This is a genomic window from Pseudomonas sp. GV071 (genome assembly GCF_003050835.1).
In the GTDB taxonomy this organism is placed as follows: Bacteria; Pseudomonadota; Gammaproteobacteria; order Pseudomonadales; family Pseudomonadaceae; genus Aquipseudomonas.
The window spans coordinates 1-55,786 of sequence record NZ_QAOJ01000016.1; the positions used below are offsets into that span (position 1 = coordinate 1).

A 55,786-nucleotide genomic window follows, 5' to 3' on the forward strand; every position below is an offset into this window, starting at 1 on the left:
GCCTACGACTTCGCCAAGATCGGTGCTCCGGGCCTGAAAGCCACCATCACCTACCTGAAGGGCGACAACATCGACTCCGTCACCGGCGACCAGTCCGAGTGGGAGCGCGATTTCCGTCTGGATTACGCGATTCAGGAAGGCACCTTCAAAGGTGTGGGTTTCTCCTGGCGTAACGCCGCTCTGCGCAGCACCGTGGCCAACCAGAACGACCAGGACGAGAACCGCCTGATCGTCAGCTACACCCTGCCGCTGTTGTAAGGCGCGCTGGAACGAAAAAGCCGGGCAATTGCCCGGCTTTTTTGTGCCTGCCTGGAACGTCAAAAGCTCGCGGCTGAAGCCGCTCCTACGGACTGCACCTGAGAAGCGCGCTCAGCCGCAAACCCTTTCATTCCCCGCACGCGGGATTGCAGAATTTCGAACGGGCGAGATATCGCGTCCGGCGTGAGAGTCTGGGTCCCAGCCTGCGCTGGGACGACGGCGTTGGCCGTCATTCAGCGAATCACATACTCCCGTCATCCCAGCGCACGCTGGGATCCAGAATGGTCCGGTCAACGTCTGTTGGGCGGCAACAGGTGTCCGCCGTGATCCACGCCTTCACGAGGATGACGCTGCTGGCACCTCGATCTGGGCACATAAAAAGCCCGGCACTGGGCCGGGCTTCGGGTGAGCTGACGAGGCAGTTACTGCCCGTTGTACACCTGATCAAACACCCCGCCATCATTGAAGTGAGTCTTCTGAATCACTGGCCATTCGCCAAAGGTTTTCACCACCGGCAGGAAGTCCACTTTCGGGAAACGATCCGAGTATTCGGCCAGGATCTTGGCGTTGCGTGGGCGCAGGTAGTTGTTGGCGGCGATGCGTTGGGCATCGTCGGACCACAGGTATTTCAGGTACGCCTCGGCTTCTTTGCGGGTGCCTTTTTTGTCGACCACTTTGTCGACCACGGCCACCGGTGGTTCGGCTTCGGCGGAGACGCTCGGGTAGACCACTTCGAAGCTGCCACGGCCGAATTCACGGGCGATCATTTCCGCTTCGTTTTCGAAGGTCACCAGCACGTCGCCGATGTTGTTCTGCATGAAGGTGGTGGTGGCTGCACGGCCGCCGGTATCGAGTACCGGGGCTTGTTTGAACAGCTTGCCGACGAACTCGCGGGCGGCTTTTTCGTCGCCGCCCTGCTTGAGCACGTAGCCCCAGGCCGACAGGTAGGTGTAGCGACCGTTACCGGAGGTTTTCGGGTTGGGCACGACCACTTCGACGCCGCTTTTCAGCAGGTCTGGCCAGTCTTTCAGGCCTTTGGGGTTGCCTTTACGCACGATGAATACGGTGGCGGAGGTGAACGGGGCGCTGTTGTCTGGCAGGCGGGTGGCCCAGTTTTCCGGAATCAGGTTGCCGTTGTCGTGCAGGGCATTGATGTCGGTGGCCATGTTCATGGTGATCACGTCGGCCTGCAGGCCATCGATCACGGCGCGGGCTTGTTTGCTCGAGCCACCGTGGGACATCTGCAAGGTCAGCTCGGGGTTGCCCTCAGCCTGCCAGTGCTTCTGGAACGCGGCGTTGTAGTCCTTGTAGAAGTCGCGCATCACGTCGTAGGAGACGTTCAGCAGGGTGGCGGCCTGGGCGCTGGAGGCCAGGGCCAGGCCGGCGGCCAGCAGGGAGGTGGTGAGCAAACGCTTCATCGAAAAATTCCTTAGTCCAGGATTCATAGACAAAAAGCCCATGGGCAATGAGGGTAACCGGCGAATGATAAAAGCTTGGGTTTATTCTGATAAAGAATAATTGCTTCCTTGCTTATACCGGCAAGCGGCAGCACCGGTTTTCTCTTATATTCCATAAACATATAAATAAATTGTTATTTATTCTTTTTAATTTGAACGCAGCCTGAGCATAGTGAGCCCCACGCACCGACATGCACCAGGAGCTGCACCATGAGCCTCAGACTCGGCGACATCGCCCCCGACTTCGAACAAGACTCTAGCCAAGGCCGCATTCGTTTTCACGAATGGTTGGGCAATAGCTGGGGCGTGCTGTTTTCGCACCCGGCCGACTTTACCCCGGTGTGCACCACCGAGCTCGGTTTCACTGCCAAATTGAAAGACCAGTTCGCCGAGCGCGGCGTCAAGGTTATCGCCCTGTCGGTGGACCCGGTGGACTCGCACCTCAAGTGGATCGACGACATCAACGAAACCCAGAGCACCCTCGTGGGTTTCCCGATCATTGCCGACGCCGACCGTAAGGTATCGGGCCTGTACGACCTGATCCACCCCAACGCCAACGACACCCTGACCGTGCGCTCGTTGTTCGTCATCGACCCGAACAAGAAAGTGCGCCTGACCATTACCTACCCGGCCAGCACCGGGCGCAATTTCCACGAGATTCTGCGGGTGATCGACTCCTTGCAACTGACCGAGAACTACAAAGTCGCCACCCCGGCCAACTGGCAGGACGGTGACGAGGTGGTGATCGTGCCGTCGCTGCGTGACGAAGACGAGATCAAGCAACGTTTCCCCAAAGGCTACCGCGCGGTGAAACCGTACCTGCGCCTGACCTCACAACCCAATCGCTGATCGCCCGTCGTAAGCAGCACATACCTGAGCGCGCTTGAGCCTGGTTGCCACTGGTAGCCAGCAACAGGACGGCAAGGCAAGGAGTAGGCAATGTTAGTGGTTTCGTTGAGCGGCAGTCCGAGCCAGAGATCCCGCAGTGGAATCTTGCTGGAGCGCTCGCAGCGTTGGCTGCAACAGCATGGCGTGGAAGTGGTGAGTTATCGGATTCAGGACTTCAACGCCGAAGAACTGCTCCACGCCCGCTTCGACAGCCCGCAGATCCAAGCCCTGCAGGCTCACGTTGCGGCAGCGGATGGCTTGCTGATTGCCACCCCGGTGTACAAGGCCTCGTTCTCGGGGGCGTTGAAGGTGTTGCTGGATCTGCTGCCTGAGCGGGCCCTGGAGCACAAAGTGCTGTTGCCGTTTTCCACCGGAGGCAGCAGCGCACACATGCTGGCTGTGGATTACGCGCTGCGCCCGGTGCTTACCGCACTGAAAGCCCAGGAAGTGCAGCACGGTGTATTCGCCGATGACAGCCAGATCGCCTACGGCGAAAACGGTGCCGCCGCGCAATTGGCCGTGAGCCTGGAGCAGCGCCTGGAAGACGCGCTGGAGCAGTTCCACAGCGCCCTGGCCCGCCGGCCCAAACCCCTGGATCCGAATGTATTGAATCAGCGGTTGCTGGCGGCGAATTGGAGTATTTGAGGTGTAGCTCCCCTCGCCCGCTTGCGGGAGAGGGGCCGGGGGAGAGGGGCCGTTAAAAGCACCCTCTCCCCAACCCTCTCCCCAAGGGGAGAGGGGGACGATTAACCCGTCTGCTCTACAAAGAGTCGGCACAAAAAAACATCAGCCTTACTCACCCGCCAACGGGCAAGCAGGCGACATCACTTGAACAGCAAAGGAGAGCGCCATGCGCCCAGTAACTTTGCGTCGGAGTCTGGTCGCCCTGTTTGTCGCGGCCACCGCTTTCGGCGCCATCAGCCAAGCACAAGCCGAAACCCTGCGGATCGGTTATCAGAAGTACGGCACCCTGGTGCTGCTCAAAGCCAAAGGCTCGCTGGAAAAGCGCCTCGCCGAACAGGGCGTGGACGTTAAATGGACCGAGTTTCCCGGCGGCCCACAATTGCTGGAAGGCCTGAACGTAGGCTCCGTGGACTTCGGTGTCACCGGCGAAACCCCACCGGTATTTGCCCAGGCCGCTGGCGCCGATCTGCTCTATGTCGCCTATGAGCCGCCAGCACCCCACAGCGAAGCGATCCTGGTGCCGAAAGGTTCGCCGATCAAATCGGTGCAAGAACTCAAAGGCAAAAAAGTGGTGCTCAACAAGGGCTCCAATGTGCACTACCTGTTGGTGCGCGCCCTGGAAGACGCCGGCCTGAAATACAGCGACATCGACGTGGTGTACCTGGCTCCGGCCGATGCCCGTGCCGCGTTCGAACGTGGCAGCGTGGACGCTTGGGTTATCTGGGACCCCTTCCAGGCCGCCGCCGAAAACCAGCTGGGTGCCCACACCCTGCGTGACGGCCAAGGCCTGGTGGACAACCACCAGTTCTACCTCTCCACCAAGCCGTATGCCGAGAAAAACCCGAAAGTCATCGCCACCCTGATCGAAGAAGTTCGCTCAGTCGGCGAAGACTCCAAGGCCGACCCGCAAGCCGTGACCGAACAAGTCGCGCCGCTGCTGGGTCTGTCCAAAGAAATCACCCTGACCGCAGTGAAACGCCAAGGCTACGGCGCCCAGTTCATCACCCCGGCCGTGGTCACTGCGCAGCAGAAGATCGCTGACACCTTCTACCAACTCAAATTGATTCCCAAGCCCTTGAGCATCAAGGACGTGATCTGGACCCCGCCAGCCAAAGTCGCCAGCGCCCAGTAACTAACCAACAGGCAATACCGCCGCTGGCCCCGATGGGGCAGCGGCACTTAAAGGAGACAACTCCCATGAGCTTGAACATTTTCTGGTTTCTTCCCACCCACGGCGACGGTCATTACCTTGGCACCGCTGAGGGCGCTCGCGCGGTCGATCACGGCTACCTGCAACAGATTGCCCAGGCGGCTGACCGCCTCGGTTTTGGTGGCGTGCTGATCCCGACGGGGCGGTCCTGCGAAGATTCCTGGCTGGTGGCGGCATCGCTGATTCCGGTTACCACCCACCTCAAATTTCTCGTCGCGCTGCGCCCCGGCATCATTTCGCCGACCGTTGCTGCGCGTCAGGCGGCGACCCTGGACCGTCTGTCCAATGGCCGCGCGCTGTTCAACCTGGTCACCGGTGGCGACCCCGACGAGCTGGCCGGTGATGGCCTGTTTCTCAGCCACGAAGAGCGCTATGAAGCTTCGGTGGAGTTCACCCGCATCTGGCGCCGTGTGCTGGAAGGCGAAACCGTCGACTACGACGGCAAACATATCAGCGTGAAGGGCGCCAAGCTGCTCTATCCGCCGCTGCAACAACCACGTCCGCCGCTGTATTTCGGTGGTTCCTCAGGGGCTGCACAAGACCTCGCTGCCGAGCAGGTGGAAATGGTCCTGACCTGGGGCGAGCCGCCGGCCGCGGTGGCCGAAAAAATCGCCCAGGTGCGCGAGAAAGCCGCCCAACACGGCCGCACCGTGCGCTTCGGTATTCGCCTGCACGTGATCGTGCGCGAAACCAACGAAGAAGCCTGGGCGGCAGCTGATCGCCTGATCTCCCACGTCGACGACGAGACCATCAAAAAGGCCCAGGCTTCGCTGGCGCGTTTCGATTCGGTTGGCCAACAACGCATGGCCGCCCTGCACGGCGGCAGCAAAGACAATCTCGAAGTCAGCCCCAACCTGTGGGCCGGTGTTGGCCTGGTACGGGGTGGAGCCGGTACGGCGCTGGTCGGCGATGGCCCGACCGTGGCCGCGCGGGTCAAGGAATACGCCGACCTGGGCATCGACACCTTCATCTTCTCCGGCTACCCGCATCTGGAAGAGTCGTACCGTGTCGCGGAGTTGCTCTTCCCGCACCTGGATGTGGCCCGTCCACAACGTCCGGAAGGCGCCAGCTACGTCAGCCCGTTCGGCGAAATGATCGCCAACGACGTGCTGCCCAAAGCAGCGTCGGCGAGCTGATGGCCAGGGGCGAATGAGATGAGCAAACCTATCAACAACCTCGTCAGCCGTGTCGCACCCTTCGTGCTGCCGCTGGCCTTGCTGGCCATCTGGCAGCTGGCGGTGGTCGCCGGTTGGCTGTCGACGCGGATTCTGCCGGCGCCCAGCGCGGTGTTTGATGCTGCCGTGGCGCTGATCAGCAGTGGCGATATCTGGCACCACCTGGCCATCAGCGGCTGGCGCGCCGGCATCGGCTTCCTGATTGGCGGCAGCATCGGCCTGACCCTGGGCTTTATCACCGGCCTGTCGAAGTGGGGCGAGCGCTTCCTCGATAGCACCGTGCAGATGATCCGTAACGTGCCGCACCTGGCGCTGATTCCGCTGGTGATTCTGTGGTTCGGCATCGATGAGTCGGCGAAGATTTTTCTGGTCGCCCTCGGCACCGTGTTCCCGATCTACCTGAACACCTACCACGGCATCCGCAACGTCGACCCGGCGTTGGTGGAAATGGCGCGCAGTTATGGCCTGTCCGGCTTCAGCCTGTTCCGCCAGGTGATTCTGCCGGGCGCCTTGCCCTCGATTCTGGTGGGCGTGCGGTTTGCACTCGGCTTTATGTGGCTGACCCTGATTGTGGCCGAGACCATTTCGGCCAGCTCCGGCATCGGTTACCTGGCAATGAATGCCCGCGAGTTTCTGCAGACCGACGTGGTAGTGGTCGCGATTCTGCTTTACGCCCTGCTGGGCAAACTGGCCGACACCACGGCCCGTGGTCTGGAACGTGTGTGGTTGCGCTGGCACCCCGCCTATCAAGTTAAAAAAGGCGGTGCGGCATGAATGCATTCAATCCTAACGGCGTGGCGCCGCAGCACCTCAAGGGCGGTATACCGCTGGCGGTGCGTGGCCTGCACAAAGCCTTTGGCGAACGCGAGGTGTTGCACAACATCGAGCTGCTGATTCCAGCCGGGCAATTCGTTGCTGTGGTCGGTCGCAGCGGTTGTGGCAAAAGTACGTTGCTGCGTCTGCTCGCTGGCCTCGACACGCCCACCAGCGGCGCCTTACTGGCCGGCTCCGCGCCGCTCAGCGAAGCCCGTGAAGACACCCGCCTGATGTTCCAGGACTCGCGCCTGCTGCCGTGGAAACGGGTGATCGACAACGTCGGTCTGGGCCTTAGTGGCGACTGGCGTGGTCGTGCCCTGGATGCGTTGCAAGCGGTCGGCCTGGCCGAGCGTGCGCAGGAGTGGCCAGCGGCTTTGTCGGGCGGCCAGAAGCAACGTGTGGCACTGGCCCGGGCCCTGATTCACCAGCCGCGTCTGCTGCTGTTGGATGAGCCACTGGGTGCCCTCGATGCCCTGACCCGCATCGAGATGCAGCAACTGATCGAAGGCCTGTGGCAGCAGCATGGTTTCACTGTGCTGTTGGTCACCCATGACGTCAGCGAGGCGGTGGCGATTGCCGACCGCGTGATTCTGATTGAAGACGGCCATGTTGGCCTCGACCTGCCGGTAAACCTGGCCCGCCCACGGCAACGTGGCTCGGCGCGCCTGGCGGCATTGGAAGCGGAAGTACTCAACCGCGTGCTGGAGATTCCCGCCGGCCCGCCACCGCCTGAACCTGTTTCACCCTTGCCTACGCAACTGCGTTGGGCGCTGTAAACACACCTACTGAGCTACACCACTGAGCTACCCAGGAGAAACACCATGACCATTAAAGCGATCAACGTCCGTAACCAGTTCAAAGGCACCATCAAGGAAATCGTGTTGGGCGACGTGCTGTCGGAAATCGACGTGCAAACTGCCTCGGGCATCGTCACTTCGGTGATCACCACCCGTTCGGTGAAAGAACTGGAACTGGGCGTAGGCAGCGAAGTGATTGCCTTCGTTAAGTCCACCGAAGTGTCGATTGCCAAGCTCTAAGCCGTGGCATTGATGTTTGCAGGGAATGGCGGCTAAAGCCGCTCCTACGGATTGTGCGGTGTGTAGGAGCGGCTTTAGCCGCGATGCTTTAAGTTCTGGGCAATAGCTCAGCCGGCTGCGGTTTGCCATACAAATAACCCTGTCCCAACTCACACCCCAGGCCCTGCAGAAAGGCCGCTTGGCTGGCGTCTTCAATGCCTTCGGCTTGCACCTGCAACCCCAGGCTATGACCCAACGCGATCACCGCGCGAGTGAGGGCGGCATCGTTGTGGTCGGCGGGTAGACCGAAAACTCTGGTCCAGCTTCAGCTTGTGCACTGGCATGCGCTTGAGCCGCGCCAGCGACGAATAACCGGTACCAAAATCATCGATGGCCAGGCGTATGCCCAGGGCGCGTAAGCGCTGCATCAGCTGCAGGGCGGCGTCGGTGTCTTCCATCACCGCGCTTTCGGTGATCTCCAGCTCCAGCAGCCCGGCGTCCAGGCCTGTGGTGGCCAGCACCTCGGTGACCAGGCCGTCGAGTTTGCCGTGGCTGAAGATGCGGCTGGAGACGTTCACCGACAGGAACTCCATTACCAGCCCCTGAGCTTGCCAGGTGGTCGAGCTCTTGCTGCGAGGCCTTGAGCAGGCTGATATCAGAGAACACCGCGACGTAATGGCTGATTACGCCCTGTTCATCGTGGATGGCGCGAATGCATTGCCACTGCGGGTAGATTTCACCGTTCTTGCGCCGGTTCCAGATCTCGCCGCTCCAGCTGCCGTTGTGCGCGAGCTCGTACCACATGCGTTGGTAGAGGGCACGATCATGACGACCGGACTTCAGCAATTGCGGCGAGCGGCCGATGATCTCGTCGAGCGTGTAGCCAGTGATGCGGGTGAAGGCCGGGTTGAGGTGGCTGATGCGCATTTGTGCGTCGGTCACCAACACGCCTTCCTGGGTCGCATCGAACACCGCAGCGGCCTGGCGCAGGTTGCTGACGTGCTCGCGCAGGGTGTTTACGGCGGTCAACCGGCGACGTTCCTTGAGGCGCAGGGCGGCGAACAGAATCAGCCCGGTAACCATTACGAACATCAGCCCCTTGATCGTACTCAGGTGCTCGAACGTGCCGAGGTTGGCGCTGAGTTGGCCCAGTAGCCAGTCGCTGAAGGCCACCCACAGGCCGGCGAGCAGGAGGTAGATCAGGGTAGGACGCAGCGCTCTCATGCAGTAAACGGCCTTCGATTGATTGCCAGCCGTGAGGATTGGCCAGAAATTGAACATATTTTGATCTAACAGCAGGGTGGTTTTCTCACCCTGCTTAGAGATAATGCCCACGCCTGCGGTTTGCGCCGGGCGTTCACTATCCGAGGTGGCTCCATCTATGTGGTACAACGGTTTTCTCGACCTGTCGGCCTGGCAGGTACTGGCGGTCACCCTGCTGATGACTCACGTGACCATCGTCTCCGTGACCGTGTATCTGCATCGCTATTCCGCGCACCGTTCGTTGGAACTGCATCCTGCCCTTAAGCACTTCTTCCGTTTCTGGCTGTGGATGACCACCGGCCAGAACACCCGTGAATGGACCGCCATTCACCGTAAACACCACGCCAAATGCGAAACCGCAGACGATCCCCACAGCCCGGTGATCAAAGGTTTGTCCACCGTGCTGCGCAAGGGCGCGGAATTGTATCGCGCTGAAGCGGAAAACCCAGAAACCCTGCGCATTTATGGCAAGAACTGCCCGGAAGACTGGATCGAGCGCAAGCTCTACTCGCGCTTCCCACTGGGCGGTATTGCGATCATGGCGGTGATTGACCTGGCGCTGTTCGGTGCGCTGGGTATCACCGTCTGGGCCGTACAGATGATGTGGATTCCGGTGTGGGCCGCCGGCGTCATCAATGGCCTGGGCCATGCCGTTGGCTACCGCAACTTCGAATGCCGCGACGCCGCCACCAACCTGGTGCCGTGGGGCATCCTGATCGGCGGTGAAGAGCTGCACAACAACCACCACACCTACCCCAACTCGGCCAAGCTGTCGGTGCGCAAGTGGGAGTTCGACATGGGCTGGGCGTGGATCCAGCTGTTCAGCTTCTTGCGCCTGGCCAAGGTGCAACGTGTGGCGCCTATCGCTCACCGGGTATCGGGCAAGGGCTATCTGGACATGGACACGGCCATGGCCATCCTCAACAACCGCTTCCAGATCATGGCGCAGTACCGCAAGGCCGTGATTGCGCCGCTGGTGAAGCTGGAGCTGGCCAGGGCCGATGCCTCGGTACGGGCCAAATTCCACAGTGCCAAGCGCCTGCTGTCGCGTGAGACCAGCCTGTTGGAAGAGCGTCACCACTTGCGTATTCAGGCCATGCTCGAACAGAGCCAGGCGCTGAAAGTGATCTACGAAAAACGCCTGGCCTTGCAACACATCTGGGTGAAAACCAGCAGCAACGGCCACGACATGCTCGAAGCGATGAAAGTCTGGGTACACGAGGCCGAGGCCAGCGGTATTCAGTCGCTGCGGGATTTCGCCGAGCACCTGAAAACCTACTCGCTGCGCCCGGCTGGCGCCCTGTAGGACGCCGCTCAGCGCGCTCAAGCCCGCCGTTCGGCGGGCTTTTTTCTGTGTCAGGGATTGGCACCTTATGCTGCGCGAATTGTCGTAGTTTCGTTACTAGAAAAGGACATCTAATGGACGAACATTCCCTTCTCACACCTCCGCTTTCGCCGGAGCTGGAAGAACTGACCCTCGCGCTGTTGCACAGCCGTGGCGAGGTCGAGCGCCTGCGTGAGCGTGAACACCTGTTCAGTTCGCTGTTGGATAGCGTCAACACGGTGCTCTGGGCCTTCGACTGGGATGCGCAACGAATCATCTACGTCAGCCCCGCCTATGAGCGGGTATTCGGCCGCAACGCCGGGCTGCTGCTGGCCGACTACGGCGAGTGGCTCAATTGCATCTACCCCGATGACGTCGAACATGCCGCCGCGAGCTTCGCCGAAGTGTTGGTCAAAGGCGCCGTGGAAGACCGCGAATACCGCATTCTGCGTGCCGACGGCCAACTGCGCTGGCTCAGCGACAAGTGCTTTATCAGCCGCCAGGCCGAGGCCGGCAAACCGCTGATTGTGGTCGGCATCGCTGAAGACATCACCGACAAGAAACACCTGGAAGGCGAGCTGCACCGTCTGGCCACCACCGACGTGCTGACCCAGAGCAGCAACCGCCGCTACTTCTTTGAATGTGCCCACACCGAATTCCAGCAAGCGACTCAGGAAGAGGCGCCGTTGGCTTTTCTGCTGTTGGATGTGGATAACTTCAAACACATCAACGACACCTACGGCCACCAGATGGGCGACGTGGTGCTGCAGCGCATTGCCCAGTGCGGCAGTGCCGCGTTGCGTCGGGGAGACTTGTTCGGTCGCATCGGTGGCGAAGAATTCGCCGCCTTGTTTCCCTGCTGTACCGAGGAGCTGGCGCTACAGATTGCCGAGCGGCTACAGCGGGAAATTCAGCGGTTGGTGTTCAGCTGCAATGGCACCACCTTTGGGGTGACGGTGAGCCAGGGGCTGACCAGCCTGACCTCTGTGGACGTCACGCTGGATACCCTGTTTGCCCGGGCGGATGCGGCGATGTATGACGCTAAGCGCCAGGGTAAGAATCGGATTATTCGGGCGTAGATTCGCGTAATTGAAACCCTCTCCCCAGCCCCTCTCCCGCTTGCGGGAGAGGGGCTGGGGAGAGGGCAGTGTTTACGCCGGCTGCTGTTGCGTGATGCAGTGAATATTACCACCGCCCAACAAAATCTCCCGCCCCGGCACCATCACCACTTCATGCTCGGGGAACAGGCGCTGCAGAATTGCTTTGGCTTCGGCGTCTTTCGGGTCGTCGAAACTCGGGGCGATGATGCCGCCGTTGACGATCAGGAAGTTGACGTAGGAGCCGGCCAGACGAATCGACGGGTCTCGCTCCTGAGTACCGGCCACCAGGTCGACCCCGGCGCACTCTTCGTCGGTCGCATACAGCGGCCCTGGAATCGGCATCTTGTGCACCACCAATTGCCGGCCTTTGGCGTCTTTCACGCTTTCCAGCACGCGCATGGCCGCCTGACAGCGTGGGTAGTTGGGGTTCTGTTGATCGTCGGTCCAGGCCAGCAACACTTCGCCCGGGCGCACGTAGCAGCAGAAGTTATCCACATGGCCGTCGGTCTCATCGTTGAACAGGCCGTCCGGCAGCCAGATCACGGTGTCGATGGCCAGATGCTCGCCCAGCACCGCTTCGATCTCTTCGCGGCTCAGGTGCGGGTTGCGGTTGCGGTTGAGCAGGCACTCTTCGGTGGTGATCACCGTGCCTTCGCCATCGACGTGGATGGAGCCGCCCTCCAGCACAAAACCTTCGGTGCGGTAGCGGTCACGGCGCTCGATTTCGAGGATCTTGCTGGCCACCTGGTCGTCGCGCATCCACGGCGAATACAGGCCGCCATCGAAGCCGCCCCAGGCGTTGAAGCCCCAGTCCACACCACGGATCTCGCCCGCTGCGTTGCGCACAAAGGTCGGGCCGGTGTCGCGTACCCAGGCATCGTCGGTGGTGATTTCCACCACGCGGATATTGTCGGAGTCCAGGCGTGCGCGGGCGTTTTCATACTGCTCGGCGCTGACGCAGACGGTCACCGGCTCAAAGCGCGCGATGGCCTTGGCCACGGCGGTGAACGCCGCTTGCGCCGGCTTGCCGCCCAAGCGCCAGTTGTCCGGACGCTGCGGCCAGACCATCCAGGTCTGGCTGTGGGGTGCCCACTCGGCAGGCATTGAGAAGCCGTCGGCGCGGGGGGTGGTGTTGAGTGTGGTCATTAGCGAGTCCCGGTAGCGGTGGTTCTTTGTGGGAGAGGTGTCAGGATTCGAGGGCACCGTCGAGGGTTTTGATCGGGCCATACAGGTTTGGCCGACGATCACGGAAGCTGCCCCAGGCGCTGCGAATGTGTTCCAGCTGATCGAGGTCGAAAGTATGCACCAGGATGCCTTCTTCGGTTTCGTTCAGCTCCTGCACTTTTTCGCCGAATTGGTTGGCGATGAACGACGAGCCGTAGAAGGTGATGTCGTAGCCGTCCTGGGCTTCGTTGCCGATGCGGTTGGAGGCAATCAGCGGCATCAGGTTGGCGCCGGCGTGGCCTTGTTGCACGCGCTGCCAGTGGTCACGGGAGCTGATGGTTTTGTCGTGCGGCTCGCTGCCAATGGCGGTGGGGTAGAACAGGATTTCCGCGCCGAGCAGCGCCATGCTGCGGGCGCACTCGGGGAACCACTGGTCCCAGCAGATGCCCACGCCGATCTTGGCGTAGCGGGTGTTCCACACCTTGAAGCCGGTGTCGCCAGGGTTGAAGTAGTACTTCTCGTGGTAGCCCGGGCCGTCCGGAATGTGGCTTTTGCGGTACACACCGAGGTTGCTGCCGTCGGCATCGATGATGGCGATGCTGTTGAAACGCGCGCGACCAGCCAGCTCGAAGTAGCTGATCGGTAGGACCACGTTCAGCTCTTTGGCCAGTTGCTGGAAGTGCGCGATGGCGGCGTTGGTCTCGGTCGGCGTGGCCAGTTGCAGGTACTCGGGATTGGGCTTCTGGCAGAAGTACGGGGTCTCGAACAATTCCTGAATCAGAATGATCTGTGCGCCTTTGGCGGCGGCTTCGCGCACCAGTTTTTCAGCGGTGGCGATGTTCGCCGCGCGGTTCCAGGAACAAGCCATCTGCGTGGCGGCGACGGTAACGGTACGAGACATGAAGCACCTCTTTTGTTGTAGGCAGGAGCAGGTGCGACTTTATAGTCGATAAAAATCCGACTTAGAAGGTGATTTTTACTATCAACGACAATTTATCGATAAAAACACAGATAAGTATCGGCTATTTGACGGGTGTTTCCCGCTTTGGCAGGAAGGCGGGCAGGTACAGACCCAGATAAACATCGAACACGCGCATGCCTTCCTCGGCCAGGCGCTCGGTGATTTCGCCGTGCTGCTGCACCGAGCGCGCGTACACGCGGTCGCTGAGCTCCAGGGCCAGGGCAAACACGTCGAGCTCTTCCGGCAGGGCAGGCAACGGGAAGTGGCGGTCGAACAGTTCGTGCAGCAGGCGACCAAGTTCGATGTCGTGCTGGCGGTCGGCCTGGGTCACTTCGCTCAGGCCATGCTGGGCGAGGATCAGTTGGCGGGCGGCGGCATCGCTGGTGTAGATATCCAGCATGCGTTGTTCGACCAGGCGCGACAGGTCGCGCCAATGCTTGAGGCTGGCGTGGTCGATGGGCAATTGGAGGGCGGCGCGAAAAGCGGCGTGAACGTCAGCGGTGAGCGCTTCGAGAATCGACGGCACGCTGGCGAAGAAGTGGTACACGGAGGAGGGCGGCATCTGCGCACGGTCGGCGACACTGTAAATCGACAGGCCGGCGACCCCTTCTTCAGCGAGCAAGGCGCGGGCAGCATCGACAATCGCGAGGATACGCGCCTGGCTGCTGGCGCGGGGTTTGCGGGCGGTGGCGGGACGCTGCATGGGGCTCTCCTTGGTGGAGGCGCTATTGGACGTCACTCGCTGCGCTAGCCGCAAGTAGATCAAAAGCATCGCGGCTGAAGCCCCTCCCACATCCCTTGTGGGAGGGGCTTTAGCCGCGAGCTGTTGATCTTCAGCTACCGTCGCGGAACGTGCCCCAGACCTGGTCCTTGATCGCCGAGGTCTTCTCCGGCAGCACTTCCAGCGCGGCCAGGCGGCGCTTGGTGGCCTTGTCCGGGTACAGGCCCGGCTGGTCACGCAGGGTGGGGTCGAGGAACTCGCGGGCGTCGGCGTTGCCGCTCGGGTAGAGCGTTTCGCTGGTAATCTGCGCAGCCACTTTCGGCTGCATCAGGAAGTCGATGAAGCGGTGGGCGAGGTCGGCGCGGCGGGCGCTGCTGGGGATCACCAGGTTGTCGATAAACAGCACCGAGCCTTCGTCCGGCACCACGAAGTGCACGTTCTGCCCGGCGGCGCTGGCGCCCAGGGCGTCACCGACCCAGGCCAGCGACATGCACAGCTTGCCGGTTTTCAGGTCGTCGATGTAACGCTCGCTGTCGACGTAGCGCACGTTGTGGCGAATCGCCTGGAGCATGCTGCCGCCCTGCTTGATCTGGGTCGACGGGCTGTGGGCCAGGCTGCGGCCCATGTAGTTCATGGCCACCGACATCACTTCATCCGGGGCGTCCAGCACGCTGATCCCACAGGTGGCCAGCTTGGCGCTTTGCGCCGGGTCGAACAGCAGGCTCCAGCTGTTGGGCAGCGGCCCGCCAAAGGCTTTCTCGGCTTGCGGCACGTTGATCGCCAGGCCCACGGCACCCCACTGGTAAGGAATCGCGTAACGGTTCTGCGGATCGACGGCGTTGAGCTTGCTCAGCAGCTGTTTATCCAGGTGCACGCGGTTGGGCAGGCGGGTCATGTCCAGTGGCTGCAGGCGTCCGGCTTTGATCAGCGCCGGCAGGGTGTCGTGGGAGGGCACTGCCACATCGATGGAGTCTCCGCTGGCCAGGGCTTTTTCCAGCTCTTCAGCGGTGCTGTAGGTGTGGTAGTCGACATGAATGCCGGTTTCTTTTTCGAAATCGGCCAGTACTTGGGGGGCGATGTAGTCGTTCCAGTTGTAGACCACCAGCTCTTCCGCCTGGGCGGTCGATGTGGCAAGCACAATGGATGAGCCAGCAAACAGCAATGCGGCTAAGAAACGGGGCATGTCGACTTTCCTTCGATGTCGGTTCACAGCATGGGCCGCAGCAACGGCTGCAGCGAATGGAGTTATCGCTCAAATCCTTTACAACTGAGCGAGCCGCGACATGTCTGGTGGTCTCGATGCACGTCTGGGCTGGCCATGGCACACAAACAACAACGCAGCGCTTGGTCACAGGGCTGCGGTGCAGGCAAAAAATTCAGGGGTGAAGCAGCAGATAAAACGACGCCGGCATGAGCCGGCGTCGAGTTTACTTACACGGTGTGCAAGTACCAGTTGTACTCGAGGTCCGAAATGGAGTTTTCGAACTCGGCGAGTTCACTCTCTTTACAGGCGACGAAAACGTCGATGTATTTCGGGTCGATATAGCGGGCCATGATCTCGCTGTCGTCCAACTCGCGCAGGGCATCACGCAGGTTGTTGGGCAGGCTCTGCTCATTCTGCTCGTAGGAGTTGCCTTCTACGGGCTTGGGAGGCTCGATCTTGTTGGTCAGACCGTGGTGCACGCCAGCCAGTACGGCCGAGAGCAGCAGGTACGGGTTGGCGTCGGCGCCGGCGACACGGTGTTCGATGCGCACGGCATCGCGGGTGTCGTTCGGTACGCGCAGCGCAACCGTACGGTTATCAATGCCCCAGCTCGGCGAGTTCGGCACGTAGAACTGTGCACCGAAACGACGGTAGGAGTTGACGTTAGGGCAGAGAAACGCCATTGAGGCCGACATAGTTTCCAGCACACCGCCGATGGCGTGGCGCAAGGAGTCGTTCTGTTCCGGTTCATCGGTGGCAAAGATGTTGTTGCCGTCTTTGTCCAGAATCGAAATATGCACGTGCAGACCGTTACCCGCTTGGTTCGGGTACGGCTTGGCCATGAAGGTGGTGTCCATCTCATGGTCGTAGGCGATGTTTTTCACCAGACGCTTGAGCAGCAGGGCGTAGTCGCACGCCTTGATTGGATCGGCCACATGGTGGAGGTTGACTTCGAATTGCGCCGGAGCACTTTCCTTGACGATGGCGTCAGCAGGAATGCCCTGCTCTTTAGCGCCTTCGAGGATGTCTTGCAGGCATTCGGCGTACTCGTCCAGGTCGTCAATCAGATACACCTGGGTGGAGATCGGACGTTTGCCCGACAGCGGCGACAGCGGCGGTTGAGGCCGGCCGTTCACGTTTGCCTGGTCGATCAGATAAAACTCAAGTTCAAACGCGGCGCAAATGGTAAGGCCCAGTTCGTCGAACTTCGCGACCACCTGCCGCAACACTTCCCGCGGGTCAGCGAAGAACGGCTCGCCTTCCAGCTCGTGCATGGTCATCAACAGTTGCGCGGTCGGACGCTTCTGCCAAGGCTCATTACACAGGGTGTTGGGAATGGGGTAGCAGATACGGTCGGCATCGCCGATATCCAGACCCAGGCCAGTGCTTTCCACTGTCGAGCCGTTGATATCGAGAGCGAATAAAGAAGCCGGGAGGTTGATGCCGCGTTCGTAAACCTTGTGCAGGCTCGCACGCTCGATGCGCTTGCCGCGCACCACACCATTCATATCTGCAATAAGAAGGTCGACGAACAGGACCTCAGGATGTTCCTTAAGGAACGCGTTCGCTTCGTTAAGCTGAACGGCACGCGGGGGTACCGACATGATGCAACACCTTTATTGTTAAAAATATCAATCATTAGACTGATGGGGTGTGAGTCAATCTTAATCGCCTCAGCCTGTCAATAGTGCCACATTTTGCCCTGAAACGGGGCGCAGTGGCCATTTTTAGGGCGTTTCAGGGCATCTTAACCCCCTTGGCGCCCTTGTCTGGCGCGGCGCTCAGCGAGCCGTGTTAGATTTTTTACATCGCTATTGTGTAAAAAAATGAACAAGGCTAAGCTCCGGTTCAAACCCATAACAGCAATAAAACGGGTGTCCCATGTCTCGCCTGCCGTTAATCGGCGTTACCGCTTGCACCAAGCAAGTCGGCCTCCACCCGTACCATATAGCGGGTGATAAATACGTTCGGGCAGTGGCCGTCGGCGCAGGTGGCCTGCCATTGATCATTCCCTCGCTGGCCGATCTGCTCGATTTCGATGCCCTGCTGGACAGTCTAGACGGCCTGCTTTTAACCGGCTCGCCATCCAACGTTGAACCTCACCTTTATAACGGCGCGACTAGTTCGCCCGGTACGTTGCATGACCCTGAGCGCGACGCCACCACCTTGCCCCTGATCCGTGCGGCAGTGGCCGCCGGCGTGCCCGTATTTGGCATTTGCCGCGGGTTTCAGGAGCTGAACGTGGCGTTTGGCGGCAGCCTGCACCAAAAGGTTCACGAAACCGGCACCTTCATGGACCACCGCGAGCCGGAGAACGAGCCCGTGGAAGTCCAATATGCACCTAGCCATCCGCTGCACGTGCAGCCGGGTGGCGTTCTCGCCGGCCTCGGCTTGCCGAGCGAGATTCGCGTCAATTCCATTCATGGCCAGGGCGTTGAACGTCTGGCGCCGGGCCTGCGTGTAGAGGCTCTGGCACCTGACGGACTGATCGAGTCGATCTCGGTCGAGGGTGCTGCGAGCTTTGCCCTCGGGGTGCAGTGGCATCCAGAATGGCAAGTACGCTCCAACCCCGAATACCTCGCCATCTTCCAGGCATTTGGAGATGCCTGTCGCAAGCGGGCGAGTCAACGCTGAGCTTAGCTATAGAGCTAGGTTTTCAATCCCCCCTGAGGTCTTTATGAGTCCCAAACTCGACCAACTCACCAGTTGGCTGAAAGAGCGCAAGATCACCGAAGTTGAGTGCTTTATTAGTGATCTGAGCGGCATTTCCCGCGGCAAAATTGCTCCAACCAACAAGTTCATCGATGAGAAGGGCATGCGTCTCCCTGAGAGCGTGCTGCTGCAGACCGTCACCGGTGACTACGTGGAAGACGACATTTATTACGACCTGCTCGACCCGGCTGACATCGATATGATCTGCCGTCCGGACGAAAATGCCGTGTTCCTCGTACCCTGGGCGATCGAGCCAACCGCGCAGGTGATTCACGACACCTACGACAAGCAAGGCAACCCCATCGAGTTGTCGCCGCGCAACATCCTTAAAAAGGTGCTCAAGCTCTACGCCGAAAAGGGCTGGCAGCCTATCGTCGCGCCGGAGATGGAGTTCTACCTGACCAAGCGCAGTGACGACCCGGACTACCCGTTGCAGGCCCCGATCGGCCGCTCCGGCCGAGCCGAGACTGGCCGCCAGTCGTTCTCCATCGACGCTGCCAACGAATTCGATCCGCTGTTCGAAGACGTCTATGACTGGTGCGAGCTGCAGGAGCTGGATCTCGACACCCTGATCCACGAAGACGGCACCGCGCAAATGGAAATCAACTTCCGTCATGGCGACGCCCTGCACCTGGCCGACCAGATCATCATCTTCAAGCGCACCATGCGTGAAGCGGCACTGAAACATAACGTCGCCGCCACCTTCATGGCCAAGCCCATGACCGGCGAGCCTGGCAGCGCGATGCACCTGCACCAGAGCATCATCGACATCGCCACTGGCAAGAGCATCTTCTCCAACGAAGACGGCACCATGAGCCAGCTGTTCCTGCACCACATCGGTGGTCTGCAGAAATACATCCCTGAGCTGTTGCCGCTGTTCGCGCCTAACGTCAACTCGTTCCGCCGCTTCCTGCCCGACACCTCGGCGCCGGTAAACGTGGAGTGGGGCGAAGAAAACCGCACCGTGGGCCTGCGCGTTCCGGACGCTTCGCCGCAAAACCGTCGGGTGGAAAACCGCCTGCCGGGTGCCGACGCCAACCCGTATATCGCCATCGCTGCCAGCCTGCTGTGTGGCTATATCGGTATGGTTGAGCAGCTGAACCCGAGTGCTCAGGTCAAAGGCCGTGGCTACGAGCGTCGCAACCTGCGCCTGCCGCTGACCATCGAAGACGCCCTGGAGCGCATGGAAAACTCCAAGACCGTCGAGAAGTACCTGGGCAACAAGTTTGTCAGCGGTTACATCGCCGTGAAGCGTGCCGAGCACGAGAACTTCAAGCGCGTAATCAGCTCCTGGGAACGTGAGTTCCTGCTGCTCTCGGTTTAATCAGAGACTCACCAGGCCCGGCACCCACCGGGCCTGTTTGAATTGAGGTTTTTAATGACCAGCCCGATGAAAAATCCACAGACTCGCCAGTGGCAAGAGCTGAGTAACAACCATCACCTGGCACCGTTCAGCGACTATAAACAGCTGAAGGAAGTCGGTCCGCGCATCATCACCCGTGCTGACGGCGTGTACCTGTGGGACAGCGAAGGCAACAAGATTCTCGACGCCATGGCCGGTCTCTGGTGCGTGGCCATCGGCTACGGCCGTGACGAGCTGGCTGATGCTGCCGCCAAGCAGATGAAAGAGCTGCCGTTCTACAACACCTTCTTCATGACCGCGCACCCACCGGTGCTCGAACTGGCCAAGACCATCGCCGAGCTGGCGCCGCCACACATGAACCACGTGTTCTTTACCGGTTCGGGTTCCGAAGGTAACGACACCATGCTGCGCATGGTCCGTCATTACTGGCAGGTGAAAGGCAAGCCCGAGAAGAAAGTAGTGATCGGCCGTATCAACGGTTACCACGGCTCCACCGTGGCCGGCGCCGCCCTGGGCGGTATGCAGGGCATGCACGAGCAGGCCGGTACCTTGCCGGACATCGTGCACATCCCACAGCCGTACTGGTTCGGTGAAGGCGGCGACATGAGCCCGGCCGAGTTTGGTATCTGGGCGGCTGATCAGCTGGAAAAGAAAATTCTCGAAGTGGGCGAAGACAAAGTCGCCGCCTTTATCGCAGAGCCGATCCAGGGCGCCGGCGGTGTGATCGTGCCGCCAGACACTTACTGGCCGCGCGTGCGCGAGATCCTCGCCAAGTACGACATTCTGTTCGCCGCTGACGAAGTGATCTGTGGTTTTGGCCGTACCGGCGAGTGGTTCGGCAGTGACTACTACGGCAATACCCCGGACCTGATGACCATCGCCAAGGGCCTGACCTCGGGTTACATCCCCATGGGTGGCCTGATCGTCAGCGACAAAGTAGCGGAAGTGATCAACGAAGGCGGTGATTTCAACCACGGTTTCACCTACTCCGGTCACCCGGTAGCGGCGGCTGTGGCACTGGAAAACCTGCGGATTATTCGCGAGGAAAAAATTCTCGAGAAGGTCCGTGCAGAAACGGCACCGTATTTGCAAAAGCGTTTGCGTGAGCTGGCGGATCACCCTCTGGTGGGTGAAGTGCGCGGTCTTGGCATGCTGGGCGCGATCGAGTTGGTGAAGAACAAAAAGACCCGCGAGCGGTTCGAGGGCAAGGGCGTTGGCATGATCTGCCGCGGCCACTGCTTCAACAACGGTCTGATCATGCGCGCCGTTGGCGACACCATGATCATTGCGCCGCCGCTGGTAATCAGCAAAACAGAAATCGATGAGCTGGTGGAAAAGGCACGTAAATGCCTGGACCTCACCGCCAGTGCAGTACTCGGTTAAGCAGTAGAGGGTTGGTTCGCTGGTGAGGGAAAATTTGCCTCCCAGCGTAGTGAAAAGTTGTAAACCCGCGCTGGTCCTTGCCAGACTGCACGGTGCGTTGGCCAGGCTCACCGAAGGGTGGCCGCCAAGGGGGTGGATGCAACGCCCCCAGAGCAAACGCCACTGTTCGGATAACTACATAAAACAGGAGCTGTACGCATGAAAACATTCGGCAAGTCCTTTCTCGCGTTGTCCTTATTGGGAGTGATGGTCGGCGCGGTCCAGGCCGATGACAAAGTGCTACACGTGTACAACTGGTCCGATTACATCGCACCGGACACCGTTGAGAAGTTCACCAAAGAGACCGGCATCAAAGTGGTCTACGACGTGTACGACAGCAACGAAGTTCTCGAAGCCAAATTGCTGGCCGGCAAGTCGGGTTATGACATCGTGGTTCCGTCCAACTCCTTCCTGGCCAAACAGATCAAAGCCGGCGTTTACCAGCCGCTCGATCGCGCCAAGCTGCCGAACTACAAGAATCTCAATCCTGAGCTGATGAAGACCCTGGAAATCAGCGACCCGGCGAACAAATTCGCCATCCCTTACCTGTGGGGCACCATCGGTATCGGCTACAACGTCGACAAGGTCAAAGCTGTTCTGGGTGAAAACGCGCCAGTGGATTCCTGGGACCTGGTGTTCAAACCAGAAAACATGGCCAAGCTCAAAGAGTGCGGCGTGAGCTTCCTCGATTCGCCAACCGAAATGCTCCCGGCGGCCCTGCACTATCTGGGCTACAAGCCTGATAGCCAGGACCCGAAAGAGTTGGCTGCGGCTGAAGCACTGTTCCTCAAAGTGCGTCCTTCGACTGCCTACTTCCACTCGTCCAAGTACATCTCGGACCTGGCCAACGGCAACATCTGCGTAGCCGTCGGTTACTCGGGTGACATCTACCAGGCCAAGTCGCGCGCTGAAGAAGCGAAGAACAAGGTCAATGTTGGCTACAACATTCCGAAAGAAGGCGCCGGTGCATTCTTCGACACCGTAGCCATTCCGAAGGATGCCGAGAACCCGGAAGGCGCGCACAAGTTCATCGACTTCCTGCTCAAGCCAGAAATCATTGCCGAGATCAGCGACGAAGTGTCCTACCCGAACGGTAACTCCGCTGCCACCCCGTTGGTGAGCGAAGCCATCCGTAAGGACCCAGGCATCTACCCAAGCGAAGACGTAATGAAAAAGCTCTACGCGTTCCCTGACCTTCCGGCCAAGGTTCAGCGTGTAATGACCCGCTCCTGGACCAAGATCAAGTCCGGCAAGTAAGTCAAAGCGACCTGATGACAGCTCCGGCGGCTTTGCCGCTGGGGCCGTCAAGGCTCCAGGTCTGTCAGTGGATGTATTGCTCAGTAGTTGAAGTGCCGAGCTCTAAGCAGTTGGCGTTTGCAGTTTTTTGCGCCCTGGAATTGTTGTTTCACCCCCTGCAGCGCTGCGCACAGGTGGTGAACGCGGTAACCAACAGGCCACCGTTGATGGCCATAGTGATCTAACAAAAATGAGGATGGACATGTGCGAATTCCCTTCCGCAAAACCCTGATAAGCGCCGTCGCCTTGATGGGCTTCAGCGCCCTGGCCCAGGCCGAGCAGACAGTGCATGTCTACAACTGGACCGACTATATCGGTGAAACCACCCTGGCGGACTTCCAGAAAGCCACCGGGATCAAACCGGTCTACGACGTCTTCGACTCCAACGAAACCCTCGAAGGCAAAATGCTTGCTGGCCACACCGGCTACGACGTGGTGGTGCCCTCGAACAACTTCCTGTCCAAGCAGATCAAGGCCGGCGTGTTCCAGAAACTCGACCGCAGCCAACTGCCGAATTTCAGCAACCTGGATCCCAAGCTGCTCAAGCAGCTGGAAAAGAGCGATCCGGGCAATCTGTACGCGGTGCCGTACCTGTGGGGTACCAATGGCATCGGCTACAACGTGGCAAAAATCAAAGCGGTATTGGGCGTCGACCATATCGACTCCTGGGCCATGCTTTTTGAGCCAGAAAACATCAAGAAGCTGACCCAGTGCGGTGTCGCCTTCCTCGACTCGCCGGATGAAATGTTCCCGGCCGTGCTGAACTACATGGGCCTCGACCCCAACAGCACCAACCCCGATGACTACAAAAAGGCCGAAGCCAAACTCCTGGCCGTTCGCCCTTACGTGACCTACTTCCATTCTTCGAAATACATCTCGGACCTGGCCAACGGTGATATCTGCATCGCGGCAGGTTTCTCCGGCGACATCTTCCAAGCCGCTTCGCGCGCCAAGGAAGCAGGCAAAGGGATCGAGATCGCCTATAGCATCCCCAAAGAGGGCGGCAACCTGTGGTTCGACATGCTCGCCATTCCGGCTGATGCGCCGAACGCCAAACAGGCCCACGCCTTTATCAATTACCTGCTGGACCCCAAGGTGATCTCGCCGATCAGCGAATACGTCGGTTACGCCAACCCCAACAGCAAAGCTGATGCGGTGATGGATCAGGAGCTGCGTAACGACCCTGCGGTTTACCCACCGCAAGAGGTCATCGACCGCCTGTACGTGTCCGTGCCGTTGCCACCCAAGCTGCAACGCATCGAGACCCGTTCCTGGACCAAGATCAAGTCCGGCAAGTAACCCGAAAGAGCAGCGTGCACTCAGCGCTCATAAACCCAGTAATCACCTGACCCTGTCGGGTGACGATGAAAAAAGGCCGGCCCGTAGTGGGTTGGCCCTCAAAATAAAGTTGGGAGTTTTGTAATGGCAGTTGCCTCCGGCGCCTACAAGAAAGCCCTCGAGGGCGACCAGAAACCTAAAGAGGTTTTGGTCAAAATCGATCGGGTGACCAAGAAGTTCGACGAGACGATTGCAGTGGACGATGTGTCCCTGACAATCAACAAAGGCGAAATTTTCGCCCTGCTCGGCGGCTCCGGGTCGGGTAAATCCACCTTGCTGCGGATGCTGGCAGGCTTTGAACGCCCAACCGAGGGACGGATCTTCCTCGACGGCCAGGACATCACCGATATGCCGCCCTACGAGCGGCCGATCAACATGATGTTCCAGTCCTATGCACTGTTCCCGCATATGACCGTGGCGCAGAACATCGCCTTCGGCTTGAAGCAGGACCGCATGTCTGCCGCCGAGATCGATGCGCGCGTCAACGAGATGCTCAAGCTGGTGCAGATGACCCAGTACGCCAAGCGCAAGCCGCACCAGCTCTCTGGTGGCCAGCGTCAGCGAGTGGCCCTGGCCCGTTCCCTGGCCAAGAGCCCGAAACTGCTGCTGCTCGACGAGCCGATGGGTGCCCTGGACAAGAAGCTGCGTTCGCAAATGCAGCTCGAGCTGGTGGAAATCATCGAGCGCGTCGGCGTGACCTGCGTCATGGTGACCCACGACCAGGAAGAGGCCATGACCATGGCCGAGCGCATCGCGATCATGCACCTGGGCTGGATCGCCCAGATCGGCAGCCCGATCGACATCTACGAAACCCCTACCAGCCGCATGGTCTGCGAGTTCATCGGCAACGTGAACCTGTTCGACGGCCAAGTGGTTGAAGACATGGAAGGCCACGCCCTGATCGCCAGCCCGGATCTGGAACGCGCCATCTACGTTGGCCACGGCGTGACCACCTCGGTGCAGGACAAACAGATCACCTACGCCATTCGCCCGGAAAAACTGCTGGTCACCACCGACATGCCGACCTGCGAATACAACTGGTCGCGCGGCAAGGTGCATGACATCGCTTACCTGGGTGGTCACTCGGTGTTCTACGTGGAACTGCCAAGCGGCAAGATCGTGCAGTCGTTCGTGGCCAACGCTGAACGTCGCGGCGCGCGCCCAACCTGGGGCGACGAAGTGTACGTGTGGTGGGAAGACGATAGCGGGGTCGCGTTGCGCTCATGAAAAGTCGAAAACCCAAGTGGTATAAGCCCACGGGCCGCCACGCTGTCATTGGCGTGCCGTTCCTGTGGCTCTTCCTGTTCTTCATGCTGCCGTTCTTCATCGTCTTGAAGATCAGCTTCGCTGAAGCCGACGTTGCCATTCCGCCGTATACCGAAATCTTCTCCTACGTGGAGCAGAAGCTGCAGATCCTCCTCAACATCGGCAACTACGTGATGCTCAGCGAGGACGAGCTGTATATCTCGGCCTACCTGGGTTCGTTGAAGATGGCCTTCTTCAGCACCCTGCTGTGCCTGGTGATCGGGTTCCCCATGGCCTATGGCATTGCCCGCGCCAACAAGGACACCCAGACCGTTCTGTTGCTGCTGATCATGATGCCGACCTGGACGGCGATTCTGATCCGCGTGTATGCCTGGATGGGCATCCTCAGCAACAACGGCCTGTTGAATGCCTTCCTGCTGTGGCTGGGGGTGATCAACGAGCCGCTGCAGATTCTCAACACCAACCTCGCGGTGTACATCGGCGTCGTTTACTCGTACCTGCCGTTCATGGTGCTGCCGCTGTTCGCCAACCTGGTGAAACACGACCTGTCGTTGCTGGAAGCGGCCTCGGACCTCGGTTCCACCAACATCAACAGCTTCTGGAAAATCACCGTACCGCTGGCCAAGAACGGCATCATCGCCGGCTGCATGCTGGTGTTCATTCCGGTAGTGGGTGAGTTCGTGATTCCTGAGCTTCTCGGTGGTCCGGAAACCCTGATGATCGGTAAGGTGTTGTGGCAAGAGTTCTTCAACAACCGCGACTGGCCGGTGGCCTCTGCCCTGGCGGTAGTAATGCTGGCGATCCTCATCGTGCCCATCATTCTGTTCAACCGTAGCCAAGCCAAAGAACTGGAGGCCAAAGCATGAAGCGCTTCAGTTTCTCAAACGTGATGTTGGTGCTGGGCCTGTTGTTCATCTACATGCCGATGGTGATTCTGGTCATCTACTCGTTCAACGCCTCCAAACTGGTAACGGTGTGGGGTGGTTGGTCGGTGAAGTGGTATGTGGGCTTGCTGGACAACACCCAACTGATGAACTCGGTGGGTCGCTCGCTGGAAATCGCTTTCTACACCGCGATTTCTGCAGTGATTCTCGGCACCCTGGCAGCGTTCGTGCTGACCCGTATCACCCACTTCAAGGGTCGCACCTTGTTCGGTGGTCTGGTCACCGCGCCGCTGGTAATGCCGGAAGTGATCACCGGTCTGTCGCTGCTGCTGTTGTTCGTGGCACTCACCCAGATCCCGTTCTGGCCGCAAGAGCGTGGCCTGCTGACCATCTGGATCGCCCACACTACTTTCTGCGCCTCCTACGTGGCAGTGGTGGTATCGGCGCGCTTGCGTGAGCTGGACATGTCCATCGAAGAAGCGGCAATGGACCTGGGTGCCAAGCCGTGGAAGGTGTTCATGCTGATCACCATCCCGATGATCGCACCCTCATTGGCAGCGGGCGGCATGATGTCCTTCGCCCTGTCGCTGGACGATCTGGTACTGGCCAGCTTCGTCTCGGGCCCGGGTTCCACCACCTTGCCGATGGAAGTGTTTTCCGCCGTGCGTCTGGGGGTGAAACCGGAGATCAACGCCGTCGCCAGCTTGATTCTGCTGGTGGTGTCGATCTTCACCTTCCTGGTCTGGTTCTTCAGCCGCAAAGCCGAGAAACGCCGTCTGCGTGCCATCCAGCAAGCCATGGATGAAACCACCGGCGCGGCTAACGCCGCTGGCCCGGATAGCCGTCGTGATCCCTCCCAGCAACACGCTCCGGCGTGATGATGGTGGACCAATAAAAGACGCCCTTCGGGGCGTTTTTTATTGGTCTAGCGAGCGGCTGCGCGTCGGCATTGCTGCGTTGAACAGGGCATTTTCAATGCTCATGGGCTACAGCCCTCTGCGCTTGAAAAGTATTTCCTCCCGGGCCGTCTTGGCCTTGCCTCGCTCTAGCTTGATCTCGAAATCTGGGAGGCGGAAATCGCAACGTCAAACGCTCGAGGCTGAAGCCTCTCTTACCTAGGCCGAGTGTTTGTGGGAGCCTTCGAGGGCAGCCCTACGCATCTAGGTTGACCCCCAGCAGACGGAGTAGCTTGAGGGCGTTAGTCTGCATGGATATACCCTCCTTGAGACGATAACTGAACACCATCTTCTCCGGCTGCTGTTCGTCGATGTCTTCTTCGAAGTAGATATTGCGGCACAACGCCTTGAGCTCCGGGTGCGTGGCTAGCGCAATGTTGTGGGTGGTCATCATCCCCATGCCGCCCTGTGCGCAAAGCTCCTTTAGCAGGCCGATGATGGCTAAGTTGCGCTCATGCTCGTTGGTGCCCTTGAGCAGTTCGTCCAGTAGGAAGACTGGCTGCCGCTGGCAATGCTTGACACTCTCAAGCACATGCTGGATCTGGACTACCTCGCTCATGAAATACGACACGCCCTGAACTAGCGAATCACGGGCCCCAATGGCGGAATACAGCTCGCAGGCTGGAAAACGCAGTTGCGCGCAGGCCACTGGAGCCCCTGCCATTGCCAGCTTCAGATTGAGGCCGAGTGTGCGCATGTATGTGGTCTTGCCCGACATATTGGAGCCAGTGATGATGGTCACCTGCCCAGGCTCCAGGATGATGTCGTTGGCCACAGCCTTGTGAGCAGGAAGCAACGGGTGAATGGCTTGCCGAGCCTGCAGTCCCCCACCGTCTATGCGCTCGGGGAAGCGCCAGTGTGGGTTTTCGTAACCCAAGTTGGCCAAGGCACTGAGCGCCTCGAATCTGGACGTAGCATCCAACCAATCTTCTACATGCGCTGCATACCGGTTCTGCCAGCGCTGCAGCTTCAAGGCGACGTGGAAATCCCACAGCAAAACGACTTGCAGCATCATGTAGGGAATCACATTGAAGCGCAGGCGCGAATGGTGCACCACAGCCGATAGTTCTCGCAGTGCGCGCCCAGGCCGCTGCGGCGAATGCAGGAGCGACTTACCGATTTGTTGAAGGACCGGGGTCCGGTACTCGCCATCACCGATTATGTCCACAATTTTCGCCAAGCTCTGCAATGCATCGGACTGCAGGTCGGCACGGTCAAATGTTTGCTGATAACGGCGCATGCGCAGGCCCATGAACCCAAGGTTTAATAGCAATGGAGCAATGACGACCCAGGTGGGCACAAATCTGCCGACGACCAGTAGCAGGCAGACGCAGAGAATCGTTATCAACGACCAGCCTGCCAGCCGCTCCCGATGGTTTACCAAGAGGGCGTCGCCGATGCTCCCGGCCCAATCCCTGAAATGCTCCAGACGATAGCCTCCGGTGTGTTGCTTACTACGCGCATGAGCATAGAGGCGCTGACGCAGTTCCAACTGAGGAGCCAGTTCCTGTACCGCCTGCTGATGGGCGCTGAGCAAAGGCAACGGACTGCCTCGGCTCAACCATTCAGCCAACAAGGAGTCGCCTAGGCTGGTGGACAGGTTGAAGACCAGTTGCCCTAGAGAGCTCGGCCCATACAGATTGAGGTCGCGGTCCTGATTCCCAAAATGGCTGGCGACGTCCTCGGGGCACGGCGCCAGCGCGCCAAAGTCGCGCCGTACACGGGCCAGACTCTCCTCGTTGAGGGTGGCCAGCGTACGGCAGTGCTGCCACTGCTCGCCAAGTCGGTGATGCCACGCCACCAGAGCGCCGAACGCTGCGACACTCAACCCGAGCAGCCACCAGCAGAGTGCCTGGTCCCGGTTCGTCCAGAGGTGGCTGCCCAACGCCAGCACACTCATAGCCACCAGCAAGCGAGCGAACTCCACGCACTGCTGGCGCCGGCGTATGAGTTGCGCATCGTGGGTGCAGGCGTCTATACGGAGCTGCCATGTTGTTTCTACGTGAAGATCAGGCCGGGTGGTCATGCTTGAAGACGTTGCGTTCGCGTGCTTGGATAACCGAAAACCGCCTGGCTATTGCCGGACCGAGCAGTTTATTGATTACCGGATTGTTGAGCTTCAAGCAGAGATCACTGCGTTGAAGTCGCGCACCAAAATTCTGCTTGAGGAAATAGTTGGTGATGCCTAGGTCGATCTGCTGCGTACGCGAGCTGCTGTATTTCTGGATCAGATCAATGTGCGGAACATAATAGGCGTTGACCCCGCTATCTTCCCGGTAGTCGCGGCCGAAGGCGAAAGGGTTGATGATGGATTCGCTTAAACCACTGAAGATGAATGCACGTACTTCGTCATTCGCGTCGCGCAGCACGGAAAAAACCGACTGGCATTGCTTATGAACCTGCTGAAAGAAACTCTTCGGCAATGCCGCAGAGTTTTCCTTAATGGCGAAGTGCGCTTCAGCGAGTCGGTGACCGAAAAAACCGACCGTAACAATGCTGGTTAGCCGCTCAAATAAGACCGACTCCTGTTTTTTGTGGATATGTCCGAAAAACATCTCTGAAATTTCTGGCGGGTCAGGCGATGTGGATTCTTGGGCGCATAAAAAAGCCCCGCATCGGCGGGGCTTTTTTATTCCAGCAACCTTACTTCGCGGGCACCAGCTTCAACGTGCCTTTGGTGTTGGCCGCCACTTCGCTTTCCTCGAAATGCTGCGGCACATAGCCGCCGGAAATGTAGGTCTGTGCCTGGTCGGAGTAGTGCGCGTCAAACGGTACGCCGCTCTGGCCAACCGGGTTGATGCCCAGGCTGTGGGCCGGGTCGGCGAAGTCGATCAGGCGGCGGGTGGACGGGCCGTAGATCACCCCCCACGGCGCTGGGCCAACCGGCGCGCTGAGGTTGTTCGGCACTTCGTGGCCGCCCGGTGCGGCGAATGGGCCGACGTTGAAGATCTTGTCCAACGGCTTCTGCGCCCCAAGCGGATGGCCGTGGGTGAGGGTGTGCAGCTTGCCCCATTTCCAGGATTTCGGGTCGTCACCGGCGGTGCTTTTCAGGTGCGCGATGGTCGCCTGCCAGGCCGCTTTCACGGTGTCGGCACGGGTTTCCTTGGCTGGGGTGCTGCGGTTGTCCCACCACGGCGACTCGGCATCGGCGGCCAACAGCGGCAACGCTACGTCGAAGGAGCGAGTGGCGATCAGGTTGTTGAAGAAGGCATCGCCCAGTTCGTCGCGCAGCGCGCTGTCGGCCAGTTGATAGGTCAGCTGGTTGAAGAGCGAGGCAGCCACCGAGTCCAGCGCGTAGTCGCCTTTCCAGGTGCTCAGCTGTTCCAGCAGGGCCAGATCTTGCGGGTCGGTAACCACGCTGCGCAGAACCGGCAACAGCGGCTTGAGCACGCGGTTGCTGTAGTCGGTGGCGGTATCCAGTTGCAGCGCCTGGCTGTTCTCCAGGTTCCACTTCACGCTGTTGTCGGCCAGGTGCGAGTTGATGCGCGCACCGCGGTCGGCCAGGTTGTAGTAGCCCGGCACTTCCATACCGGTGGGCGATACCGGTTGGAAGTTGGCCGAGACGATATAGCCACGCGCCGGGTTCTCTTCCTGGGGGTTGGCGCTAAACGGGTAGAAACCGTTCTTGTCCGCCTCGTGGGTGCTGCCGTCGAGGATAAAGGTCGGGTTGACGCCTTCAGGGCGAATCGGCAACTGGGCAGCCGCCCACCAGCCGATATCGCCTTTGGCGTTGGCCCACACCAGGTTCAGACCCGGCGATTGAATCTTCGCCCCGGCACTGCGCATTTTCTCGAGGGTGTTGGCGCGGTTCAGGTCATAGAACCCCTGCAGAATCGGGTTCTCGGTTTCCAGGAAGGCCCACCACATGGCGATCGGTGTTTTACCGCCGGCAGCGCCCAAAGCGTCGTTGATGATCGGGCCGTGAGGCGACTGGCGCAGGGTGAGTTTCACCGGCGCGGCGTCTTTGACCGTGATGGTTTCTTCGCGGGTTTGCAGCTCCACCCACTGGCCGTTGGACCAGACCTGGTTGGGGTTGTCCGGGTTGACCTTCTCGGCGACCAGGTCGATGTCGTCGTTCTGGAACATGGTCAGGCTCCAGCCGAAATCCATGTTGTGGCCCAGCGAGGCGAAGGGGTTCAGCGCCTGGTGGTGGCCATACAGCTCAAAGCCTGGCGCCGATAACTGCGCCTCGTACCATACCGCCGGTACGGCGAAACGAATGTGTGGGTCGCCGGCCAGCAGCGGCTTGCCACTCTGGGTGCGGCTGCCGGAAATGGTCCAGGCGTTGCTGCCTTCGAACTGCGGCAGGCCGGCATCTACCAGGGCATCGTGGCTGATGCGGGCAATGGCGTTGAGGTCTTTCCAGTCGCTGCTGGCCAGGGCGGCCTGGCCGATGGCGCCTTGCGGCTTCCAGTTGAGATCGAAAATCTTCAGGTAGTCGGCGCCCAGCTCGTCACGCACATAGGTCAGTACCGGTTCGGTACGGAAAGCGGCAGCGAAGCTGTAGGCCATGTAGCCGGCGACGCTCAGGGTGTCTTCGGCTGTGAAGGGGCGGGGCTTGATGCCCAGGAGGTCGAATTCGAGCGGTTTCGGGTGGGTGTCCTGGAATTGGTTGACGCCATCCAGGTACGCCTCCAGCGCCTTGTAGGCGGGCGACTGGTGATCGAGCTTGGGCACGTGTTCGTCGGCGTGCTCGCGGATGCGCAGGGTGCGGAACAAGCGGTCGGTGTCCACCAGCTTGGCGCCCAGCACTTCAGCCAGTTCGCCACGGGCCAGACGGCGGAGCATTTCCATCTGGAACAGACGGTCCTGGGCATGCACATAACCCAGGGCGCGGTACATGTCCGCTTCGTTCTGCGCTTTGATATGCGGCACGCCGCGCTCGTCGTAACGCACGCTCACCGCGCCATCCAGATGAGCCAGTTGGACCTGGCCATCGCGCATCGGTTGTTTGCTATGGACATACCAGGTGGCGCCAGCGGCAACGGCGGCTACCACCACGGCAAGGGCGGTCAGGGTGCGTTTCATCGAAGGATCCTTATTGTTATGGCGCGGCTCTACGGCTGGGCGCGCGAACTGCATTTTGCGCAGCACCCGTGCGTCGCGGCATTGACCATCGACCTGAATGATGGAAGTCTCCGGTCAATCTATTTGGCTGCTTGGTTGATCCCATGCCCACGAGCAACGCCGTGCTTACCCATTCGCCGACCATGCGACGCCTGCTCTATGAAGGGCTGATGAGCCTCGGATGGGATCCAACCGACACCTACCGCCGTGCCTACCAAGGCGTGCCGCTGGCGCCGCCGTCGGTGGCCGGGCGTGAAGAACACGACAATGCGCCACTGTTCTGGGAAGCCTTGCAGGACCTCACCGGCGACTGCGACGTCGGCCTACACCTGGCTGAAGTGATGAAGCCGCGCCCACTGGACGTCGTGAGTTACCTGCTGCTGGCCAGCCGCGACCTGCGTGAGGCGCTGCAATGCTTCGTGCGCTATCAGCACATTCTTTCCGGCGGCTTCGCGGCGCACCTGGAAGAGCAGGGCGAAAGCGTGCGCCTGGTACTTGACCTCAACTACCGCGGCTTCGGCTCGTTGCGCCAGCAGATCGAGTGCCTGGCACTGCTGCTGATCAAGATGCTCGGCAGCGTCACCGATGAGGCGTTTCAGGTGCAGGGCGTCGATTTCCGTCACCCCGCGCCGCGTCGCCTTAGTGAACACAAGCGCCTGTTTGGCCTCACCCCGCAGTTTGCTCAGGCGCATGACGCCCTGGTGTTTTCCGGCAGCCTGCTCACCCGCCCTTCGCGCAGCGCCAACCCACGGCTGTTTGCCTTGCTCACTCAGCAGGCCGAGCTGGAGTTGCAGGAACTGGGCGAGAACCAGCTACTCAACCGCGTGCGTTATTGGCTGCAAGGCCACCTCGGCCAGGCGGCCTGCACCCTGGTCGGTTGTGCCGACGCCCTGCACCTGAAGGCCGGCGCTTTGCAGCGTGGGCTGGCGCAACACAACAGTAGCTTTCGGGTGTTGCATGAAGAAGTGCGGCGTCTGCACGCCACCCAGTTGTTGGAGGCCGGCCAGCCGATTCGCGAAGTGGCGCGTGCCTGTGGTTTTGCCGAGCTGTCGCCGTTTTACCGTGCCTTTCGCCGCTGGCAGGGCATGACCCCGCAGGCCTACCAACTCAAAGCGCGGGCTTTGGCGGCGCGGGCCTAGTCGCTGACCTGGAAGCGCTGGCTCAGGCGGTTGAGGCGTTCGGCCAACTGGCGCAGGCGTTGGCCACTGCTGTCCAGCGCGCCGGCGTCGTCGACGTTCTGCTCGGCCACCTGCTGCACGCTGTAGAGGTGCTGGCTGACTTCGTTGCTCACCTCCACCTGCATCCGGGTGGCGCTGGCGATGGATTGGTTGAGGTGGGTGATGGCGCCGATATCCTGCGCCACCGCGCTGAGCAGGTCGGCGGCGATCTGGCTGTCGCTGACACACCGCTGCACGCTGTTCTGGCTTTCGTGCATGGCACTGGCGGCGACGCGACTGCTGTGTTGCAGGCGGCCGATGATGTCCTGGATCTCGGTGGTGGACAGCGAGGTTTTCTGCGCCAGGTTGCGCACCTCATCGGCGACCACGGCAAACCCCCTGCCCTGATCGCCAGCCCGCGCCGCTTCGATGGCGGCATTCAGCGCGAGCAGGTTGGTTTGCTCGGCGATGCTGCGAATCACCTCCAGCACCCTGCCGATCTGTTCGGACTGGCTGGCTAGTGACTGCACCTCACGGTCGGTGCCGGTGATGTGCTGGGCCAGCTTGTCGATTTCCTCACGCACGTGGATGACCGATCGGTTGCCCTCGCTGGCCTGCTGATTGGCCGTCTCGGCGGAGTTGGCAGCCTGGTCGGCGTGCGCCGCCACCTCATCGATGGCACTGCTCATCTGTTGCATGGCCTTGCTCATATAGCTGATCTCGGACTCCTGGCGTTGCGCGCCGTCACGCAGCTTGCCAGTGGCCTGGCCCAACTGCTGGCCCATGTCGGTCAGCCCCTGCGTGTCGGCGATCACCGCGCTGACCAGCTCGTCGAGCAGTTCGAGAAAGTGGTTGAAGCGCGCCGCCACATCGCCAGTGGCCGGGCTGCGATAGCGCAGGTCGATGCCGCCTTCGCGTTGGGTCAGGTGCGCGGCAGTGGTCATCAATGCCAGGTTTTCCTGGGCATCCAGATACGTCTGTTGCGCCAGATAGATGAGGATCGCGCTTTCCAGCACCACGTAGAACGCATGCAGAAAAATCCGCGGCCAGGTGCCTTGGGGAATCACCCACACATCCATGCCCTGGCTCTGCATGGCAAAAAAAGCCAGGTGGTGGACGGCTATCACGGTGGCGGCCACCACAATTGGCAGCCAATCGCGGTAATACACCAGGAAGGCCAGCAGCACGAAGATGCCGAAATGCATCTCCAGCAGCCCGTCGCTCTCGTTCACGTGCAGCGCCGACATCACCATGAATGCCGCGCCCATGCAGCACCGCAGCAGGCGCCGGCCGGGAATCAGCAGGTGCATGGTCGTCAGCACCGCCACCGTGAGCCCGCCCACCACCAGCGCCTGGCCCCAGGAGCCGTGCCAGCCGGCAAGCGCCAGGGCGTAGAAAAACATCAGCCACAACACCACGAGCATGATGCGGTCGGCTTTGCGGTAGTGAGCGTCGAGGGTGAAACGCGGGCTGTTCAAAGGGCAGACCTCAGGCAAGGCCCGGCGCATTCAGCGCGCAAAAGCGCCAGCGGCGGGCGGGATGCAATTGGGTCTACTGAGTGTTGTACAGCTTTGCTGAACTGTCAGGGCACCGGCGTTGCCCACTGACAGAAGCAGCCGACGGCCAGGGTGTGGGTAGCATTCACCGCCCGGCCCTGGGTGAGGGCTTCAATAATCGGCTCGATAAAGCTGTTACTCGACGTGCAGGTAGCGCCTTCGCTGTAGGGGCCGAAATAGGCCAGGTTGCCGTTCTTGTCCCAGATGCCAACCGCCGGGCTGGCTGGCAGATGTTCGGCGCCGGGGAATGCCGTCAGCGGCTGCAGGGCGCTGAGGGTGTCGGGTAACTGGCCATGGCTGCCGGGTTTCTGCACCGCATAGAAGGCGACGCCTTGTGGCCCGAAGCGCGCCAGTAGTTCAGCCAGGTGCTGCTGGTTGCCGACGTTGCACGGGCAGGCCGGGTCCCAGAAATGCACCACCCGAATCGGTCCGGGGCCAGCCAACTGCGCCGGCAGTTGCAGCGGGTCGCCGGAAAACAGCGCGGTGGTTTCCGCGAAGGGGCGGATATATCGCGCCTCATACCACCAGAACGCGCTGAGCATGGCGCCGAGCCAGACAACAGCGAGCAAGGTGGCGAAAGTGGTCTTCCGGGAGGGCAGGCGCATGGCAAATCTTTCGATGGCGGGTGCGTAGCTTGCCATGGACGGCCCACCAGCAGAATATTCGCAGCCGTTGTGGCGCAATCTGCATGGCCGCGCCTTTTTTCCAGACATCCATGGATGCCCTATGCCAGAAGCCTTTCAGCCCGATTCCCTGCGCGTTCAGTTGCGACCCTTGGCCGCAGCGCAGGCAGAGCCGCCCGAGGCTCAGGCCTATCGGCAGTTCTTTCGGCTGAATTTCCCCGGCGCCACGAGCCAACTCGGGCGTATGGACGTGGGCGGCTACGAGGTGGTGACCCAACTGTGGTTGCCGCCCGCGCCGAAGGCGACGCTGGTGCTGCAGCACGGCTATTACGACCATATGGGCCTTTACGGCCATGTGATTGCCTGGGCGCTGGACAGGGGCTTTGCGGTGCTCGCGTGCGACCTGCCGGGGCATGGTTTGTCGAGCGGCACGCGCGCTAGCATTGGTGAATTCAGCGAGTATCAGACGGTGTTTCAGGGCTTGTTGAATGAGGCGGTGGGCCTGGATCTGCCCCAGCCATGGCACTTGTGTGGGCAGAGTACGGGCGGGGCGATCATCATCGATTTTCTGCTGAGCAACCCGCAGCGGCCAGAAGTTGGCCAGGTCCTGCTGCTGGCACCTTTGGTGCGGCCACGAGCCTGGGGCTGGTCGAAGCTCAGCTACCGGGTGATGAGGCACTTCGTCACCCAGATTCCCCGACGCTTCAGCCCCAACTCCAACGACGCCGAGTTTCTCGCCTGGATTCAGACCGATCCGCTGCAGCCGCTGAGCTTACCGACGGCGTGGGTCGGCGCGTTGTCGCGTTGGGTGCCACAGATCGAGCAGGCGGCGGCGAGCGAGCGTCGCCTGGTGATCGTTCAGGGCGATGCCGATATGACCGTGGATTGGCGCCACAACCTGGAGGTGTTGCGGGCAAAGTTCAGCGCGGTAGAGGTGTTGATGCTCGACGGCGGGCGGCACCATCTGGCCAACGAGAGCGCGGAGATCCGTGCCCGCCTCTTTGCCTTTCTGACCCAGCAATTTGTTACGGCGAACTGACTAGCCGCGATGCTTTTTGAGATCAAGAGCATCGCGGCTAAGGCCGCTCTTACGGAGTGTGCCCAGCCAGGGTCAGATGCCTGGTTCTGCGTTGGGATTGGCCGCTGGCGCTGATTGTCCCACCGCCAATCCAGCACGCATCGCCGCTAGCGCAGCCTGGTAATAGGCCTTGCCGTCAGCCGATTCGGCGAAGGTGACGAATTCATCCAGCTCCGGGTCCGACAGCCCGCTGTAGACGTACAGCAGGGTGTTATCCACATCTGCGCCAATCTGCTGCATCAGGCGCTGACGCTGGCTGTCCAGCATGCCTTGAGCCTGCCCACCGCCGAGCAGGCCGGGAATCATCTGGCTGAGGCTGTCGGCCGCTACGCCGGCCAGGGCCAGGCTGACTTCGGCACCGGCTTCTTTGGCCGGTAGCGCTTGTGCCAGGTGGCGGATCAACAGGGCGCGGGTGGCTTCGGCCTGAATCCGCGGAATGCCATTGGCGTGCTTGGCCAGTTCTTCCGGGCGGGTGGCGTTGACCTCGGCCTTGACGATCTTGCGCCCCAGTGGCGATTGGAAAAACGCCAGGGCCGGCGCCGGGTTGGCCAGTTGCTCGCGCAAGGTCGCCGCGCCCCGTTGGTCCATACCCTGGGGGGCAAAACGCTGATTGCTGTTGGTCACCAGCGCCTGGTACACGGCGTCCGGCAGGCTGCTGCGGTAGCGTTGCTGGGCGGCCTGCAGGGCGGCATTAAAATGCGCGCGTTGCTGAGGCCAACCGGCCACTTCATACAGCTGACTGTGCTCGTCGGCCAGGCTGGGCAGCGTGCAGAACAACAACACGAGGGCAAAAAGGGCGCGCATAAAGACTCCTGTCGGGCAGGCCGCTATTTTCAGCGGCATCACCTGGGCTTGTCGAGGCGCGTGAGCGGCGCTGATAGAATCGCCGGCATGGCCAATACATCCGAAACGCTACTGCTCGACCACACGTTGCTAACTACCATCGTCGACGACCTGGCCGAAAAGGGCTGGTCGCAGCACGATCGGTTTATTCCACAGGCTCTGACCCACGACCTGGCCGCAGAGTGCCAACAACGTGCCGCCGATGGCCGACTAGCGCCAGCTGCGGTGGGGCGTGGGGCAACGGCGCAGGTGCGTGAAGGGGTGCGCGGCGACAGCATCCAATGGCTGGAGCAGGGTGAGGGGGCGGCCACCGATGCCTACCTGGCGCTGATGGACCAACTGCGCCAGGCATTGAACCAGGCGCTCTATCTGGGCCTGGATGACTTTGAAAGCCACTTCGCGCTGTACCCACCGGGCGCCTTCTACCAGCGCCATGTCGACCGTTTCCGCGACGATGACCGGCGCACGGTGTCGGCGGTGCTGTACCTGAACGACGGCTGGTTGGCGGAGCAGGGCGGGGCGTTGCGCATTTACCCCGGCGAGACGGCGCTCGATGTAGCGCCCATGGGCGGGCGCCTGGTGATTTTCATGTCGGGCGAGATGCCCCATGAAGTGTTGCCGGCCACGCGGGAGCGGCTGTCGCTGACCGGCTGGTTTCGCCGCCGGGCCTAACAAACTCAACTGCTCTGCACCCCTCGCCCGCCAGGCCGGCCGGGAAGGCGAGAGGGGCCGGGGGAGAGGGGCGTGGGGAGAGGGGTTGTTATCCCTTGCGACTAAATCCTTAATGCCCCCAGACCTTCACGCTGCCATGCAGGTCGGTGATATCGCGCACTTCAAGGCTACCCAGGCGGCTCTCACCCACATACATGTCACTGGCCACCCGCAGACGAATACGCTGCGCCGGCAGGCCGCTGGCGATCAGTTGTTCATTGATGGTGGTGAGGTCCGGCAGGGTGAACTGCAGGCGCTGCTTTCCATCGGTCCCGGTGACCACGTCGACCATCAGGGTTGGTTGGTTGACCCCGAAAATCGGCAGCACCAGGCCCAGTTGCGCCGGCCCGAGGGCAAAGCTGCCGCCCGCACCGTTGGGGCAGTCGCCGGGGTTGACGCAGCCGTTGTCGATTTTCAGGTTGCGCAGCGAGACGTTGCCGGTGGTGTCGCTGAAGCGAATTTCATTGATACGCGCCTGCAGGTCGAGGCGGATGCTGATCCCGGCCTGGCCCGCCACCGCGCTGAGCTCGGGGTTGTCCAGGGCCTGCAGGTCGGCCAGGCAGGGCGTGGCGATCAGCAGGGCAAGAGCGGCAGAGGTGATTGTTTTTATCATGGCGGCGCTTCCGGTGCGGGCTGTGCGGGTACCGGCAGTCTGGCGAGCGGGCCAGCTCCGCGCCACTGGCGAACACCGCTTCCCGCCTAAGGATGGGCCTGCCACCCGCAGGCCAATCGGGTTTTGCAGGTTATTGCTGGCCAAGCCAGACCTTCGATAGTGAGGAATCTGGCCGGTGTTACCGGCGGTGACCTGGGTTAGGCTGGCCGGGCGAGGTCTGGAGTGAGTGATGGAAAAGATATTGGTCAGCCGCTGCCTGCTCGGGCATCGGGTGCGTTATGACGGTGGCGCCCACGGCCCGTTCGACCAGCTTGGCTTGTGGCTGGCTGAGGGGCGGGTGGTGGCGCTGTGCCCGGAAGTGGCCGGCGGCTTGCCGACGCCGCGCCCGCCAGCGGAAATTCCCGGGGGGCAGGGCGCGCTGGTGCTTGATGGTCAGGCGCGGGTGCTGACCGAGGCGGGCGATGACGTCAGCGCCGCTTTTCTTGATGGCGCGCAGCAAGCCTTGGCGCTGGTGCAGCACCATGGCATTCGCCTGGCGGTGCTGAAATCGCGCAGCCCGTCCTGCGGTAACCGCGAAACCTACGACGGCAGTTTTGCCGGACGCAAGGTCGCCGGTGAAGGCGTGACCGCCGCCCTGCTGCGCCGCGCCGGCGTGCAGGTGTTCAACGAAGACGAACTGGCCGCTGCGCTTGAAGCCTTGCAGGCTCTGGATTGCAGCTGAACTTGCACGGGCGATAAGCCTGAACCCTCCTACACTCTGATGGTCACTAAATGAGCAGCCCGGCCAAAGGGCGGTTTCTCAAAAGGACCCAGGAGGGCTCTAGCATGAAAACCCAGTTTGCACTGCTGATTGCCATGGCGCTTGGCGTTGGCGCTACGGCCCATGCCGCCACCACGCCCGAGCCGGCGGTGCCGATCGAGGTGACGCAGACCGCGCAGCTGTACTTTCTCGAACCCCTGGATGGCGCCACCGTGGATCGGCCGTTCGCGATCAAGTTCGGCGTGCGCACCGTGACGGTCAGCCCTGGCATGTCGCCGCCGGTGACGGCAGCCACGGACAACCAGATTCACCTGCTGATCGACGCCCCGCCGGTGTCGGCCAATATGCCGGTGCTGCGCAACGACCAGATCCGTTTGCTCACCGACAGCCAGCCGGAAAAATTCATCCTGCCCAGCGGCCCGCACCGTCTGCAGCTGGTGCAAACCGACAAGAACGGCGTGCTGGCCCCGCTGCCGGTGGTATCGCCGGTGATCAATATCATCGTGAAATGATCGACCAGCCGTTGGGCTTCGCTGCGCTCAACCCCACCTACTCCCTTGTGAGCGCAGCCACCCGGGCAATAAAAAGTTGAAGTGAATCGGCTAGAGGCGTAGATTCTCCCAAAATGGGAGGATTTCTAGTGCATGTAGTTGCTAGAGGTACGCTGCGGTCGTTCTGGGAAAGTGCTCCAGAGTATGCAGACTCCGAAGTGCCGTTGATTGAGTGGTACCGGCACATGGAGAAGTGTTCGTACCGCACTCCGCAAGCGCTTAAGTCCGAGCTCCGCTCTGCGAGCATCCTCAAAGGTGGCCGTGTAGTTTTCAACATCCATGGCAACAAGTATCGAGTCATTCTGGCCATCGACTATGAGCGCCAGTTTGCGAGAGTCCGTTTTGTGGGCACTCACGCCCAGTACGATCAAATCAACGCGGAGACCGTGTGATGAACATCAAGCCCATTCGCTCAGAAGCTGATTACATCAGCGCTATGGCGCGCCTGGATGATGTATGGGGTGCACCCGTTGGCAGCCCCGAAGGCGATGAGCTGGAGGTATTGATGCTGCTCATTGGAAAATATGAAGACGAGCATTTCCCCATGCCACCTTCTGATCCGATTGAGGCCATCAAATTTCGCATGGACCAACAAGGCCTTACAGCTCGCGATCTTGAGCCTTTCATAGGCTCTAGCGGACGAGTTTCCGAGGTGTTGAATCGCAAGCGCAAACTCAGCCTTTCGATGATCAAGAAACTTCATGAGGGGTTGCGGATACCGTACGAAAGTCTGCTCGGCGATGTAGCCTGAGCACAAAAAAGGGAGGCCGAAGCCTCCCTTTTTTGTGCTTTACCGCGATCAAGATCGCGCGAGCTAGAGCCGCGCAAGGCGAAAACAGTTTTTTAAGCGGAGTTGGCTGTAGCCAATGAGCATTCAAAAACTGTTTTCAACGCCGCCCGGCCGACGCGCAGCCGGTCGGTTTAGTTAAAACAACACGCGGCTGCGGATGGTGCCGGTGACGTGCTGGAGTTTCTCCAGTGCGAGATCGGAGTACTCAGCATCAACGTCGATCACCACATAACCCACTTTGGCGTTGGTCTGCAGGAATTGACCGGAGATGTTGATGCCGTTGTCGGCGAACACCTTGTTGATTTCGCTCATCACGCCCGGCACGTTCTCGTGGATGTGCAGCAAGCGGTGCTTGCCCGGGTGCGCCGGCAGGGCCACTTCGGGGAAGTTGACCGAGGACACCGAGGTACCGTTGTCACTGTACTTGACCAGTTTCTCGGCCACTTCCAGACCGATGTTGGCCTGCGCTTCGGCAGTCGAACCACCAATGTGCGGGGTGAGGATCACGCGATCCAGGCCACGCAGCGGGCTTTCGAACTCTTCGTCGTTGGACTTGGGCTCGACCGGGAACACGTCGATGGCCGCGCCAATCAGGTGTTCGTCCTTGATTGCGTTGGCCAGGTGGTCCAGCTCAACCACGGTGCCGCGAGCGGCGTTGATCAGAATGCCGCCCTTCTTGATCGCGCGGATTTCTTTCTCGCCGATCATCCACTGGGTGGACGGCAGCTCAGGCACGTGCAGGGAGACGATGTCGGACATGCCCAGCAGGTCGTGCAGCTTGGCAACCTGGGTGGCGTTGCCCAGCGGCAGCTTGGTCACGGTGTCATAGAAGAACACCTGCATGCCCAGCGCTTCAGCCAGTACCGACAGCTGGGTACCGATCGAGCCGTAGCCCACGATGCCGAGTTTTTTGCCGCGGATTTCGAACGAGTTGGCCGCCGACTTGATCCAGCCACCACGGTGGCAGGAGGCGTTCTTCTCAGGGATGCCGCGCAGCAGCAGAATGGCTTGGGCCAGCACCAGCTCGGCAACCGAACGGGTGTTGGAGTACGGGGCGTTGAACACGGCGATGCCGCGTTCACGGGCCGCATCCAGGTCAACCTGGTTGGTGCCGATGCAGAAGCAACCGACGGCGATCAGCTTCTTGGCGCAGTCAAAGACTTCGTCGGTGACCTGGGTGCGCGAACGGATGCCGAGGAAGTGCACATCGGCGATCTTTTCTTTCAACTCCGAGTCCGACAGGGCGCCTTTGAGGTACTCGATGTTGCTGTAGCCGGCCGCTTTCAGCGTGTCGACAGCGTTCTGGTGCACACCTTCGAGAAGAAGGAACTTGATCTTGCTCTTGTCGAGAGAGGTCTTGCTCATCTGAGTACCTGTTTGTCCCGGTAGAAAAGTCAGGGAAAGCCAGCGTGGCGGGCAGCCCGTATCGGCGTCTCGCCGCTGCCGCAAACCGAGCACAGAGCACGATTCGCGGGGGGCGTATGCTAGCATGTCTTCCTTTTTACTTGCTCGGTTGCGACCTGAAAGGTTCTCAGGGCGACCATGAATAGCGTGAGAGTTCTGTAGATGACCGACGTTGCCCTGATTGAACAACTCAAGACCCTGGTCGAGCCTGGCAAGGTACTGACCGACGCCGATTCGCTCAACGCCTACGGTAAGGACTGGACCAAGCACTTCGCTCCAGCCCCACTGGCCATCGCGTTTCCCAAGACCATCGAGCAGGTTCAGGCCATCGTCCGTTGGGCCAATGAACAGAAGGTGGCGCTGGTGCCGTCCGGTGGTCGTACCGGTCTGTCTGCTGCCGCCGTCGCCGCCAATGGCGAAGTGGTCGTGGCCTTCGACTATATGAACCAGGTGCTGGCCTTCAACGAATTCGACCGCACGGCCGTGTGCCAGCCGGGCGTGGTCACCAAGCAACTGCAGCTGTTCGCCGAAGAAAAAGGCCTGTACTACCCGGTGGACTTCGCTTCCGCCGGTTCCAGCCAGATTGGCGGCAACATCGGCACCAACGCCGGTGGCATCAAAGTGATTCGCTACGGCATGACCCGCAACTGGGTTGCCGGCCTGAAAGTGGTCACTGGCAAGGGCGACTTGCTCGAGCTGAACAAAGACCTGATCAAGAACGCCACCGGCTACGACCTGCGTCAGCTGTTCATAGGCGCTGAAGGCACCCTGGGTTTTGTCGTCGAGGCCACTATGCGCCTGGACCGCAAACCGCAAAACCTCACCGCCATGGTGCTCGGCGCCGCCGATTTCGACTCGATCATGCCGGTGCTGCACGCCTTCCAGAACAAGCTCGACCTCACCGCCTTCGAATTCTTCTCCGACAAAGCCCTGGCCAAAATCATGGGCCGTGGCGATGTGCCGGCGCCGTTCGAAACCGAATGCCCGTTTTATGCCCTGCTGGAATTCGAAGCCACCACTGAAGAAGTCGCCGAGGCTGCCCTGGCGACCTTCGAGCACTGCGTGGAGCAGGGCTGGGTGCTGGACGGCGTGATGAGCCAGAGCGAGCAGCAGCTGCAGAACCTGTGGAAGCTGCGCGAGTACATCTCGGAAACCATCTCGCACTGGACCCCGTACAAGAACGATATCTCGGTCACCGTGGCCCAGGTGCCGGCCTTCCTGCATGACATCGACGCCATCGTCGGCGAGCATTACCCGGACTTCGAAATCGTCTGGTTCGGCCATATCGGCGACGGCAACCTGCACCTGAACATCCTCAAGCCGGACAACCTGAGCAAAGACGAGTTCTTTGCCAAGTGCGCCACCGTCAACAAGTGGGTGTTCGAGACCGTGCAGAAGTACAACGGCTCGATCTCCGCTGAACACGGCGTGGGCATGACCAAGCGCGATTACCTGACCTACAGCCGCTCGGAAGCCGAGATCGCCTACATGAAAGCCATCAAGGCCGCATTCGACCCGAACGGCATCATGAACCCCGGTAAAATCTTCGCCCTGTAACGCCGCTGTCGCTGGAGCTGCCACAAGTGGCTCCCGCTCTCCACCCAATTCAGGAGTCGCTCATGAGCTATCAACACCGTTATCTGGATGGCACCCACATCCATTTCCCGATCGGCAAAGTGGTGTGCGTGGGGCGTAACTACGCCGAGCACGCCAAAGAGCTGAACAACCCGGTGCCCACCGAGCCGCTGTTGTTCATCAAGCCGGGTAGCTGTGTGGTCGAGGCCGAAGGCGGCTTCAGCATTCCGAGCGACCGTGGTGGCGTGCATTACGAAGCCGAGATTGCCGTGCTGATCGGCAAGCCGCTGTCGCGCAAACCGAATCAGGAAGAGGTGCTCGACGCCATTTCCGGTTTCGCCCCGGCCCTGGATCTGACCCTGCGCGACGTGCAGGCCAAGCTCAAGGAAAAGGGTTACCCGTGGGAAGTGGCCAAGTCGTTCGACGGTGCCTGCGTGCTGGCGCCCTTTGTCAGCAGCGATGCGGTAAGCGATCTGACCGACATCGGCATTCGCTTGAGCATCAATGGTGAAGTGCGCCAGGACGGCAGCAGCGCCTCGATGCTCAACCCGATTCTGCCGATCATTGCCCACATTGCCGGGCACTTCAGCCTGCAACCGGGTGACGTGATTCTCACTGGCACACCGGCCGGTGTCGGGCCGTTGAACCAAGGTGATGAATTGCTGCTCGAACTGGTCGGTCATTCGAGCGTTGCCACCCGCGTTCTGTAAGTGCAAATGTTGTAACCACTGGCGGGTGTCATAACCGCGAAAGGCTGTTGTACAGTTCGGCACCATCCGCGCCCCTGTGCGCGGGTTCACGGTTTTTCACGGACGATCTAACCGGAATCTCCTGCTTTGGCGGCTAGCGTGCTGCTGCAGTATTAGAGACAGCCCTATGCCCCTCCGCTCCTTTTCCGTCCGCCGCCGTTGGCCCTGGCTGTTATTCGCCTTTGTCTTGGTGGTCGCCGCAGTACTGACCTACACCCAACACTGGCTGGGCCAGGCCAAATACTGGGCCGACGAAGACAACTTCGACCAGGCCGAGCGCGACGCCAGCATCTGGTTGCCCGGCTACCGTCCGGTCATTCAGGCCAAGCCGCTGAAAGACCTCGAGGACGACGAAACCTCGGACCTCACCTATAACCCCGACAGCAAAACCCTGTTCACCGTCACCGGCAAAGAGCCGCTGCTGGTGGAGTTGAGCCTGGACGGTGACGTACTACGGCGCATTGCCCTGGTCGGCTTCTCCAACCCGGAAGGGGTGGCAATGCTGAGCAACGGCAATATGGCGATCACCGACGAGCGTCGCCGTACCTTGTCGATCTTCAAGCTCGGCCCGGTGGCCGTGGAGTTGCGCGCCAGCGACACCCGCGAGTTCGACCTGGGTTACGCCGACTCCGGCAACAAAGGCTTTGAAGGCATTGCCTGGGACCCGGCGCAGAAACGTCTGCTGTTGGGTAAGGAGCGCTCACCCACTGCGCTCTTCAGCTGGAGCAGCGACGGCACCGCCGGCCTGGAGGGCAAGATGGAGCCCTTGCCCAGCGACGAGCTGTACATGCGCAATATCTCGGCCCTGAGCGTTGACCCGCGTACCGGTCATTCGCTGGTGCTGTCGGCGCAGTCGAAGTTGTTGCTGGAAATGGACGAGCACGGCCAGCCGGTCAGCTTCATCAGCCTGTGGGGCGGCATGAATGGCCTGCACAACAGCATCCCGCGCGCCGAAGGGGTGGCCATCGACGAAGAAGGCACCATCTATATGGTCAGCGAGCCCAACCTGTTTTACGTGTTTCGCAAAGACAAAAACGCCGATCCGTCGTAATCCTGTAGGAGCGGCTTCAGCCGCGATGCTCTTGAAATCAAAAGCATCGCGGCTGAAGCCGCTCCTACGATGCCGACTTACGCCACGCTCTCAAACCCTTGCAACACGTTTACCGCATTGATGCCGATCTCTTCCACGGCATACCCGCCTTCCATCACAAACAAGGTCTGCAGGCCCAGCTTGCCAATGGTTTCGCCCATGCGCAGGTAGTCCGGGCTGTCGAGTTTGAACTGTGAAATCGGGTCGGACTTGTAGGTGTCCACGCCGAGCGAGACCACCAGCGCGTCCGGCGCGTATTCCTTGATCTGCCGGCAGGCGTCAGCCAGTGCCAGGCTCCACACCGACCAGTCACTGCCCTCGGCCAGCGGGTAGTTGACGTTGAACCCGGCGCCTACACCAGCGCCTTTTTCATCGGCGAAACCGAGAAAGTACGGGTACTCGAAACGTGGGTCGCCGTGGATCGAGGTGAACAGCACGTCGGCGCGATCAAAGAAAATATCCTGGGTGCCGTTGCCGTGGTGGTAGTCGACATCCAGCACCGCCACGCGCTTGGCGCCGAGGTCGAGCAGGGCCTGCACGGCAATCGCCGCGTTGTTCAGGTAGCAATAGCCGCCCATGTAGTCGGCGGCGGCATGATGGCCGGGCGGCCGGCACAGGGAAAACACCCCGCGCGCGCCTTTGGCCAGTTCAGCCTGACCGGTTAGGGCGACGTTGGCCGAGCTTAGAATCGCCTGCCAGGTACCGGCGGTGATCGGCGCGCCGGCATCGAAGGAGTAGTAGCCCAGGCGACCATCGATGGCAGTCGGTTCTACCTGACGCAGGCGCCGGGTCGGCCAGGCGATGGGCAGCATGTCGTGCTGTCGGCCGATGGCCTGCCAGTCGCTCCAGGCGTTTTGCAGAAAGCGCAGAAAGCCTTCGCTGTGCACCCGGCGGATTGGCGCCAGGCCGAAATCCAGCGGTGCATGAATATCGCCCAGGCCCACGGCCTTGGCGCGGTCGAGCACCATGTCGGCGCGGCTGGGCATTTCGAAGCACGGGGTGAATTGCCCGCCAATCAGCTCGTACTTGCCGTGGTGCAGGTGATGGTCGTCGCTATAGATGGTCAGCATGGGAGTGCCCTCAGGTTCGCTCGATTGGCGCCTGTGCAGGTGATTTCTTGTCGTTGTACGGTCTTTGTGGGAGGGGCTTTAGCCGCGATGCTTTTAAGATCAAGAGCATCGCGGCTAAAGCCGCTCCTACGAGAGCGGCGTTATGTCCGGCTTATTTCTTCAGCTTGGTCCACACCTTGGCGCGCAGGGCCAGGGCTTTGGGCGAGCAGAGTTTGAACGGCTTGAGACGGTCGAGTTTGTCGGCCGGGGTGTTGATGGCCGGGTCGTCGAACAGTTCTTTGTCCATGAACTTGTCCGAGCCTTCGATGGCGTTGTTGTACTTGGCGAAGTTGGAGGCGGCGGCGATGTTTTCCGGCTGCATCATCCAGTTGATAAAGGCATGGGCCTCGGCGACGTTGGTGGCGTCTTTGGGGATCACGAAGTTGTCGATAAAGACGTTGATGCCTTCTTTCGGGTACACGTAGGTCAGGCTGGCGCGTTGCGCCTGGGCGCGGTGGAAGGCGCCGTTCCATTGCTCGTGCATGGCCACTTCCCCGGCGGCCATGCGCTCGATGGTGCCGTCGCTGTTGTACATGGCCAGGAAGGGTTTCTGCTTGAGCAACACGTCCTGGATTTTCTGCGCCACTTTCGGGTCTTCGGTGCACTGGTCGACGCCCAGGTAGAAGGCTGCCGGGATGTACACCTCTTCAATCGAGTTGAGCGCCACGACCTTGCCTTTTAGCTCCGCTGGCGGCTCGAAGAACGGCTTCCAGCTTTCTTCCAGTTTGCCGCCCGGTACCTGCGCACTGTCGTAGCTGTAGCCGGTGGTGCCCCATAGGTACGGCACGCTGTAGTCGTGTTCAGGGTCGTAGCGCAGGGTCTTGAAGGTGCCTTTGAGGTTGGCAAGGTTGCTCAGCTTGCTCTTGTCGAACTTCTGCAGCAGGTCCTCTTTGACCATGATTTCGATAAAGCTGTCCGACGGCACCACCACGTCATAAGCGCCGCCGCCGGCTTTCAATTTGGCCAGCAGGGTTTCGTTGGAGTCGTAGGCGTCGAGGGTGGCCTTGATGCCGGTGTCCGCTTCGAATTTCTTCAGCAGCTCCGGCGGGTAGTAGTCCGACCAGTTGGCGAAGTGCAGGGTGCCGGCGGCTTGCGCCGAGGTGGCGACGCCTAAGGCGCATAGCAGGGACAACGCGAGCGAGGTGGTGCGAACGTGCATGGCAAAGCTCCTTGCTGGACTTGTTTTATAGGGCGTCAGCGTTTGCGTTGACCGACGTAGTACGAGAGCGCAACAAAAGCGATGGAGATCACCAGGATGATCGACGAGATCGCGTTGATCTTCGGCGAGATTCCCATGCGGATCGAACTGAAGATGTACACCGGCAGGGTGGTGGCCCCGGCGCCAGCGACGAAATAGGTGATGACGAAGTCGTCCATGGAAATGATGAAGGCCAGCATCGCCCCGGAAATGATCCCCGGGCTGAGTAGCGGAAAGGTGATCTTCCAAAAGGCTTTCCACGGCGAGGCGTATAGGTCGGCGGCCGCTTCCAGCAGGTACGGGTTCATGCCCTCCAGGCGCGCGCGGATCGGTAAATAAGCGAACGGAATGCAGAACACCACGTGGGCAATCAGGATGGTGAACAGCGACAGCTTGAGGCTGATGAAGGAGAAGAACATCAGCGTCGAGACCGCGGTGACGATCTCCGGCACCAGCAACGGCAAGCCGAGCACCCCGCTCATTGCAGTCTGGCCACGGAAGGCGCGGCCGCGCATGCCGAGGGCGGCGAGGGTCGCCAGTGCGGTCGATATCAACGTGGCCAGAGTGGCGACGATCAGCGAGTTTTTCGCCGCGCGCACCACCTCGGCATCGTTGGCCACCACGCTGTACCACTTCAGGCTGAAACCGTCCCACAGGGTTGCCGACTGGCCACCGTTGAAGCTCAGCACCACCAGCACCACGATCGGCAGGTACAGAAATACAAAGAAGAACCAGGCGGCCGGGCGCATGCCGGCGAAGCGCCACAACGGATTCTGGGTATTCATGGGTGGCCTCCGGCGTTGCCCGGTTTGAAGCGCAGGCTGTACACCAGCATGGCCAGCAGCACGAAGCTGAGCAGGGCAAACGATAGCGCGGCGCCCAGCGGCCAGTTGTGTGAACTGCCAAATTGCAGCTGGATCAGGTTGCCGATCATCAGCGTCTTACCGCCGCCCAACAGCTCGGGAATGATGTAGTTGCCCAGCGAGGGGATGAACACCAGGATGCTGCCGGCGACGATGCCCGGCATGGCCAGCGGCACGATGATGCGTTTCAGCGCATGGAAGCGGTTGGCGCCCAGGTCGAAGGCTGCCTCCACCAGGCGCCAGTCCATTTTTTCCAGGCTGGTGTAGATCGGCAGCACCATAAATGGCAGGTAGGTGTAGAGCAGGCCGATGATCACCGCGTTGTTGGTGTACAGCAGGCCCAGTCCACTGTGGGTGATGCCCAGTCCCATCAATCCTTCATCCACCAGCCCGCCATTACGCAGCAGCAACATCCAGGCGTAGGCGCGCACCAGCAGGTTGGTCCAGAACGGCACGGTGACCAGAAACAACAGCAGGTTACGTTTTCGCTCGGTTTGCAGTGCCAGGTACAGCGCCGTGGGAAAGCCGATCAGCAGGCAGCCGACGGTGGTCAGAATCGACAGCCAGAACGAGCGCTGGAAAATTTCCAGGTAGTCGGTGTTGAACACCAGGCTGTCGTCCAGATCGCGCTCGTAGAAGAAGTTGCGGTAGGCCTCCACCGAGTACTCGCCCCACTTCACACCGCCGTAGTCGCCCGACTGCAGAATCGACACGACGAACATGATGCCCAGCGGCAGCAACATGAACACCAACAGGGTGAGCATGGCCGGGGCACTTAGCAGCAGGCGGCGGCCCAGTTGGCGGCGCTCGGCAATCAGCCGTGGCGTGCTCATTCCACCAACACCTTGATGGCGGCACTGGGCACCTGCACCCGCACCTGGTCACCGACCTGATAGCCACTGAGTGCGCCATCGCGGTTCTGCTGGCGTACGCGGAAACCGCCCTGGCCGGCCACGTCCAGGTGGTAGACGGTGTCGGTGCCGACATACACCACGTTCTCCACCCGCCCCAGCAACTGGCCGTCAGCGGCCAGGCTGACGCGCTCCGGGCGAATCGCCAGGGTTACCGGCCCGCGGCGTTCGCTGAATACCTCCAGCACCTGGCCGTCGTTCAGGCGCACGCTGCCTTCCAGTGCCTCGGCGTTAAGGAAATTGGTTTCACCAATGAAGTCCGCCACGGTGCGGTTCACCGGCGCCTCGTAGATTTCCGTGGGGGTGCCCACCTGCAACACCCGGCCCTTGCTCATCACCGCAATGCGGTCGGACATGGTCAGGGCTTCTTCCTGATCGTGGGTGACGAAGATAAAGGTGATGCCGGTTTCGCTTTGCAGGCGCTTGAGTTCGATCTGCATGTCTTTGCGCAGCTTCTGGTCCAGCGCCGACAGCGACTCATCAAGCAGCAGCACCTTGGGTCGGTTGGCCAGCGCGCGGGCCAGGGCGATGCGTTGTTGCTGGCCGCCGGACAATTGGTCGGCACGTCGGCCGCCAACATCCGGCAGCTTCACCAGCTCGAGCATGCGCGTCACGGTTTCGCTGATATCGCTTTTGCTCAGGCCGCGCATCTCCAGGCCAAAGGCAATGTTCTGTGCCACGGTCATATGCGGGAACAGCGCGTAGCTTTGGAACACGGTGTTCACCGGGCGGCGAAACGGCGGCAGGTCCTGCATTGCTTCGCCATACAGGCGGATGGTGCCGGCGCTGGGTTGCTCGAAACCGGCGATCAGCCGCAGCAGGGTGGTTTTGCCGCAACCGGAGGGGCCGAGCAGGGTGAAGAATTCGTTGGACTGGATTTCCAGAGAGACCGTGTCGAGGGCTTTGACGCCCTGGCCAGGGTCGCCGAATTCCATGCTGAGCTGTTCGATACTGATCGCGCTGGAAGTACCCATAGATTTCTCTAACAAATTGTTTTTGTTGGGCTTTTTATAGATCGAAAGCAATGCAAAGCGGTGTCTTGATTCTGTCAGCGCGCCCCTTGAGGCAGAACGATAGAAACGGTCAAAAGGAGATAATTTCGGCCAACTTCGCGCGAGCAGTTGCCAGTGGCGTGGCCACATCGATTCGCTGTTAAGGGATAGCTGAGGTTGGCTGACACGCAAGTCAGCCCACGCGTTAATCCGTAGGAGCGGCTTTAGCCGCGATGCTTCTCAGATCACGAGCATCGCGCCTGAAGCCCCTCCCACACAGCCTGTGATCAGGCCGGCTTAGGCGCCAACACTCGGCTGGAGGCGCGCAGGGCGAAGTACAGGCTGCCGGCAATCGCTACACCGAAGAACCAGCCGTACACCCCCCACCATTCTGGCAACAGGTGGGTGAAGCCCGGCAGGATCGAGGAGAACAGAATGCCGACGCCGGCGGCGATCAGTGCGTTGACGTGCCAGCCGTTCTGGAAGCGGTATTCACCCTGTTCCTGATACAACGCATCGACATTCAGCCAGCCGCGGCGGATCAGGTAGTAGTCCACCATCATCACCCCGAAGATCGGCCCCATGGTGTTGCCGACCATGCCGACGAAGGCTGCCGCGCTGCCTTCCCACGGCGCGAACGGGTAGAGCAGCAGGGCGATCAGCGCGGCAATGTAGCCACCGCGTTTGAAGCTGATGTGCTTGGGAAACACGTTGGCGAAATCAAAGGCCGGCGACACAAAGTTGGCCACCACGTTGATGCCCAGGGTGGCTACAGCGAAGGTCAGCGCGGCCAGCAGGGCGAGGAACCAGCTGTCGAACTTGGCGGAAATCTGGTCGGGGTGCAGCAGCACTTCGCCGTACACATCGAAGGCGGCGATGGTGGTGATGCCGGCCACCAACGAGAACAGAATCAGGTTGATCGGCAGGCCCCAGATGTTGCCCACGGTCAGTGCCCGTTCGTTCGGCGCATAGCGCGAGAAGTCGCAGAAGTTCAGGTACAGCGCCGAGAAGTAGGTGACCCAGATCGCCGCCACCGCCATCAGCGAGGCCCATGAACCGGGGGTGCCAGGCACGCCAGCGTCCTTGGTTTTTTCCAGCAGCACGTCCATCGGAATGTCGTTGCTGAACGAGAAGCCGCCTGCCTTCACCGACAGGTATACGGCGAGCACCAGCATCATCACCCACACCGCCGGGCCGGCCCAATCCTGGAAGCGCCGCACGGTTTCCATGCCGCGCTGGATGATCAGCAGTTGCAGGGCCCAGACCACTACGAAGCAGATCACTTCCAGCGTGGTATGGCCGAGCATCTGGCTGCTCTGCTGGAAGGCCAGCAGGCTGTCATTGCGCACCAGCAGGGCGACGATGGCGCCCGAGGCGGCAGCGGTTTGCGCGCCGTACCAGAAGCAGGCCACCACCGCGCGTACCAGCGCCGGGAAGTTCGCTCCCCAGATGCCAAACGAGGCCCGTGCCAGCACCGGAAACGGCACCCCGGTACGCACCCCGGCGACGCCGACCATGTGCATCAGAAAGAAGATCGCCAGCGAGCCGATGCCGATCGCGATGATGAAATTCATAAAGCTGCCACACAGCAGAAACAAGCTGGCTGCCAGGTAGTAACCCCACAGGCTGTGCACGTCGGAGGTCCACACGTTGAAGATGGAGAACGCGCCCCAGTTGCGCACTTTGGCGGGGGCGAGGTCTTCGTTGTACAGCTTGGGCGAGGCGTGGGGTGGCATGCTCATGGGGGCGTCCCTGTAGGTCTGGTTGGTCCGTTGTTCAGCGCCGGTAGACACTCGGCGTTTGCCCGCTCCAGCGCAGAAAGGCGTGGCGGAAGCTGGCGGTTTCGCTGTAGCCCAATTGCTCGGCAATCAGGTAGATGGGCAGGTCGGTCTGCATCAGCAGTTGCCGTGCCTTGTCGTAGCGCACCTCATCGAGCAGGCGCTGGTAGCTGGTGTTCATCCGCGTCAGATGGCGGCGCAGGGTGCGGGCGCTGCGGTGCAAGTGGCTGGCTACCCGTTCCAGGCTGGTGGCATCGGGCATGTGGCTGCTCAGGTGCTGGCGGATCTGCTCAAGTACGTCCTGACCGCTGTCCAGTTGTGCGGCCAGTTTCAGACACTGCTGAATGCCGTGATGACAGCTCACCGGGTCGGCCAACGGCAGTTCGCGGTCGAGCAGGGCGGCGCTGAAACACAGGGTGCTGACCGACTCACCGAACTCCACCGGGCAACCGAACAGGCGGGTATAGCTGTGCGCGTGCAGGGGCGGGCGATAGGAAAACTGCACCCGCCGCGGCCGCACGGCTTCGCCGAGCAGGTCGCGGATCACCGTGAGCAACGAGGTCAGGCACAGCTCGGTGTTGAACACCATCAGCTCCGGCGCATAGCGGTAACCGCGCGCCACCAGGCGAGCTTCGTCACCGTCTTCTTCCAGGTGCAATTTGAAATAGGTGCCCAGCAGGGTGGGCTGCGCCAAGGCCAGGTTCAGCGCGTCGCGCAGGGTGCGACTGGCGAGCATGCTGTAGCCGAGAATGCCGTAGGCCGAGACATGCATGCGCAAGCCCAGCGACAGGCCCAGGGCCGGGTCACGGGTGCAATGGATGGCATTGGCGAATACACGCAGCTCTTGCGCCGGGCTGATGAGCTTTTCCGGGGTTTCCAGATCGGCGCTGGTCAGGCCGCTGTCGTGCAACAGGCGCTGGTGAGGAATGCCGGTTACGCTCAGTTGGCTGATGGCCAGCGCAATGGTGTGAAGGGTGGTTCGAGCACGGTCTTCGGGAAGTAATGACAAACCCATTTTTGGCCCTTAACTGCTTCTTCTTGTAACGCCGGCGGCGGCGAGTGCCACCGGCATGCACCGTTAAGTTTCAATTCAGCAAGGCTGTGCTATTTCTAGCGCCCTTTTTCGGCCCGCCCTTATTTAATGAGAACGCCCCCATGCGTCGTCTGCTGACCTTGAAGTACCTGCTGGGAGTCGTAGTGCTCGGCGCATTGCTCCTGGCGGCTGTCGCTGCGCAGGAGTTTCGCCTATTCGAACGGGCCTGGTTCCAAGTGCAAGAATGGCGCCATGGTGCCGACTGGCAGGCACGCTCGCTGTGGTTGCCGGCCTATCGGGTGAGCGTCGAGGCCATGCCTATCGAGGGCCTCAACGATGATGTCTCGGCGCTCACCTACGACCCGGACCGCAACAGCCTGTTCACCGTCACCAACCAGAACCCGCAGATCATCGAGATGACGCTGGAGGGCAAAGTGCTGCGGCGTATTCCGCTGCTGGGCTTTGGTGATCCGGAGGCCATCGAATACATCAGCCCCGGCCTGTATGTGATTACCGACGAGCGCCAGCAGCGGTTGATCAAGGTGTGGCTGGACGACAGCTCGACCACCATCCGCGCCGACAACGCCGAGCAGCTGTCACTGGGCATTGGCCTGAACGGCAACAAAGGCTTTGAAGGGCTGGCTTACGATCCGCAGGACAAACGTCTGTTCGTGGCCAAAGAGCGCGACCCGGTGCGCATCTATGAGGTGCATGGTTTCCCCCACACCAACGTTGATCGCCCGTTCGCCGTGCACGTGGTCGACGACCCCCAGCGTGATGCCGGGTTGTTTGTGCGTGACCTGTCGAGCCTGGATTTCGATGTGCCCACCGGGCATCTGCTGGCGCTGTCGGATGAGTCGCGGCTGGTGATCGAGCTGGATGTGAACGGCAAGCCGATCAGCACCCTGTCACTGCTGCGTGGCCAGCATGGACTGAACAAAACCGTGCCGCAGGCGGAAGGGATCGCCAGTGATAACCACGGCAATCTGTATATCGTCAGCGAGCCGAATTTGTTTTATGTCTTCAAGAAAGAGGACTGAAAAGCATCGCGGCTGAAGCCGCTCCTACACAAAAGCGCGTTCTCTGTAGGAGCGGCTTCAGCCGCGGTTTCCTGCAAACGGCGATTTAAGCACGCTTCAGGGTTTTCACCCCTTCGCTGGTCCCCAGCAACAACAGGTCCGCCCCACGCGCGGCAAACAACCCATTGGTGACCACACCGACGATGGCGTTGATCTGGGTTTCCAGCTCCGCCGGGTTGGTGATCTGCATGTTCATCACGTCGAGAATGATGTTGCCGTTGTCGGTGATCACGCCCTCGCGGTACACCGGGTCGCCGCCCAGTTTCACCAGCTCGCGGGCCACGTGGCTGCGGGCCATGGGGATGACTTCCACCGGCAACGGGAAGTTGCCCAGCACCGGCACCAGCTTGCTGCCGTCAGCGATGCAGATGAAGGTCTGCGCTACGGCGGCGACGATCTTCTCGCGGGTCAGGGCGGCGCCACCGCCTTTGATCAGGTTCAGGTGCTCGTCGCTTTCGTCGGCGCCGTCGATGTAGAACTCCAGGTCGCTGACGCTGTTCAGCTCGTACACCGGAATACCATGGCCCTTCAGGCGCGCGGCGGTGGCTTCGGAGCTGGCCACGGCGCCGTCGAAGGCGCCCTTGTGCTGGGCCAGGGCGTCGATAAAGCAGTTGGCGGTGGAGCCCGTGCCGACGCCGACGATGCTCTTGTCATTCAGCTTGGGAAGGATGAAGTCGACGGCCGCCTGAGCCACGGCCTGTTTGAGTTGATCCTGAGTCATCGCGGGTTCTGCGCCTGAGGTAAACGGGGAGACGCGGATTATAGCTTCAGGCTTCTGTGGGAGGGGCTTTAGCCGCGATGCATTTGATCTTAAAAACTCGCGGCTAAAGCCCCTCCCACAAAAACCGCAGCGGGTGGCCGCGCGGCTGAGCGCTGGAGTAGACTGGCCGACCCGCCGAACAACCAAGAATGCCGCCATGCTTGAACAGTACGTGAAGAAGACCCTCACCTCGCGCGTTTACGACGTCGCGGTGGAAACCCCGTTGCAGCCCGCCCGCCAGCTGTCCGAGCGCACGGGTAACCAGATTTTGCTGAAACGCGAAGATCTGCAGCCGGTGTACTCGTTCAAGATTCGTGGCGCTTACAACAAGCTGGCGCAACTGACCCCGGAAGAACTCGCCCGTGGCGTAGTCACCGCTTCGGCCGGCAACCATGCCCAGGGCCTGGCCCTGGCCGCCAAGCACCTGGGGGTGAAAGCCACCATCGTCATGCCGCGTACCACCCCTGAGCTGAAAGTGCAGGGCGTGCGCAGCCGTGGCGGCAAAGCGGTGCTGCACGGCGACTCGTTCCCCGAGGCACTGGCGCATTCGCTGAAGCTGGTGGAAGAGAAGGGCTACGTCTATATCCACCCCTACGACGATGAGTACGTGATTGCCGGCCAAGGCACCGTGGCGATGGAAATCCTTCGTCAGCAGCCCGGCGCCATCGACGCCATCTTCGTGCCGGTGGGTGGCGGCGGGCTGATCGCCGGCATCGCTTCGTTCGTCAAATACCTGCGACCGGAAATCAAGATCATCGGCGTCGAGCCGGATGACTCCAACTGCCTGCAAGCCGCCATGGCGGCGGGCGAGCGCGTGGTGCTCGGCCAGGTCGGGCTGTTCGCCGATGGCGTGGCCGTGGCGCAGATCGGCAAGCTCAACTTCGAGATCTGCCGCGACTACGTCGACGAAGTGATCACCGTCAGCACCGATGAAATCTGTGCGGCGATCAAGGACATCTACGATGACACCCGCTCGATCACCGAGCCGGCCGGCGCCCTGGCGGTAGCAGGCATCAAG

At 60.8% G+C, this 55,786-nt stretch carries 52 protein-coding genes and 1 pseudogene (1 of these 53 cut by a window edge); 30 read left to right on the forward strand and 23 right to left on the reverse strand.

Annotation, left to right across the window (positions count from 1 at the left end):
• A partial coding sequence (locus tag C8K61_RS23940) for an OprD family outer membrane porin (protein WP_146174273.1) occupies positions 1–258 on the forward strand: 258 nt, incomplete at its 5' end.
• A 422-nt stretch (positions 259–680) separates the two neighbouring features.
• Here C8K61_RS23940 and C8K61_RS23945 read toward each other — a convergent pair.
• Positions 681–1,676 (reverse strand): sulfate ABC transporter substrate-binding protein, encoded by a 996-nt coding sequence (locus C8K61_RS23945; protein ID WP_108098932.1) that lies wholly within the window; start codon positions 1,674–1,676, stop codon positions 681–683.
• A gap of 249 nt (positions 1,677–1,925) precedes the next feature.
• On the opposite strand from C8K61_RS23945, the gene C8K61_RS23950 reads away from it, so the two are divergent.
• The 7 genes from C8K61_RS23950 to C8K61_RS23980 all read left to right on the forward strand — a co-directional run bounded on the left by C8K61_RS23950 (position 1,926) and on the right by C8K61_RS23980 (position 7,525).
• Positions 1,926–2,564 carry a peroxiredoxin gene (locus tag C8K61_RS23950; RefSeq protein ID WP_108098934.1) on the forward strand — a complete coding sequence of 213 codons (639 nt, stop codon included), beginning with the start codon at positions 1,926–1,928 and terminating at the stop codon, positions 2,562–2,564.
• A gap of 90 nt (positions 2,565–2,654) precedes the next feature.
• Positions 2,655–3,248 carry an NADPH-dependent FMN reductase gene (ssuE, locus tag C8K61_RS23955; protein ID WP_108098936.1) on the forward strand — a complete coding sequence of 198 codons (594 nt, stop codon included), beginning with the start codon at positions 2,655–2,657 and terminating at the stop codon, positions 3,246–3,248.
• Positions 3,249–3,453: 205 nt separating this feature from the next.
• Complete coding sequence (locus tag C8K61_RS23960; protein ID WP_108098938.1) at positions 3,454–4,419, forward strand: sulfonate ABC transporter substrate-binding protein; 966 nt, start codon at positions 3,454–3,456, stop codon at positions 4,417–4,419.
• 65 nt (positions 4,420–4,484) lie between these two features.
• Positions 4,485–5,633: an FMNH2-dependent alkanesulfonate monooxygenase gene (gene ssuD, locus C8K61_RS23965; RefSeq protein ID WP_108098940.1), complete on the forward strand. Its 1,149-nt coding sequence runs from the start codon at positions 4,485–4,487 to the stop codon at positions 5,631–5,633.
• A gap of 18 nt (positions 5,634–5,651) precedes the next feature.
• Entirely contained in the window at positions 5,652–6,446 is a 795-nt protein-coding gene (gene ssuC, locus C8K61_RS23970; protein WP_108098942.1) for an aliphatic sulfonate ABC transporter permease SsuC, read from the forward strand.
• The gene (gene ssuB, locus C8K61_RS23975) at positions 6,443–7,264 is read left to right on the forward strand and encodes an aliphatic sulfonates ABC transporter ATP-binding protein (RefSeq protein WP_108098944.1); all 822 of its coding nucleotides are present in this window, start codon (positions 6,443–6,445) and stop codon (positions 7,262–7,264) included. The genes ssuC and ssuB overlap by 4 nt, the downstream gene beginning before the upstream one ends.
• A 45-nt stretch (positions 7,265–7,309) precedes the next feature.
• Entirely contained in the window at positions 7,310–7,525 is a 216-nt protein-coding gene (locus C8K61_RS23980; RefSeq protein WP_056842174.1) for a molybdopterin-binding protein, read from the forward strand.
• A gap of 88 nt (positions 7,526–7,613) precedes the next feature.
• On the opposite strand, the pseudogene C8K61_RS23985 reads toward C8K61_RS23980, so the two are convergent.
• Positions 7,614–8,512, reverse strand: a pseudogene (locus tag C8K61_RS23985) (EAL domain-containing protein); the annotation flags it as partial.
• A gap of 373 nt (positions 8,513–8,885) precedes the next feature.
• Between C8K61_RS23985 and desA the strand changes: the two are divergent.
• Both desA and C8K61_RS23995 read left to right on the forward strand, forming a co-directional pair.
• Entirely contained in the window at positions 8,886–10,073 is a 1,188-nt protein-coding gene (desA, locus tag C8K61_RS23990) for a delta-9 fatty acid desaturase DesA (RefSeq protein WP_108098945.1), read from the forward strand.
• Between the two features lie 113 nt (positions 10,074–10,186).
• Positions 10,187–11,170 (forward strand): sensor domain-containing diguanylate cyclase, encoded by a 984-nt coding sequence (locus C8K61_RS23995; RefSeq protein ID WP_108098947.1) that lies wholly within the window; start codon positions 10,187–10,189, stop codon positions 11,168–11,170.
• Between the two features lie 72 nt (positions 11,171–11,242).
• Here the strand turns inward: C8K61_RS23995 and aguA are convergent, their stop codons facing one another.
• The 5 genes from aguA to C8K61_RS24020 all read right to left on the reverse strand — a co-directional run bounded on the left by aguA (position 11,243) and on the right by C8K61_RS24020 (position 16,845).
• Entirely contained in the window at positions 11,243–12,337 is a 1,095-nt protein-coding gene (gene aguA / locus C8K61_RS24000) for an agmatine deiminase (RefSeq protein WP_108098948.1), read from the reverse strand.
• 40 nt (positions 12,338–12,377) lie between these two features.
• Complete coding sequence (gene aguB, locus C8K61_RS24005; RefSeq protein WP_108098950.1) at positions 12,378–13,256, reverse strand: N-carbamoylputrescine amidase; 879 nt, start codon at positions 13,254–13,256, stop codon at positions 12,378–12,380.
• A 121-nt stretch (positions 13,257–13,377) separates the two neighbouring features.
• Positions 13,378–14,019, reverse strand: a complete 642-nt coding sequence (locus C8K61_RS24010; protein ID WP_108098952.1) for a TetR/AcrR family transcriptional regulator — start codon at positions 14,017–14,019, stop codon at positions 13,378–13,380.
• A gap of 130 nt (positions 14,020–14,149) precedes the next feature.
• On the reverse strand, positions 14,150–15,220 hold the full coding sequence (locus tag C8K61_RS24015; RefSeq protein WP_108098954.1) for a polyamine ABC transporter substrate-binding protein: 1,071 nt from the start codon (positions 15,218–15,220) through the stop codon (positions 14,150–14,152).
• A 248-nt stretch (positions 15,221–15,468) separates the two neighbouring features.
• On the reverse strand, positions 15,469–16,845 hold the full coding sequence (locus C8K61_RS24020) for a glutamine synthetase family protein (RefSeq protein ID WP_108098956.1): 1,377 nt from the start codon (positions 16,843–16,845) through the stop codon (positions 15,469–15,471).
• Positions 16,846–17,122: 277 nt separating this feature from the next.
• Here C8K61_RS24020 and C8K61_RS24025 point away from each other — a divergent pair, with 277 nt between their 5' ends.
• The 8 genes from C8K61_RS24025 to C8K61_RS24060 all read left to right on the forward strand — a co-directional run bounded on the left by C8K61_RS24025 (position 17,123) and on the right by C8K61_RS24060 (position 26,400).
• A complete protein-coding gene (locus tag C8K61_RS24025) occupies positions 17,123–17,875 on the forward strand; it encodes a gamma-glutamyl-gamma-aminobutyrate hydrolase family protein (RefSeq protein WP_108098958.1) in 753 nt (250 codons plus the stop codon).
• 43 nt (positions 17,876–17,918) lie between these two features.
• Positions 17,919–19,277, forward strand: a complete 1,359-nt coding sequence (locus C8K61_RS24030) for a glutamine synthetase family protein (RefSeq protein WP_108098960.1) — start codon at positions 17,919–17,921, stop codon at positions 19,275–19,277.
• A 54-nt stretch (positions 19,278–19,331) separates the two neighbouring features.
• Positions 19,332–20,699: an aspartate aminotransferase family protein gene (locus C8K61_RS24035; RefSeq protein WP_108098962.1), complete on the forward strand. Its 1,368-nt coding sequence runs from the start codon at positions 19,332–19,334 to the stop codon at positions 20,697–20,699.
• Between the two features lie 198 nt (positions 20,700–20,897).
• Positions 20,898–21,995 (forward strand): polyamine ABC transporter substrate-binding protein, encoded by a 1,098-nt coding sequence (locus tag C8K61_RS24040; protein WP_108098964.1) that lies wholly within the window; start codon positions 20,898–20,900, stop codon positions 21,993–21,995.
• A 288-nt stretch (positions 21,996–22,283) separates the two neighbouring features.
• Complete coding sequence (locus tag C8K61_RS24045) at positions 22,284–23,333, forward strand: polyamine ABC transporter substrate-binding protein (protein ID WP_256589544.1); 1,050 nt, start codon at positions 22,284–22,286, stop codon at positions 23,331–23,333.
• 123 nt (positions 23,334–23,456) lie between these two features.
• Entirely contained in the window at positions 23,457–24,599 is a 1,143-nt protein-coding gene (gene potA / locus C8K61_RS24050; protein ID WP_108098968.1) for a polyamine ABC transporter ATP-binding protein, read from the forward strand.
• Positions 24,596–25,504, forward strand: coding sequence for an ABC transporter permease subunit (locus tag C8K61_RS24055; RefSeq protein WP_108098970.1), 909 nt, complete (start codon positions 24,596–24,598; stop codon positions 25,502–25,504). Before potA ends, C8K61_RS24055 begins: the two co-directional genes overlap by 4 nt.
• Complete coding sequence (locus C8K61_RS24060; RefSeq protein WP_108098971.1) at positions 25,501–26,400, forward strand: ABC transporter permease subunit; 900 nt, start codon at positions 25,501–25,503, stop codon at positions 26,398–26,400. Before C8K61_RS24055 ends, C8K61_RS24060 begins: the two co-directional genes overlap by 4 nt.
• Before the next feature lie 274 nt (positions 26,401–26,674).
• On the opposite strand, the gene C8K61_RS24065 is transcribed toward C8K61_RS24060, so the two are convergent.
• The 3 genes from C8K61_RS24065 to C8K61_RS24075 form a co-directional block, all read right to left on the reverse strand.
• Positions 26,675–28,504: a hypothetical protein gene (locus tag C8K61_RS24065; protein WP_108098973.1), complete on the reverse strand. Its 1,830-nt coding sequence runs from the start codon at positions 28,502–28,504 to the stop codon at positions 26,675–26,677.
• Positions 28,488–29,033: a hypothetical protein gene (locus C8K61_RS24070; RefSeq protein ID WP_108098975.1), complete on the reverse strand. Its 546-nt coding sequence runs from the start codon at positions 29,031–29,033 to the stop codon at positions 28,488–28,490. Before C8K61_RS24070 ends, C8K61_RS24065 begins: the two co-directional genes overlap by 17 nt.
• An 88-nt stretch (positions 29,034–29,121) precedes the next feature.
• Positions 29,122–31,506, reverse strand: a complete 2,385-nt coding sequence (locus C8K61_RS24075) for a penicillin acylase family protein (protein WP_108098978.1) — start codon at positions 31,504–31,506, stop codon at positions 29,122–29,124.
• 143 nt (positions 31,507–31,649) lie between these two features.
• Between C8K61_RS24075 and C8K61_RS24080 the strand changes: the two genes are divergently transcribed.
• A complete protein-coding gene (locus tag C8K61_RS24080; protein ID WP_108098979.1) occupies positions 31,650–32,684 on the forward strand; it encodes an AraC family transcriptional regulator in 1,035 nt (344 codons plus the stop codon).
• Here C8K61_RS24080 and C8K61_RS24085 read toward each other — a convergent pair.
• Together C8K61_RS24085 and C8K61_RS24090 are read right to left on the reverse strand one after the other, a co-directional pair.
• Positions 32,681–34,180, reverse strand: coding sequence for a methyl-accepting chemotaxis protein (locus C8K61_RS24085; RefSeq protein WP_108098981.1), 1,500 nt, complete (start codon positions 34,178–34,180; stop codon positions 32,681–32,683). The two genes, C8K61_RS24080 and C8K61_RS24085, sit on opposite strands and share 4 nt — an antisense overlap.
• A gap of 104 nt (positions 34,181–34,284) precedes the next feature.
• Positions 34,285–34,899: a DUF6436 domain-containing protein gene (locus tag C8K61_RS24090; protein WP_108098983.1), complete on the reverse strand. Its 615-nt coding sequence runs from the start codon at positions 34,897–34,899 to the stop codon at positions 34,285–34,287.
• Between the two features lie 85 nt (positions 34,900–34,984).
• Here C8K61_RS24090 and C8K61_RS24095 point away from each other — a divergent pair, with 85 nt between their 5' ends.
• Positions 34,985–35,920: an alpha/beta hydrolase gene (locus tag C8K61_RS24095; protein WP_108098984.1), complete on the forward strand. Its 936-nt coding sequence runs from the start codon at positions 34,985–34,987 to the stop codon at positions 35,918–35,920.
• A 72-nt stretch (positions 35,921–35,992) separates the two neighbouring features.
• Here C8K61_RS24095 and C8K61_RS24100 read toward each other — a convergent pair whose 3' ends face one another.
• Positions 35,993–36,763 (reverse strand): DUF2059 domain-containing protein, encoded by a 771-nt coding sequence (locus C8K61_RS24100; RefSeq protein WP_108098986.1) that lies wholly within the window; start codon positions 36,761–36,763, stop codon positions 35,993–35,995.
• A gap of 87 nt (positions 36,764–36,850) precedes the next feature.
• On the opposite strand from C8K61_RS24100, the gene C8K61_RS24105 reads away from it, so the two are divergent.
• Complete coding sequence (locus tag C8K61_RS24105; RefSeq protein ID WP_218277840.1) at positions 36,851–37,474, forward strand: 2OG-Fe(II) oxygenase; 624 nt, start codon at positions 36,851–36,853, stop codon at positions 37,472–37,474.
• A 109-nt stretch (positions 37,475–37,583) separates the two neighbouring features.
• On the opposite strand, the gene C8K61_RS24110 is transcribed toward C8K61_RS24105, so the two are convergent.
• Positions 37,584–38,126 (reverse strand): DUF6160 family protein, encoded by a 543-nt coding sequence (locus C8K61_RS24110; RefSeq protein ID WP_108098988.1) that lies wholly within the window; start codon positions 38,124–38,126, stop codon positions 37,584–37,586.
• A gap of 229 nt (positions 38,127–38,355) precedes the next feature.
• Here C8K61_RS24110 and C8K61_RS24115 point away from each other — a divergent pair, with 229 nt between their 5' ends.
• The 4 genes from C8K61_RS24115 to C8K61_RS24130 all read left to right on the forward strand — a co-directional run bounded on the left by C8K61_RS24115 (position 38,356) and on the right by C8K61_RS24130 (position 40,188).
• Positions 38,356–38,847, forward strand: coding sequence for a DUF523 domain-containing protein (locus tag C8K61_RS24115; RefSeq protein WP_108098991.1), 492 nt, complete (start codon positions 38,356–38,358; stop codon positions 38,845–38,847).
• 104 nt (positions 38,848–38,951) lie between these two features.
• Positions 38,952–39,398 carry a DUF4399 domain-containing protein gene (locus tag C8K61_RS24120; RefSeq protein ID WP_158272539.1) on the forward strand — a complete coding sequence of 149 codons (447 nt, stop codon included), beginning with the start codon at positions 38,952–38,954 and terminating at the stop codon, positions 39,396–39,398.
• A gap of 113 nt (positions 39,399–39,511) precedes the next feature.
• A complete protein-coding gene (locus C8K61_RS24125; protein WP_371920025.1) occupies positions 39,512–39,829 on the forward strand; it encodes a type II toxin-antitoxin system HigB family toxin in 318 nt (105 codons plus the stop codon).
• Positions 39,829–40,188, forward strand: coding sequence for a type II toxin-antitoxin system HigA family antitoxin (locus tag C8K61_RS24130; protein ID WP_108098994.1), 360 nt, complete (start codon positions 39,829–39,831; stop codon positions 40,186–40,188). The genes C8K61_RS24125 and C8K61_RS24130 overlap by 1 nt, the downstream gene beginning before the upstream one ends.
• 174 nt (positions 40,189–40,362) lie before the next feature.
• On the opposite strand, the gene serA is transcribed toward C8K61_RS24130, so the two are convergent.
• A complete protein-coding gene (gene serA / locus C8K61_RS24135; RefSeq protein ID WP_108098996.1) occupies positions 40,363–41,592 on the reverse strand; it encodes a phosphoglycerate dehydrogenase in 1,230 nt (409 codons plus the stop codon).
• A 201-nt stretch (positions 41,593–41,793) separates the two neighbouring features.
• On the opposite strand from serA, the gene C8K61_RS24140 reads away from it, so the two are divergent.
• The 3 genes from C8K61_RS24140 (at position 41,794) to C8K61_RS24150 (ending at position 45,006) form a co-directional block, all read left to right on the forward strand.
• Positions 41,794–43,188 (forward strand): FAD-binding oxidoreductase, encoded by a 1,395-nt coding sequence (locus tag C8K61_RS24140; RefSeq protein WP_108098998.1) that lies wholly within the window; start codon positions 41,794–41,796, stop codon positions 43,186–43,188.
• 62 nt (positions 43,189–43,250) lie between these two features.
• Positions 43,251–43,916: a fumarylacetoacetate hydrolase family protein gene (locus tag C8K61_RS24145; protein ID WP_108099000.1), complete on the forward strand. Its 666-nt coding sequence runs from the start codon at positions 43,251–43,253 to the stop codon at positions 43,914–43,916.
• A gap of 166 nt (positions 43,917–44,082) precedes the next feature.
• Positions 44,083–45,006 carry an SdiA-regulated domain-containing protein gene (locus tag C8K61_RS24150; RefSeq protein WP_108099002.1) on the forward strand — a complete coding sequence of 308 codons (924 nt, stop codon included), beginning with the start codon at positions 44,083–44,085 and terminating at the stop codon, positions 45,004–45,006.
• A gap of 77 nt (positions 45,007–45,083) precedes the next feature.
• On the opposite strand, the gene C8K61_RS24155 is transcribed toward C8K61_RS24150, so the two are convergent.
• The 7 genes from C8K61_RS24155 to C8K61_RS24185 form a co-directional block, all read right to left on the reverse strand.
• On the reverse strand, positions 45,084–46,115 hold the full coding sequence (locus C8K61_RS24155) for a histone deacetylase family protein (RefSeq protein WP_108099004.1): 1,032 nt from the start codon (positions 46,113–46,115) through the stop codon (positions 45,084–45,086).
• A 151-nt stretch (positions 46,116–46,266) separates the two neighbouring features.
• Positions 46,267–47,313, reverse strand: coding sequence for an extracellular solute-binding protein (locus tag C8K61_RS24160; protein WP_108099006.1), 1,047 nt, complete (start codon positions 47,311–47,313; stop codon positions 46,267–46,269).
• A 35-nt stretch (positions 47,314–47,348) separates the two neighbouring features.
• The gene (locus tag C8K61_RS24165; protein ID WP_108099008.1) at positions 47,349–48,137 is read right to left on the reverse strand and encodes an ABC transporter permease; all 789 of its coding nucleotides are present in this window, start codon (positions 48,135–48,137) and stop codon (positions 47,349–47,351) included.
• Positions 48,134–49,048: an ABC transporter permease gene (locus C8K61_RS24170; RefSeq protein WP_108099010.1), complete on the reverse strand. Its 915-nt coding sequence runs from the start codon at positions 49,046–49,048 to the stop codon at positions 48,134–48,136. Before C8K61_RS24170 ends, C8K61_RS24165 begins: the two co-directional genes overlap by 4 nt.
• On the reverse strand, positions 49,045–50,100 hold the full coding sequence (locus C8K61_RS24175) for an ABC transporter ATP-binding protein (protein ID WP_108099012.1): 1,056 nt from the start codon (positions 50,098–50,100) through the stop codon (positions 49,045–49,047). Before C8K61_RS24175 ends, C8K61_RS24170 begins: the two co-directional genes overlap by 4 nt.
• A 305-nt stretch (positions 50,101–50,405) precedes the next feature.
• Entirely contained in the window at positions 50,406–51,860 is a 1,455-nt protein-coding gene (locus C8K61_RS24180) for an NCS1 family nucleobase:cation symporter-1 (RefSeq protein ID WP_108099014.1), read from the reverse strand.
• A 34-nt stretch (positions 51,861–51,894) separates the two neighbouring features.
• Positions 51,895–52,911: an AraC family transcriptional regulator gene (locus C8K61_RS24185; RefSeq protein ID WP_108099016.1), complete on the reverse strand. Its 1,017-nt coding sequence runs from the start codon at positions 52,909–52,911 to the stop codon at positions 51,895–51,897.
• 140 nt (positions 52,912–53,051) lie between these two features.
• Here C8K61_RS24185 and C8K61_RS24190 point away from each other — a divergent pair, with 140 nt between their 5' ends.
• Complete coding sequence (locus C8K61_RS24190; RefSeq protein ID WP_108099018.1) at positions 53,052–53,969, forward strand: SdiA-regulated domain-containing protein; 918 nt, start codon at positions 53,052–53,054, stop codon at positions 53,967–53,969.
• Between the two features lie 85 nt (positions 53,970–54,054).
• Here C8K61_RS24190 and rpiA read toward each other — a convergent pair whose 3' ends face one another.
• Positions 54,055–54,729: a ribose-5-phosphate isomerase RpiA gene (rpiA, locus tag C8K61_RS24195; RefSeq protein ID WP_108099020.1), complete on the reverse strand. Its 675-nt coding sequence runs from the start codon at positions 54,727–54,729 to the stop codon at positions 54,055–54,057.
• Positions 54,730–54,874: 145 nt separating this feature from the next.
• Here rpiA and ilvA point away from each other — a divergent pair, with 145 nt between their 5' ends.
• Positions 54,875–55,786, forward strand: partial view of a threonine ammonia-lyase, biosynthetic gene (gene ilvA / locus C8K61_RS24200; protein WP_256589545.1) — the 5' portion only. 654 nt of this gene lie beyond the right edge of the window; the window shows 912 of its 1,566 coding nt (coding positions 1–912); its start codon is at positions 54,875–54,877; the stop codon falls past the right edge of the window.

What these genes read in the sequence shown, in the direction of transcription:
- C8K61_RS23945 (WP_108098932.1), bottom strand. Translation starts at nt 1,676, where the DNA reads ATGAAGCGTTTGCTCACCACCTCCCTGCTGGCCGCCGGCCTGGCCCTG.
- C8K61_RS23950 (WP_108098934.1), top strand. Translation starts at nt 1,926, where the DNA reads ATGAGCCTCAGACTCGGCGACATCGCCCCCGACTTCGAACAAGACTCT.
- ssuE (WP_108098936.1), top strand. Translation starts at nt 2,655, where the DNA reads ATGTTAGTGGTTTCGTTGAGCGGCAGTCCGAGCCAGAGATCCCGCAGT.
- C8K61_RS23960 (WP_108098938.1), top strand. Translation starts at nt 3,454, where the DNA reads ATGCGCCCAGTAACTTTGCGTCGGAGTCTGGTCGCCCTGTTTGTCGCG.
- ssuD (WP_108098940.1), top strand. Translation starts at nt 4,485, where the DNA reads ATGAGCTTGAACATTTTCTGGTTTCTTCCCACCCACGGCGACGGTCAT.
- ssuC (WP_108098942.1), top strand. Translation starts at nt 5,652, where the DNA reads ATGAGCAAACCTATCAACAACCTCGTCAGCCGTGTCGCACCCTTCGTG.
- ssuB (WP_108098944.1), top strand. Translation starts at nt 6,443, where the DNA reads ATGAATGCATTCAATCCTAACGGCGTGGCGCCGCAGCACCTCAAGGGC.
- C8K61_RS23980 (WP_056842174.1), top strand. Translation starts at nt 7,310, where the DNA reads ATGACCATTAAAGCGATCAACGTCCGTAACCAGTTCAAAGGCACCATC.
- desA (WP_108098945.1), top strand. Translation starts at nt 8,886, where the DNA reads ATGTGGTACAACGGTTTTCTCGACCTGTCGGCCTGGCAGGTACTGGCG.
- C8K61_RS23995 (WP_108098947.1), top strand. Translation starts at nt 10,187, where the DNA reads ATGGACGAACATTCCCTTCTCACACCTCCGCTTTCGCCGGAGCTGGAA.
- aguA (WP_108098948.1), bottom strand. Translation starts at nt 12,337, where the DNA reads ATGACCACACTCAACACCACCCCCCGCGCCGACGGCTTCTCAATGCCT.
- aguB (WP_108098950.1), bottom strand. Translation starts at nt 13,256, where the DNA reads ATGTCTCGTACCGTTACCGTCGCCGCCACGCAGATGGCTTGTTCCTGG.
- C8K61_RS24010 (WP_108098952.1), bottom strand. Translation starts at nt 14,019, where the DNA reads ATGCAGCGTCCCGCCACCGCCCGCAAACCCCGCGCCAGCAGCCAGGCG.
- C8K61_RS24015 (WP_108098954.1), bottom strand. Translation starts at nt 15,220, where the DNA reads ATGCCCCGTTTCTTAGCCGCATTGCTGTTTGCTGGCTCATCCATTGTG.
- C8K61_RS24020 (WP_108098956.1), bottom strand. Translation starts at nt 16,845, where the DNA reads ATGTCGGTACCCCCGCGTGCCGTTCAGCTTAACGAAGCGAACGCGTTC.
- C8K61_RS24025 (WP_108098958.1), top strand. Translation starts at nt 17,123, where the DNA reads ATGTCTCGCCTGCCGTTAATCGGCGTTACCGCTTGCACCAAGCAAGTC.
- C8K61_RS24030 (WP_108098960.1), top strand. Translation starts at nt 17,919, where the DNA reads ATGAGTCCCAAACTCGACCAACTCACCAGTTGGCTGAAAGAGCGCAAG.
- C8K61_RS24035 (WP_108098962.1), top strand. Translation starts at nt 19,332, where the DNA reads ATGACCAGCCCGATGAAAAATCCACAGACTCGCCAGTGGCAAGAGCTG.
- C8K61_RS24040 (WP_108098964.1), top strand. Translation starts at nt 20,898, where the DNA reads ATGAAAACATTCGGCAAGTCCTTTCTCGCGTTGTCCTTATTGGGAGTG.
- C8K61_RS24045 (WP_256589544.1), top strand. Translation starts at nt 22,284, where the DNA reads ATGGGCTTCAGCGCCCTGGCCCAGGCCGAGCAGACAGTGCATGTCTAC.
- potA (WP_108098968.1), top strand. Translation starts at nt 23,457, where the DNA reads ATGGCAGTTGCCTCCGGCGCCTACAAGAAAGCCCTCGAGGGCGACCAG.
- C8K61_RS24055 (WP_108098970.1), top strand. Translation starts at nt 24,596, where the DNA reads ATGAAAAGTCGAAAACCCAAGTGGTATAAGCCCACGGGCCGCCACGCT.
- C8K61_RS24060 (WP_108098971.1), top strand. Translation starts at nt 25,501, where the DNA reads ATGAAGCGCTTCAGTTTCTCAAACGTGATGTTGGTGCTGGGCCTGTTG.
- C8K61_RS24065 (WP_108098973.1), bottom strand. Translation starts at nt 28,504, where the DNA reads ATGACCACCCGGCCTGATCTTCACGTAGAAACAACATGGCAGCTCCGT.
- C8K61_RS24070 (WP_108098975.1), bottom strand. Translation starts at nt 29,033, where the DNA reads ATGTTTTTCGGACATATCCACAAAAAACAGGAGTCGGTCTTATTTGAG.
- C8K61_RS24075 (WP_108098978.1), bottom strand. Translation starts at nt 31,506, where the DNA reads ATGAAACGCACCCTGACCGCCCTTGCCGTGGTGGTAGCCGCCGTTGCC.
- C8K61_RS24080 (WP_108098979.1), top strand. Translation starts at nt 31,650, where the DNA reads ATGCCCACGAGCAACGCCGTGCTTACCCATTCGCCGACCATGCGACGC.
- C8K61_RS24090 (WP_108098983.1), bottom strand. Translation starts at nt 34,899, where the DNA reads ATGGCAAGCTACGCACCCGCCATCGAAAGATTTGCCATGCGCCTGCCC.
- C8K61_RS24095 (WP_108098984.1), top strand. Translation starts at nt 34,985, where the DNA reads ATGCCAGAAGCCTTTCAGCCCGATTCCCTGCGCGTTCAGTTGCGACCC.
- C8K61_RS24100 (WP_108098986.1), bottom strand. Translation starts at nt 36,763, where the DNA reads ATGCGCGCCCTTTTTGCCCTCGTGTTGTTGTTCTGCACGCTGCCCAGC.
- C8K61_RS24105 (WP_218277840.1), top strand. Translation starts at nt 36,851, where the DNA reads ATGGCCAATACATCCGAAACGCTACTGCTCGACCACACGTTGCTAACT.
- C8K61_RS24110 (WP_108098988.1), bottom strand. Translation starts at nt 38,126, where the DNA reads ATGATAAAAACAATCACCTCTGCCGCTCTTGCCCTGCTGATCGCCACG.
- C8K61_RS24115 (WP_108098991.1), top strand. Translation starts at nt 38,356, where the DNA reads ATGGAAAAGATATTGGTCAGCCGCTGCCTGCTCGGGCATCGGGTGCGT.
- C8K61_RS24120 (WP_158272539.1), top strand. Translation starts at nt 38,952, where the DNA reads ATGAAAACCCAGTTTGCACTGCTGATTGCCATGGCGCTTGGCGTTGGC.
- C8K61_RS24125 (WP_371920025.1), top strand. Translation starts at nt 39,512, where the DNA reads ATGGGAGGATTTCTAGTGCATGTAGTTGCTAGAGGTACGCTGCGGTCG.
- C8K61_RS24130 (WP_108098994.1), top strand. Translation starts at nt 39,829, where the DNA reads ATGAACATCAAGCCCATTCGCTCAGAAGCTGATTACATCAGCGCTATG.
- serA (WP_108098996.1), bottom strand. Translation starts at nt 41,592, where the DNA reads ATGAGCAAGACCTCTCTCGACAAGAGCAAGATCAAGTTCCTTCTTCTC.
- C8K61_RS24140 (WP_108098998.1), top strand. Translation starts at nt 41,794, where the DNA reads ATGACCGACGTTGCCCTGATTGAACAACTCAAGACCCTGGTCGAGCCT.
- C8K61_RS24145 (WP_108099000.1), top strand. Translation starts at nt 43,251, where the DNA reads ATGAGCTATCAACACCGTTATCTGGATGGCACCCACATCCATTTCCCG.
- C8K61_RS24150 (WP_108099002.1), top strand. Translation starts at nt 44,083, where the DNA reads ATGCCCCTCCGCTCCTTTTCCGTCCGCCGCCGTTGGCCCTGGCTGTTA.
- C8K61_RS24155 (WP_108099004.1), bottom strand. Translation starts at nt 46,115, where the DNA reads ATGCTGACCATCTATAGCGACGACCATCACCTGCACCACGGCAAGTAC.
- C8K61_RS24160 (WP_108099006.1), bottom strand. Translation starts at nt 47,313, where the DNA reads ATGCACGTTCGCACCACCTCGCTCGCGTTGTCCCTGCTATGCGCCTTA.
- C8K61_RS24165 (WP_108099008.1), bottom strand. Translation starts at nt 48,137, where the DNA reads ATGAATACCCAGAATCCGTTGTGGCGCTTCGCCGGCATGCGCCCGGCC.
- C8K61_RS24170 (WP_108099010.1), bottom strand. Translation starts at nt 49,048, where the DNA reads ATGAGCACGCCACGGCTGATTGCCGAGCGCCGCCAACTGGGCCGCCGC.
- C8K61_RS24175 (WP_108099012.1), bottom strand. Translation starts at nt 50,100, where the DNA reads ATGGGTACTTCCAGCGCGATCAGTATCGAACAGCTCAGCATGGAATTC.
- C8K61_RS24180 (WP_108099014.1), bottom strand. Translation starts at nt 51,860, where the DNA reads ATGAGCATGCCACCCCACGCCTCGCCCAAGCTGTACAACGAAGACCTC.
- C8K61_RS24185 (WP_108099016.1), bottom strand. Translation starts at nt 52,911, where the DNA reads ATGGGTTTGTCATTACTTCCCGAAGACCGTGCTCGAACCACCCTTCAC.
- C8K61_RS24190 (WP_108099018.1), top strand. Translation starts at nt 53,052, where the DNA reads ATGCGTCGTCTGCTGACCTTGAAGTACCTGCTGGGAGTCGTAGTGCTC.
- rpiA (WP_108099020.1), bottom strand. Translation starts at nt 54,729, where the DNA reads ATGACTCAGGATCAACTCAAACAGGCCGTGGCTCAGGCGGCCGTCGAC.